The sequence below is a fragment of the Nocardioides okcheonensis genome (assembly GCF_020991065.1).
In the GTDB taxonomy this organism is placed as follows: Bacteria; Actinomycetota; Actinomycetes; order Propionibacteriales; family Nocardioidaceae; genus Nocardioides; species Nocardioides okcheonensis.
The window spans coordinates 288,358-343,880 of record NZ_CP087710.1 but is presented as its reverse complement, the minus strand read 5'-3'; the positions used below and the strand labels follow the sequence as shown (position 1 = coordinate 343,880).

Annotated in this window: 55 protein-coding genes and 2 pseudogenes (2 of these 57 only partly in view); 24 read left to right on the top strand and 33 right to left on the bottom strand. The window is 73.5% G+C overall.

Annotated elements, in window-relative coordinates:
- The 6 genes in view from LN652_RS01570 to LN652_RS01545 are tightly spaced (at most 32 nt apart) and all read right to left on the bottom strand, a layout consistent with a single transcriptional unit that may run on beyond the window.
- Positions 1–869: the 5' portion of an NUDIX domain-containing protein gene (locus LN652_RS01570; protein ID WP_230442964.1), read on the bottom strand. 409 nt of this gene lie to the left of the window's left edge; only the first 869 of its 1,278 coding nucleotides appear in the window; its start codon is at positions 867–869; its stop codon lies off the left edge, out of view.
- Positions 870–889: 20 nt separating this feature from the next.
- Complete coding sequence (locus tag LN652_RS01565; protein ID WP_230442963.1) at positions 890–1,306, bottom strand: hypothetical protein; 417 nt, start codon at positions 1,304–1,306, stop codon at positions 890–892.
- A gap of 32 nt (positions 1,307–1,338) precedes the next feature.
- Positions 1,339–1,932 (bottom strand): GNAT family N-acetyltransferase, encoded by a 594-nt coding sequence (locus LN652_RS01560; RefSeq protein WP_230442962.1) that lies wholly within the window; start codon positions 1,930–1,932, stop codon positions 1,339–1,341.
- Between the two features lie 3 nt (positions 1,933–1,935).
- Positions 1,936–2,340 (bottom strand): YjbQ family protein, encoded by a 405-nt coding sequence (locus LN652_RS01555; protein ID WP_230442961.1) that lies wholly within the window; start codon positions 2,338–2,340, stop codon positions 1,936–1,938.
- 9 nt (positions 2,341–2,349) lie between these two features.
- Positions 2,350–2,874, bottom strand: coding sequence for an SRPBCC family protein (locus LN652_RS01550; RefSeq protein WP_230442960.1), 525 nt, complete (start codon positions 2,872–2,874; stop codon positions 2,350–2,352).
- Between the two features lie 3 nt (positions 2,875–2,877).
- Positions 2,878–3,177 (bottom strand): thiamine-binding protein, encoded by a 300-nt coding sequence (locus LN652_RS01545; RefSeq protein WP_230442959.1) that lies wholly within the window; start codon positions 3,175–3,177, stop codon positions 2,878–2,880.
- 139 nt (positions 3,178–3,316) lie between these two features.
- Between LN652_RS01545 and LN652_RS01540 the strand changes: the two genes are divergently transcribed.
- Positions 3,317–4,153: an alpha/beta fold hydrolase gene (locus LN652_RS01540; RefSeq protein ID WP_230442958.1), complete on the top strand. Its 837-nt coding sequence runs from the start codon at positions 3,317–3,319 to the stop codon at positions 4,151–4,153.
- 100 nt (positions 4,154–4,253) lie between these two features.
- Here LN652_RS01540 and LN652_RS01535 read toward each other — a convergent pair whose 3' ends face one another.
- From LN652_RS01535 to acnA, 4 genes are all read right to left on the bottom strand, one after another.
- On the bottom strand, positions 4,254–4,907 hold the full coding sequence (locus tag LN652_RS01535) for a DUF3105 domain-containing protein (protein WP_230442957.1): 654 nt from the start codon (positions 4,905–4,907) through the stop codon (positions 4,254–4,256).
- Positions 4,908–4,911: 4 nt separating this feature from the next.
- Positions 4,912–5,430 carry a SigE family RNA polymerase sigma factor gene (locus LN652_RS01530; protein ID WP_230442956.1) on the bottom strand — a complete coding sequence of 173 codons (519 nt, stop codon included), beginning with the start codon at positions 5,428–5,430 and terminating at the stop codon, positions 4,912–4,914.
- Complete coding sequence (locus LN652_RS01525; protein ID WP_230442955.1) at positions 5,417–6,790, bottom strand: hypothetical protein; 1,374 nt, start codon at positions 6,788–6,790, stop codon at positions 5,417–5,419. Before LN652_RS01525 ends, LN652_RS01530 begins: the two co-directional genes overlap by 14 nt.
- A 157-nt stretch (positions 6,791–6,947) precedes the next feature.
- Positions 6,948–9,641 (bottom strand): aconitate hydratase AcnA, encoded by a 2,694-nt coding sequence (acnA, locus tag LN652_RS01520; RefSeq protein WP_230442954.1) that lies wholly within the window; start codon positions 9,639–9,641, stop codon positions 6,948–6,950.
- Between the two features lie 151 nt (positions 9,642–9,792).
- Between acnA and LN652_RS01515 the strand changes: the two genes are divergently transcribed.
- Positions 9,793–10,332 carry an AAA family ATPase gene (locus LN652_RS01515; RefSeq protein ID WP_230442953.1) on the top strand — a complete coding sequence of 180 codons (540 nt, stop codon included), beginning with the start codon at positions 9,793–9,795 and terminating at the stop codon, positions 10,330–10,332.
- A 53-nt stretch (positions 10,333–10,385) separates the two neighbouring features.
- On the opposite strand, the gene LN652_RS01510 is transcribed toward LN652_RS01515, so the two are convergent.
- A complete protein-coding gene (locus LN652_RS01510; RefSeq protein WP_230442952.1) occupies positions 10,386–10,988 on the bottom strand; it encodes a response regulator transcription factor in 603 nt (200 codons plus the stop codon).
- Entirely contained in the window at positions 10,985–12,247 is a 1,263-nt protein-coding gene (locus tag LN652_RS01505) for a sensor histidine kinase (RefSeq protein ID WP_230442951.1), read from the bottom strand. The genes LN652_RS01510 and LN652_RS01505 overlap by 4 nt, the downstream gene beginning before the upstream one ends.
- Before the next feature lie 112 nt (positions 12,248–12,359).
- On the opposite strand from LN652_RS01505, the gene LN652_RS01500 reads away from it, so the two are divergent.
- From LN652_RS01500 to LN652_RS01490, 3 genes are read left to right on the top strand one after another with little or no spacing between them, the layout of a single operon-like run.
- Entirely contained in the window at positions 12,360–13,289 is a 930-nt protein-coding gene (locus tag LN652_RS01500; RefSeq protein ID WP_230442950.1) for an ABC transporter ATP-binding protein, read from the top strand.
- Positions 13,290–13,322: 33 nt separating this feature from the next.
- Positions 13,323–14,042 carry an ABC transporter permease gene (locus LN652_RS01495; RefSeq protein ID WP_230442949.1) on the top strand — a complete coding sequence of 240 codons (720 nt, stop codon included), beginning with the start codon at positions 13,323–13,325 and terminating at the stop codon, positions 14,040–14,042.
- Positions 14,039–14,725: a GOLPH3/VPS74 family protein gene (locus LN652_RS01490; protein WP_230442948.1), complete on the top strand. Its 687-nt coding sequence runs from the start codon at positions 14,039–14,041 to the stop codon at positions 14,723–14,725. Before LN652_RS01495 ends, LN652_RS01490 begins: the two co-directional genes overlap by 4 nt.
- Here the strand turns inward: LN652_RS01490 and LN652_RS01485 are convergent.
- Entirely contained in the window at positions 14,722–15,987 is a 1,266-nt protein-coding gene (locus LN652_RS01485; RefSeq protein WP_230442947.1) for a class I SAM-dependent RNA methyltransferase, read from the bottom strand. The two genes, LN652_RS01490 and LN652_RS01485, sit on opposite strands and share 4 nt — an antisense overlap.
- Positions 15,984–18,038, bottom strand: a complete 2,055-nt coding sequence (locus LN652_RS01480; protein ID WP_230442946.1) for an APC family permease — start codon at positions 18,036–18,038, stop codon at positions 15,984–15,986. Before LN652_RS01480 ends, LN652_RS01485 begins: the two co-directional genes overlap by 4 nt.
- 55 nt (positions 18,039–18,093) lie before the next feature.
- Between LN652_RS01480 and LN652_RS01475 the strand changes: the two genes are divergently transcribed.
- Together LN652_RS01475 and LN652_RS01470 are read left to right on the top strand one after the other, a co-directional pair.
- Positions 18,094–18,756: a potassium channel family protein gene (locus LN652_RS01475; protein WP_230442945.1), complete on the top strand. Its 663-nt coding sequence runs from the start codon at positions 18,094–18,096 to the stop codon at positions 18,754–18,756.
- A 30-nt stretch (positions 18,757–18,786) separates the two neighbouring features.
- On the top strand, positions 18,787–19,458 hold the full coding sequence (locus tag LN652_RS01470; protein ID WP_230442944.1) for a potassium channel family protein: 672 nt from the start codon (positions 18,787–18,789) through the stop codon (positions 19,456–19,458).
- Here LN652_RS01470 and LN652_RS01465 read toward each other — a convergent pair.
- From LN652_RS01465 to dut, 4 genes are read right to left on the bottom strand one after another with little or no spacing between them, the layout of a single operon-like run.
- A complete protein-coding gene (locus LN652_RS01465; protein WP_230442943.1) occupies positions 19,435–20,181 on the bottom strand; it encodes a DUF3159 domain-containing protein in 747 nt (248 codons plus the stop codon). The two genes, LN652_RS01470 and LN652_RS01465, sit on opposite strands and share 24 nt — an antisense overlap.
- A complete protein-coding gene (locus LN652_RS01460; RefSeq protein ID WP_230442942.1) occupies positions 20,178–20,537 on the bottom strand; it encodes an OB-fold nucleic acid binding domain-containing protein in 360 nt (119 codons plus the stop codon). Before LN652_RS01460 ends, LN652_RS01465 begins: the two co-directional genes overlap by 4 nt.
- A gap of 3 nt (positions 20,538–20,540) precedes the next feature.
- Positions 20,541–21,206 carry a DUF3710 domain-containing protein gene (locus LN652_RS01455; protein ID WP_230442941.1) on the bottom strand — a complete coding sequence of 222 codons (666 nt, stop codon included), beginning with the start codon at positions 21,204–21,206 and terminating at the stop codon, positions 20,541–20,543.
- Positions 21,207–21,234: 28 nt separating this feature from the next.
- Positions 21,235–21,672, bottom strand: a complete 438-nt coding sequence (gene dut / locus LN652_RS01450) for a dUTP diphosphatase (protein ID WP_230444801.1) — start codon at positions 21,670–21,672, stop codon at positions 21,235–21,237.
- A 153-nt stretch (positions 21,673–21,825) separates the two neighbouring features.
- Between dut and LN652_RS01445 the strand changes: the two genes are divergently transcribed.
- The 3 genes from LN652_RS01445 to LN652_RS01435 all read left to right on the top strand — a co-directional run bounded on the left by LN652_RS01445 (position 21,826) and on the right by LN652_RS01435 (position 23,664).
- Complete coding sequence (locus LN652_RS01445) at positions 21,826–22,284, top strand: DUF3093 domain-containing protein (RefSeq protein ID WP_230442940.1); 459 nt, start codon at positions 21,826–21,828, stop codon at positions 22,282–22,284.
- A gap of 9 nt (positions 22,285–22,293) precedes the next feature.
- Positions 22,294–22,620, top strand: coding sequence for a DUF4235 domain-containing protein (locus LN652_RS01440; RefSeq protein ID WP_230442939.1), 327 nt, complete (start codon positions 22,294–22,296; stop codon positions 22,618–22,620).
- Between the two features lie 447 nt (positions 22,621–23,067).
- Positions 23,068–23,664: a helix-turn-helix domain-containing protein gene (locus LN652_RS01435; RefSeq protein WP_230442938.1), complete on the top strand. Its 597-nt coding sequence runs from the start codon at positions 23,068–23,070 to the stop codon at positions 23,662–23,664.
- Positions 23,665–23,700: 36 nt separating this feature from the next.
- Here LN652_RS01435 and LN652_RS01430 read toward each other — a convergent pair whose 3' ends face one another.
- From LN652_RS01430 to LN652_RS01420, 3 genes are all read right to left on the bottom strand, one after another.
- Positions 23,701–23,991, bottom strand: a complete 291-nt coding sequence (locus tag LN652_RS01430; protein ID WP_207085247.1) for a DUF4193 domain-containing protein — start codon at positions 23,989–23,991, stop codon at positions 23,701–23,703.
- 234 nt (positions 23,992–24,225) lie between these two features.
- The gene (locus LN652_RS01425; protein WP_230442937.1) at positions 24,226–25,059 is read right to left on the bottom strand and encodes an inositol monophosphatase family protein; all 834 of its coding nucleotides are present in this window, start codon (positions 25,057–25,059) and stop codon (positions 24,226–24,228) included.
- Positions 25,056–26,168 carry a ferrochelatase gene (locus LN652_RS01420; protein WP_230442936.1) on the bottom strand — a complete coding sequence of 371 codons (1,113 nt, stop codon included), beginning with the start codon at positions 26,166–26,168 and terminating at the stop codon, positions 25,056–25,058. The genes LN652_RS01425 and LN652_RS01420 overlap by 4 nt, the downstream gene beginning before the upstream one ends.
- Positions 26,169–26,201: 33 nt before the next feature.
- Between LN652_RS01420 and LN652_RS01415 the strand changes: the two genes are divergently transcribed.
- On the top strand, positions 26,202–27,377 hold the full coding sequence (locus LN652_RS01415) for an MFS transporter (RefSeq protein ID WP_230442935.1): 1,176 nt from the start codon (positions 26,202–26,204) through the stop codon (positions 27,375–27,377).
- Positions 27,378–27,394: 17 nt separating this feature from the next.
- Complete coding sequence (locus tag LN652_RS01410; RefSeq protein WP_230442934.1) at positions 27,395–28,717, top strand: D-arabinono-1,4-lactone oxidase; 1,323 nt, start codon at positions 27,395–27,397, stop codon at positions 28,715–28,717.
- A gap of 6 nt (positions 28,718–28,723) precedes the next feature.
- Here the strand turns inward: LN652_RS01410 and LN652_RS01405 are convergent, their stop codons facing one another.
- Positions 28,724–29,359, bottom strand: a complete 636-nt coding sequence (locus LN652_RS01405; RefSeq protein ID WP_230442933.1) for a trimeric intracellular cation channel family protein — start codon at positions 29,357–29,359, stop codon at positions 28,724–28,726.
- A 163-nt stretch (positions 29,360–29,522) separates the two neighbouring features.
- On the opposite strand from LN652_RS01405, the gene sepH reads away from it, so the two are divergent.
- Positions 29,523–30,530, top strand: a complete 1,008-nt coding sequence (gene sepH, locus LN652_RS01400) for a septation protein SepH (RefSeq protein ID WP_230442932.1) — start codon at positions 29,523–29,525, stop codon at positions 30,528–30,530.
- Between the two features lie 2 nt (positions 30,531–30,532).
- The gene (locus LN652_RS01395) at positions 30,533–31,366 is read left to right on the top strand and encodes an MOSC domain-containing protein (protein WP_230442931.1); all 834 of its coding nucleotides are present in this window, start codon (positions 30,533–30,535) and stop codon (positions 31,364–31,366) included.
- Here LN652_RS01395 and LN652_RS01390 read toward each other — a convergent pair whose 3' ends face one another.
- Complete coding sequence (locus LN652_RS01390) at positions 31,367–32,212, bottom strand: sulfurtransferase (RefSeq protein WP_230442930.1); 846 nt, start codon at positions 32,210–32,212, stop codon at positions 31,367–31,369.
- 54 nt (positions 32,213–32,266) lie between these two features.
- Here LN652_RS01390 and LN652_RS01385 point away from each other — a divergent pair, with 54 nt between their 5' ends.
- Positions 32,267–32,920: a thymidine kinase gene (locus LN652_RS01385; protein WP_230442929.1), complete on the top strand. Its 654-nt coding sequence runs from the start codon at positions 32,267–32,269 to the stop codon at positions 32,918–32,920.
- A 135-nt stretch (positions 32,921–33,055) separates the two neighbouring features.
- On the opposite strand, the gene LN652_RS01380 is transcribed toward LN652_RS01385, so the two are convergent.
- From LN652_RS01380 to LN652_RS01370, 3 genes are read right to left on the bottom strand one after another with little or no spacing between them, the layout of a single operon-like run.
- Positions 33,056–34,192, bottom strand: coding sequence for an alkaline phosphatase family protein (locus LN652_RS01380; RefSeq protein ID WP_230442928.1), 1,137 nt, complete (start codon positions 34,190–34,192; stop codon positions 33,056–33,058).
- 10 nt (positions 34,193–34,202) lie between these two features.
- Complete coding sequence (locus tag LN652_RS01375; RefSeq protein WP_230442927.1) at positions 34,203–34,784, bottom strand: DUF5998 family protein; 582 nt, start codon at positions 34,782–34,784, stop codon at positions 34,203–34,205.
- A gap of 26 nt (positions 34,785–34,810) precedes the next feature.
- The gene (locus tag LN652_RS01370; RefSeq protein WP_230442926.1) at positions 34,811–37,537 is read right to left on the bottom strand and encodes a bifunctional acetate--CoA ligase family protein/GNAT family N-acetyltransferase; all 2,727 of its coding nucleotides are present in this window, start codon (positions 37,535–37,537) and stop codon (positions 34,811–34,813) included.
- A gap of 103 nt (positions 37,538–37,640) precedes the next feature.
- On the opposite strand from LN652_RS01370, the pseudogene LN652_RS01365 reads away from it, so the two are divergent.
- The 4 genes and pseudogenes from LN652_RS01365 (at position 37,641) to LN652_RS01350 (ending at position 43,188) form a co-directional block, all read left to right on the top strand.
- A pseudogene (locus LN652_RS01365) lies at positions 37,641–40,138 on the top strand (DNA gyrase/topoisomerase IV subunit A).
- Between the two features lie 4 nt (positions 40,139–40,142).
- On the top strand, positions 40,143–40,874 hold the full coding sequence (locus LN652_RS01360; protein WP_230442925.1) for an LppX_LprAFG lipoprotein: 732 nt from the start codon (positions 40,143–40,145) through the stop codon (positions 40,872–40,874).
- Complete coding sequence (locus tag LN652_RS01355; protein ID WP_230442924.1) at positions 40,871–42,661, top strand: MFS transporter; 1,791 nt, start codon at positions 40,871–40,873, stop codon at positions 42,659–42,661. Before LN652_RS01360 ends, LN652_RS01355 begins: the two co-directional genes overlap by 4 nt.
- Before the next feature lie 20 nt (positions 42,662–42,681).
- Positions 42,682–43,188, top strand: coding sequence for a beta-class carbonic anhydrase (locus LN652_RS01350; RefSeq protein ID WP_230442923.1), 507 nt, complete (start codon positions 42,682–42,684; stop codon positions 43,186–43,188).
- A 206-nt stretch (positions 43,189–43,394) separates the two neighbouring features.
- Here LN652_RS01350 and LN652_RS01345 read toward each other — a convergent pair whose 3' ends face one another.
- The 4 genes from LN652_RS01345 to LN652_RS01330 all read right to left on the bottom strand — a co-directional run bounded on the left by LN652_RS01345 (position 43,395) and on the right by LN652_RS01330 (position 49,097).
- Positions 43,395–44,906 carry an aldehyde dehydrogenase family protein gene (locus LN652_RS01345; RefSeq protein WP_230442922.1) on the bottom strand — a complete coding sequence of 504 codons (1,512 nt, stop codon included), beginning with the start codon at positions 44,904–44,906 and terminating at the stop codon, positions 43,395–43,397.
- Positions 44,903–46,486: a GMC family oxidoreductase gene (locus LN652_RS01340; RefSeq protein WP_230442921.1), complete on the bottom strand. Its 1,584-nt coding sequence runs from the start codon at positions 46,484–46,486 to the stop codon at positions 44,903–44,905. Before LN652_RS01340 ends, LN652_RS01345 begins: the two co-directional genes overlap by 4 nt.
- Positions 46,487–46,688: 202 nt before the next feature.
- Positions 46,689–46,913, bottom strand: coding sequence for a hypothetical protein (locus LN652_RS01335; RefSeq protein ID WP_230442920.1), 225 nt, complete (start codon positions 46,911–46,913; stop codon positions 46,689–46,691).
- Between the two features lie 111 nt (positions 46,914–47,024).
- On the bottom strand, positions 47,025–49,097 hold the full coding sequence (locus LN652_RS01330) for a DNA gyrase/topoisomerase IV subunit B (RefSeq protein ID WP_230442919.1): 2,073 nt from the start codon (positions 49,095–49,097) through the stop codon (positions 47,025–47,027).
- Between the two features lie 270 nt (positions 49,098–49,367).
- On the opposite strand from LN652_RS01330, the gene LN652_RS01325 reads away from it, so the two are divergent.
- From LN652_RS01325 to LN652_RS01315, 3 genes are all read left to right on the top strand, one after another.
- Complete coding sequence (locus LN652_RS01325; RefSeq protein ID WP_230442918.1) at positions 49,368–49,598, top strand: DUF7455 domain-containing protein; 231 nt, start codon at positions 49,368–49,370, stop codon at positions 49,596–49,598.
- Between the two features lie 91 nt (positions 49,599–49,689).
- The gene (locus LN652_RS01320) at positions 49,690–50,166 is read left to right on the top strand and encodes a DUF456 domain-containing protein (protein WP_230442917.1); all 477 of its coding nucleotides are present in this window, start codon (positions 49,690–49,692) and stop codon (positions 50,164–50,166) included.
- 1 nt (position 50,167) lies between these two features.
- A complete protein-coding gene (locus LN652_RS01315; RefSeq protein ID WP_230442916.1) occupies positions 50,168–50,992 on the top strand; it encodes a DMT family transporter in 825 nt (274 codons plus the stop codon).
- A 10-nt stretch (positions 50,993–51,002) separates the two neighbouring features.
- On the opposite strand, the gene LN652_RS01310 is transcribed toward LN652_RS01315, so the two are convergent.
- Positions 51,003–51,545 carry a hypothetical protein gene (locus tag LN652_RS01310; protein WP_230442915.1) on the bottom strand — a complete coding sequence of 181 codons (543 nt, stop codon included), beginning with the start codon at positions 51,543–51,545 and terminating at the stop codon, positions 51,003–51,005.
- Between LN652_RS01310 and LN652_RS01305 the strand changes: the two are divergent.
- Positions 51,544–52,524: pseudogene (locus LN652_RS01305) on the top strand (CapA family protein); the annotation flags it as partial. The gene LN652_RS01310 and the pseudogene LN652_RS01305 overlap by 2 nt on opposite strands.
- 94 nt (positions 52,525–52,618) lie before the next feature.
- On the opposite strand, the gene LN652_RS01300 reads toward LN652_RS01305, so the two are convergent.
- Complete coding sequence (locus LN652_RS01300) at positions 52,619–53,803, bottom strand: M28 family metallopeptidase (protein WP_230442914.1); 1,185 nt, start codon at positions 53,801–53,803, stop codon at positions 52,619–52,621.
- Between the two features lie 107 nt (positions 53,804–53,910).
- Between LN652_RS01300 and LN652_RS01295 the strand changes: the two genes are divergently transcribed.
- A complete protein-coding gene (locus LN652_RS01295) occupies positions 53,911–54,546 on the top strand; it encodes a hypothetical protein (RefSeq protein WP_230442913.1) in 636 nt (211 codons plus the stop codon).
- Positions 54,547–54,618: 72 nt separating this feature from the next.
- Here LN652_RS01295 and LN652_RS01290 read toward each other — a convergent pair whose 3' ends face one another.
- A protein-coding gene (locus LN652_RS01290; protein WP_407941514.1) for an RNA polymerase sigma factor crosses the window boundary here: on the bottom strand, positions 54,619–55,523 show its 3' portion. Its footprint extends 622 nt past the window's final position; only the last 905 of its 1,527 coding nucleotides appear in the window; its start codon lies beyond the right edge, outside the window; its stop codon occupies positions 54,619–54,621.

Here is a 55,523-nt window from a genome sequence, read left to right as displayed (position 1 = left end):
ATGACGCCCGCGAACCCTCGTGCGTCCTCGGGCGGCACCGGCGTGTGGTCGACCGCCCAGTCGCGGAGCGCGCCCAGCACCTGCACCGTGGACCGCACCAGCGGCAGGTCGTCGACCGTCGCGGGGTCGACGAACACGATCTGGCGCCCCTCCCGGCAGTCGACGTCGTCGTTGCCCAGCAGGGTCGGGGCGGCGAACGCGTGGTACCGGAAGCGCCCGTGGGGCGACTCGACCCCGAACTCGCCGAGGTCGTGCAGGTCGTCGGGGGCGACCTCGATCCCGGTCTCCTCCGCGAGCTCGCGCACCGCCCCCTGCCGGGGCGTCTCGCCGGCCTCGAGCCCGCCGCCCGGGAAGCACCAGGTGTCGGGCCAGACCGGCGCGTGCTCGTCGCGCTCCTGCATGAGGAACCACCCGCGCGGGTCGACGAGGGTCAGGCAGACGAAGTCGCCGCGGTCCTGGTCGGCACGCCAGGCGAGGACGTCGGGCAGGGTCAGCCGCAGCGCCTGGTGGAGCTGGTCGGCGGAGTACGCCGTGGGATCGGCGAAGCGCAGCTGCCGCCCCTCGCCGCACACGAGGTCGTCGTCGTCGACGTCGAGGCGGACGGCGAACAGCTCGAGCTCGTCCGTCCCGCCGCACGAGTCGCTGCGGAAGCGGTGCACCCCGAGCGAGGCCAGCGCGTCGGGGTCAACGCGCAGCGAGGTCTCCTCCTCGAGCTCGCGGACCGCAGCGGCACGGAAGTCCTCGCCGGGCTCGAGGTCGCCGCCCGGGAGCCCCCAGCGCCCGGGGTCGTGGGGCGCGTCGTCACCCCGCTCCTGCAGGAGCAGCCGCCCGAAGGCGTCGACGACGGCGACAGCAGCGAACCGGTGCATCGCCCGACCCTAGCCAGCGCTCACATCTGCTCGCGGTAGCGCCGCCCGCGCAGCGCGTCCTCGACGAGCCCGACCTCGCGACGCACGCGCACCAGCCGGGCGTCCTCGAGCTGGAACGTCTGGACCGCGGCCCGCACCACCGCCTCGCTGGCCACGTCACGCAGGTCGCCGCGGATGTCGCTGAGCCCGCGCCGGGTCGCGAGCTGCTGGGCCTCGACGTGCAGCACCGCGAAGCGCGCGAGCACCACGGCGTGGCGCATGAGCCCGGGGAAGCGGCGGTAGTCCGGCGGGCAGAGGTCGAGCAGCCACGCGACGGCGGTCGCCTCCCAGTCGGGCGTGTCCGGAGGTCGCACGGGCGGCGGCCACCCGGGCGGCGCCACCCCGCTGTGGCCCGGCGGGGGCTCGGGCTTCCGGCGCGGCTGCGGGGCGGGGAACACCGCCCGAGCATATCGAACGCCTGTTCGATGCGTCAGCGTGCGGTGAGCGTCTCCTCGACCTGCGCGAGCTCCGGGTCGCGCAGGCCGACGAGGTCGAGCCGCCACCAGACGTCGGGGTAGACCAGCCGGCCGGTCATCCAGGGCTCGTGACCGGGCAGGAGCAGGACCTGGCAGGCCGGCTCCGGGATCCGGTCGGACGGCCGCTGCAGGCCGTGGGCCGAGGCGGGCTCCCAGCCCCGGCGGCCGTAGAACTCCGGGGCGCCCTCCAGGAACACGAGCGGCGCGCCGAGCCGCTCGGCGACGGCCGGCACGGCCTCGAGCAGCGCCGTGCCGATCCCGCGGCCCTGCCGGTCCGGCGCGACCGCGAGCGGGCTGAGCACCAGCACGTCGACGAGGCGTTCGCGCGCGTCGACCCAGGCCCGCGAGAGGGCCACGCAGCCGACGACGTCGCCGTCCTCGACCGCGACCAGCTCGACGCCCATGTCCTCGACCCCGCGCAGCCGTGCCATGACGTCGTTGACCGACGCGCCCTGGTCGCCGAACGCGCCCTCGACCACGGCCTCCACGGCCGGGGTGTCGACGTCGCCGGCCTCGCGGACCTCGAGTCCGTCGTGCTCCTGCGGCACCGCTCAGCCCTCCAGGAACGAGAAGCGGACGGTGCGCTCGTCGTTGTCGACGTTGAGGTCCACCAGGCAGATGCTCTGCCAGGTCCCGAGGGCGAGCCGCCCGCCGAGGACCGGCACGGTGGCGTACGGCGGCACGACCGCGGGCATCACGTGCGAGCGTCCGTGCCCGCGGGAACCGTGCCGGTGCCGCCAGCGGTCGTCGGCCGGCAGCAGGTCGGCCAGGGCGGCGAGGAGGTCGTCGTCGGAGCCGGCGCCGGTCTCGATGATCGCGATGCCGGCGGTGGCGTGCGGGACGAACACGTGCAGCAGGCCGTCACCCCGGTCGGCGGCGAAGGCGGAGGCGTCGTCTGTGAGGTCGAGCACCGCCTCCTCTCCCCCGGTCCGGTAGGTCCTCGTCTCGGAGTGCATGCCGCCACGCTAGTCGCGCAGGCGCTCGCGCAGCCCGGCGCCCAGCCCGGCGACGGTGAGCGCGTCGAACGCCCCGCCCACGACCTCGGCCGTGCGTCGGCGCCGCACCGGCCCCAGGCGGAGCCTCAGGTGCAGCCGGGTGCCGTCGCCGGCGGGCCTCAGCAGCAGGCACCAGGTGAGGTCGGTGCGCCCGCGCCGCGAGGTGTAGAGCAGCACGCGGGGCGGCTCGATCGCCGCGAGGGTGAAGGTCGCGTCGGCGCCGCCCCAGTCGGGGATGACGTCGCCGACCTCGTGCACCAGCAGGGCGGGATCGACGTGCCGCAGCGCGCGCCGCGCGGGCGGGACGAACCGCTCGACGCTCCGCGGGAGGTACCAGCCGGCGCGCCGCTTGCCGAGCTGGACCAGCCAGGGCCAGACGGCCTCCGGCGGCGCGGGCAGGTCGAGGCCGCGGTCCATGACGACGTCGGCGTCGACCAGCTCGTCGCCGGGGAGCGACGCCGTCCGCTCCGCCGTAGTAGGCCCGGCCAGGTGCATGGCTCAGTCCCGCAGCGCCTGCTCGACCCGCTCGACCTTCGCGGTGAGCTGCCCCTCGTAGCCCGGACGGATGTCGGCCTTCAGCACCAGCCCGACCCGCGGGGAGACCTCGGCGACGACGTCCACGGCCCGCTTCACCACGGCCATCACCTCGTCCCACTCCCCCTCGATGTTGGTGAACATCGCGTTGGTCTCGCAGGGGAGGCCCGACTCGCGGACCACGCGGACCGCGGCGGCGACCGCGTCGGTGACGGACCCGCTGGGGTCCCCGGACATGGGCGAGAGGGAGAAGGCCACGATCATGCGGCCCACGCTAGGCCACCGCGTCGCGCGCCCGGCGCGCACACCCTCGCGGGTGGGCGGTGCCATCCACGACCGAGCCTACGTTCGAAGCACCCGTGAACGGTCCCGCACCGGCGGGGCCCGGACGAAAGGAACACCCGTGCCCGACGTCACCGCAAGCTCCGGCCTCCTCAGCTCGACCAAGGTCCACGTCGAGGACTCCGGCGGCTCCGGGCGCCCGGTCGTGCTGATCCACGGCTGGCCCCTCTCCGGCGAGTCGTGGAGCGAGCAGGTCGGACCGCTGGCCGCCGCCGGCCACCGCGTCGTCGCCTACGACCGCCGCGGCTTCGGCCGCAGCGACAAGCCCTCGAAGGGCTACGACTACGACACCCTCGCCGACGACCTCGACGGCGTGCTGTCCGAGCTCGACCTCACCGACGTCACCCTGGTGGGCTTCTCGATGGGTGGCGGCGAGGTCGCCCGCTACGTCGCGAAGCACGGCGAGGACCGGATCCACTCGGTCGTCTTCGCCGGCGCGGTCCCGCCCTACCTGATGAAGACCGACGACAACCCCGACGGTCCGCTCACTGCCGAGGCGGCCCAGGAGATGGAGGACGGCCTCAAGGCCGACCGCACCGCGTTCTTCGACGGGTTCACCCGCGACTTCTTCACCGCGGGCGGGGAGCTCAAGGTCACCGAGGAGCAGCGCCAGCAGGCCATCGCGCTGGCGCACCAGAGCGACCAGACCGCAGCGCTGGGCTGCATGGAGGCCTTCGGCACCACCGACTTCCGTGACGACCTCACGAAGATCACGGTCCCGACGCTCGTCATCCACGGCGACTCCGACGGCATCGTGCCGCTCGAGGGGTCGGGCCAGCGCACCCACGAGGCGGTCGCCGGCTCCGAGCTGGTCGTCGTCGAGGGCGCTCCGCACGGCTTCAACGTCAGCCACGCCGAGGAGTTCAACCGGGCGCTGATCGACTTCCTGGCGCGCTGAGCACCCGACCCTCGTCGCCTCTGGACCCTCGCGGTCCCGGGAAGAACTGCGGCCGTACGTCGCCGGCGCGCCGCGCTGGACGTCGTACGGCCGCAGTTCTTCAGGCGTTGGTGCCCTCGCCGGGCAGGGCGCCCTGCGGGTCGGGGGTCCCGCCCTCGCACGACACCCCGAACTCCGGCGCGGTGTGGCCGTCGCCGTACTCCTCGAGGAAGAGCGCGAGGCGCCGGTCGTCGGCGCCGTCCAGGGCGAGCTGCGCGCCCCAGACCGTCACGACGACCGGGGACGGCAGGTCCTCGCGCGGCGACATGATGCCGTTGTCGGGCAGTGCGTCCTCGAGCCGCTGCAGGTCGGACGAGGACAGGGACGGGTCGTGGGTGATCCAGACGGTCCCGTGCTCGAGGTCGTGGACCGCGTTCTCCTCGCGCACCGGCTCGTCGTAGACCCCGCAGTCGAGCCAGATCGGGGCGTGCGGCCCGCCGGCCGGCGGGTCCTGCGGGTAGGCGACGTCGTCGGTGGTGTGGGCGCGGTCCTCGATCTCCCACGTCTGCACCAGGCTCAGGTCGAGGGCGCGACGTGCGTCCTCGTCGCCGCGGATCGCCCGGTCCACCAGCGGGGCGACCAGCGCGCCGCCGAGCACCACGACGGCGAGCGTCGTCGACAGGACCAGCGGCAGCCGGCTGGGCCGCGGCTGCTCCTCGCGTGCGTCCGGGACGGGATCGGCGGCGGGGGCGTCGTGCGCGGCGGGCTCGTCCACCCGCTCAGGCTACCGGCGCGCCCCCGACGCCGGACGACACGTCCGCGGCGTCCTCGTCGACCGGCAACGCCGCCCGGAGCCGCGCGAGCGCGTCACGCGCCTGGGACTTCACGGTCCCCGACCTGATCCCGAGCGTCGCGGCGATCTCCGCCTCGGTGAGCCCCTCGTAGTAGCGCAGCACGAGCACGGCCCGCTGGCGGGGCGCCAGTTCGGCCAGCGCCGCGCGGACGACGAGCAGGTCGTCGTGGTCCGGGGCCTCGGCGAGCAGCTCGGGAAGAACGTCCGCCGGCTGCTCGCGCCAGCGCCGGCGCCGCCAGCGCGAGACGTTCTCGTGCACCATCGTGCGCCGGACGTAGGGCTCGGGATCGTCGCGGATGCGGCGCCAGTGCGGTACCACCTTGACCAGCGTCGTCTGCACGAGGTCCTCGGCGTCCTGGGCGTGCCCGGTGAGCAGGTACGCCGTGCGCAGCATCGCCGCCTGCCGCGCCGCGACGAACTCGGCGAAGCCGTCAGGCGTGGCCACGGCGCCCCCTCGCCGCGTGGGCCAGCAGCAGTGCTGCCAGCGTCGCGAGCAGGAGCCAGCCGCCCAGCTTCTTCGGGTCCGGTGCGAACGGTGCGTCGGGGGCGGGAACGATCTCTCCGGCCCAGGCGTCCGCGGTGACGTGGGGCAGGTTCATCGGGTCACTGAGGTCGACGAGGGGCCGGACCTCGCCGGTGGTGACGTCGACGACCTCGGCCGTGCGCGTCCGCACGTCGTCGGTGGTGAGGACGACGACCTCGTTGGGCGACCGCCACCCGAGCACGGCGAGCGCCTCCACGTCACCGATCGGCTGGACGTCGATGCGGCCGTCGTCGGTCGACGGGGCGGAGACGCGTCCGACCAGCAGGCGTTGGGCGTCGGAGGTCACCGAGGAGGGATCCGGCTCCTCGATGCCTGCGAGGAGTGCACCGTCCGGGCTCATGGACGCGCTGGACCAAGCCTGGTCACGCAGGGGTGTGGCCACCCGGCCGGCCACGCGCACCTCGGTGCCCGTGACCTGGAGCAGCCGTCGCCCCTCCGTGACCACGAAGCCGCCCTGCAACGGACGGGCGGTGTCGAGGCCGGACAGGGCCGCGCCCGGACCTGAGCCGACCTCGGCCCGCTCGTCGGTCGCGATGTCCCACGTCCGGGTCACCACCTCGTAGTTCCCGCCACTCGCAGTGCTGCTCGCGTCCCAGTCACCCCCGGTCCACCACAGGACCGAGCCCGACCACGCCAGGCCGTCGGTCCCCATGCCCCGGGGCGTGTCGCGGGCCCACCGCGCCGTGACTCCCGTGCGCAGGTCGAGGACCGCGACACCGACGACCGGCCGCTCGTCGACACCGCCGTCCCCGAGCGTGGGCACGGGGTCGGGGACCTCACCGGTCAGCCAGTACGCCAGCCGGGTGCCGTCCGCGGACAGCACCGGCATCCGTTCGATGTCGGTCGAGGCCCCGGGGAGGTCGAGGAACCGCGACTCCCCCGTCGTCGCCGAGACGCCCCAGAACGGCGTGCCGTCCGAGAACCAGCCGCTGCTGTAGCCGTACCCGATCGCCGACAGCGGCCCCGGGGCCGCCGCGAAGGAGGGCTCCCACGGGCCCGGCTGGCGGAGGACATCGGGAAGGACCAGACCGGCGTCAAGAGCCGTCACGGCGACCGGCTCCGCCGCGATCCTCAGGACGGGCGGCACCGCCCAGGACCCAAGGCCCGCCAGAACGACGGCGCAGGCTGCCATGACGAGCCAGGTCCGGGCGTGCCGCCGACGTCCGCGCGACCACACCGCGTCCGCGTCGATCCCGGGCGCCGGCGCGTGCGCGGCCAGGCGCTCGAGCCGGGCGGCGACGTCGGTGGGCGGTGCGGACATGGGAGCTCCTCGGTGGTGCGGGCGACAGCCTCACACGTCCACACGCCACGACGCGGGTGATCGGTGGGGTGCGCCCACGGAGAAGTTCCGGAGATGACCGTCGGGCCGCGCCCGGGAGGTCCCGGACACGGCCCGACGGGGTCCGCTCAGCGGTGGGTCAGCTGCGCAGCAGGTTGCGCAGGACGTACTGCATGATGCCGCCGTTGCGGTAGTAGTTCGCCTCGCCCGGGGTGTCGATCCGGACGACGGCCTCGAACTCGCTGGTCTCGCCGTGCGCCATGTCGGTGCCGGGAGCCGGCTCCACCTTGACCGTCACGGTCTTCGGGGTGGTGCCGTCGTTGAGCTCGGTGATGCCGGAGATCGAGATGACCTCGGCACCGGTGAGGCCCAGGTCCTCGGCGGTCTTGCCGGCCGGGAACTGCAGCGGGATGACGCCCATGCCGATCAGGTTCGAGCGGTGGATGCGCTCGTAGGACTCGGCGATGACGGCCTTCACGCCGAGCAGCGCGGTGCCCTTGGCGGCCCAGTCGCGCGAGGAGCCGGAGCCGTACTCCTTGCCCGCCAGGACGACCAGCGGGGTGCCGGCGGCCTGGTAGTTCTGGCTCGCCTCGAACACGCTGGTGACGTCACCGTCGGTGGTGGTGAAGTCGCGCGTCACGCCGCCCTCGGTGCCCGGCGCGAGCTGGTTGCGCAGGCGGATGTTGGCGAACGTGCCGCGGATCATGACCTCGTGGTTGCCGCGGCGCGAGCCGTAGGAGTTGAAGTCGCGCTGCTCCACGCCGTGCTCGGCGAGGTAGCGGCCCGCGGGGCTGTCCTTCTTGATCGCGCCGGCCGGGCTGATGTGGTCGGTGGTGACCGAGTCGCCGAGCTTGAGCAGGACGCGGGCGCCGACGATGTCGGTGACCGGCTCCGGCTCGGTGGGCATGCCGTCGAAGTAGGGCGCGCGGCGCACGTAGGTGCTGCTCTCGTCCCACTCGAAGGTGTTGCCCTCCGGGGTGGGGAGCGACTGCCAGCGCTCGTCGCCGGCGAAGACGTCCTTGTAGGACTCGCCGAACATCTCCGAGTTGATCGCGCGGGCGATCGTCTCCTCGACCTCGGACGGGCTGGGCCAGATGTCGCGGAGGAAGACGTCGTTGCCGTCCTGGTCCTGGCCGAGGGCGTCCTCGAACAGGTCGAGGTCCATCGAGCCGGCCAGCGCGTAGGCGACCACCAGCGGCGGCGACGCGAGGTAGTTCATCTTGATGTCCGGGTTGATCCGGCCCTCGAAGTTGCGGTTGCCCGACAGCACGGAGGTGACCGCGAGGTCGGCCTCGTTGACGGCGGCGCTGACCTCGGGGATGAGCGGGCCGGAGTTGCCGATGCAGGTGGTGCAGCCGTAGCCGACGAGGTTGAAGCCGAGCTTGTCGAGGTACGGCGTGAGGCCGGCGCGGTCGTAGTAGTCCGAGACGACCTTGGAGCCGGGCGCGAGCGTGGTCTTGACCCACGGCTTGCGCGAGAGGCCCTTCTCCACCGCGTTCTTGGCGAGCAGGGCGGCACCGATCATCACGCTCGGGTTCGAGGTGTTGGTGCACGAGGTGATGGCCGCGATCGTGACGGCGCCGTGGCCGATCTCGAGCTCCTGGCCGTCGAGGTTGACGGTCGCCTTCGCGTCCTTGTCCTCGGTGTAGTCGGAGAGCGCCTTCTGGAAGCTCTCCCGGGCCTTGGTGACCTCGACGCGGTCCTGCGGGCGCTTCGGGCCGGCCAGGGACGGGACGACGGTGGAGACGTCGAGCTCGAGGCGCTCGCTGTAGCGCGGCTCGGCGCTCGGGTCGTGCCAGAGGCCCTGCTCCTTGGCGTAGGCCTCGACGAGCGCGAGCTGCTCCTCGGAGCGGCCGGTGAGGCGGAGGTAGTCGACGGTCTGGTCGTCGATCGGGAAGACCGCGATCGTCGAGCCGAACTCCGGGCTCATGTTGCCGATCGTGGCGCGGTTGGCCAGCGGCAGCGCGGAGACGCCCTCGCCGTAGAACTCCACGAACTTCCCGACCACGCCGTGCTCGCGGAGCATCTCGGTGATGGTCAGCACCAGGTCGGTGGCGGTGGAACCCTCGGGCAGCTCGCCCGACAGCTTGAAGCCGACGACGCGCGGGATCAGCATGGAGACCGGCTGGCCGAGCATCGCGGCCTCGGCCTCGATGCCGCCGACGCCCCAGCCGACCACGCCGATGCCGTTGACCATCGTGGTGTGGGAGTCGGTGCCGACGCAGGTGTCGGGGTAGGCGACGCCGTCGCGCACCATGACCACGCGGGCGAGGTGCTCGATGTTGACCTGGTGGACGATGCCGGTGCCGGGCGGGACGACCTTGAAGTCGTCGAAGGCGCCCTGGCCCCAGCGGAGGAACTGGTAGCGCTCGCGGTTGCGCTCGTACTCGATCTCGACGTTCTTCTCGAACGCGGCGGGCGTGCCGAAGACGTCGGCGATCACGGAGTGGTCGATGACCATCTCGGCGGGGGCGAGCGGGTTGATCTTGGTGGCGTCGCCGCCGAGCTCGGCCATCGCCTCGCGCATGGTGGCGAGGTCGACGACGCAGGGGACGCCGGTGAAGTCCTGCATGATCACGCGGGCGGGCGTGAACTGGATCTCCTGGTCGGGGGCCGCGCTGGCGTCCCAGCCGGCGATCGCCTTGATGTGGTCGGCGGTGATGTCGGCGCCGTCCTCGGTGCGGAGCAGGTTCTCCAGCAGCACCTTCAGCGAGAAGGGCAGGCTCTCGACGTCGAGGCCCTCTCCCTCCACCGCGCCGAGGCGGTAGATCTCGTAGGACTGTCCGTCCACGTCCAGGGTGCCCTTGGCACCGAAGCTGTCCTGACTGGCCATCAGCCATCTCCTCGGGGATCTCGTGGGTACGCAGCCATCCTGCCCTCGCTGGCGAGGTGACGGGAAGGCGCGCGTCCCGCATCTTCAGACGTCGCAGTATCTTGACGTCAAGATACCACAGGAGGTCACGCGCCTCGGTACCCTCCCGGGCGTGCCGTCACTCCTCCACCTCAACGGTCCCTCGGGCGTGGGCAAGTCGACGCTCGCCCGCGCCCACGCCGACGCCCACCCGGGCGCGCTGCTCTGCGACATCGACGAGCTGCGGTCGTGGGTGTCGGGCTGGGAGGACGACTTCGTCGGCACCGGCAACGCGGTGCGCACCTCCGCCCTCGCCCTGGTCACCGCCTACCTGGCGACCGGCCGCGACGTGGTGCTCCCCCAGCTCATCGTGACGCCGAGCGAGTGCGCCCGCTTCGAGGCGGCCGCCGCCGAGGCGGGAGCGGCGTACGTCGGCGTGGTGCTGGACGTGTCGCCGGACCTCCTCCTCGAGCGGCTGCACGCCCGCGCCGTGACACCGGTGACCGCCGTCGTGTCGCGGATCATCGAGGAGCGCGGCGGCGACGACCTGGTGCTGCGCGGTCGCCGGGACCTCCTCGACCTCGCGCCGCGGCAGGGATGGACGGTCGTCGACGCGACGGACCGGGACGCGGCGCTGGCACGCCTCGCGGCGCTCGTGTCCGACGAGCGCTGACCGCTCGACCTGCTCGATGTCGCCGTAGCGGGCGATCCGGCGGCCCTCCCCGCTCAGATCCACCCGCGCTCGCGGGCGAGGTCGACGGCCTGGTGGCGCGTCGACACGGCGAGCTTGCCCAGGATCGAGGAGACGTGGTTGCGCACCGTGCCCTCCGACAGGTGCAGCGCCACCGCGATCTCGGCCCCGGAGGCGTGGCCCGCTGCCGCCCGCAGCACGTCCAGCTCCCGGTCGGTGAGCGGGCTGCGCTCGGCCGACAGCGCGTCGGCCGCGATCTGCGGGTCGACGTACCTCCGCCCGGCGGCGACCTCACGGATCACCTCGGCCACCTCGCTGGCGGGGCGCGACTTGGGCAGGAACCCGTCCACCCCGACACCGAGGGCCCGCCGCAGCACCCCGGGGCGGGCGTGCCGGGTGACCACGATGCACCGCGTCGGCACGCTGCGGCGCAGCCGCTCGGCGACCTCGACGCCGTCGAGCTCCGGCATCTCGAGGTCGACCACGCACACGTCGGGGACCAGGCGGGTCGCCTCCGCGACCGCCTCGGCGCCGTCGCGGCACTCGGCCACCACCTCGATGTCGTCCTCGAGCCCCAGCAGCGAGGCCAGCGCGGTGCGGATCATGTGCTCGTCGTCGGCGAGCAGCACCCTGATCATCGGTCTCCTCCCCGATCGTCGTCCTGCCGTCCGGCCCCGGCGCCCGGCACGGTGGCCGACACCTCGAACCGGTCGTGGTCGCTGCTGACCTCGACGTGGCCTCCGACCGCGCGCACGCGTTCGCCGATCCCCCGCAGGCCGTTGCCGGTCGCCTCGCGGGGTTCCCCGCCACCGGGGTCAGCGACGTCGTTGCGCGCGGTGAAGGTCCAGTCGTGCGCGCTGCGCCGGAGCGTCAGCGAGGCCCAGCCGCCCCCGCCGTGCTTCAGCACGTTGGTCGTGGTCTCCCGGATGATCGGGCCCAGGACGTCGGTCGGCGCCTGTCCTGCCTGGTGGGCCACGCTGAGCTCGACCCGGATGCCGGCCGCCCGCAGCAGGTCGGCGGCGTTGGCCAGCTCGTCGGCGAGCGGCACCCCGCGGAACCGCGTGGCGAGGTCCCGGGTGCCCTCGCGCGCGTCGTCGACCGACGACCTGGCTGCCCGGACCTGGTCGAGCGCCGCCGCCGGGTCGCGGGCGAGGAGCCGCTCGGCCAGCTCCAGCTGGAGGGCGATCACCTGCAGGTGGTGGCCCTGCAGGTCGTGGACGTCGTTGGCCAGGCGCAGCCGCTCCTGGGTCGCGGCGAGCCTCCCCGCCGCGGCCCGGGCGTGGTCGAGCTCCTCGACGATGTCCCACCACCACAGCGCGAAGGCCGAGGTCGACGGGAGCAGCACGGCGTAGACGGTCGCCGGCGTGGCCCCCGCGGGCAGCGGGGTCGGGCGGAGCCCGAGCGACACGTCGACCAGGCACAGCAGCCCGAGGGCGACCGTGAGCCCGAGGCACACCCTCCGCCGCGCTCCGACCGACTCCTTGAGCAGCACGACCGTCTGCGCGACCACGGCGCCGGCGACGAGCAGCATGCCCGTGGCGGCCAGGAGCAGGGCGCTCGCGGCGCCGGCGGCGACGACCGGGACCGTCCGCCCGGCGGGCCACGGGACTCCACCGCTGCGCTCGCGCCGGGGCGCGGCACGGTAGGACCGCAGCAGCCAGCCGGACGCCGCGACCCACGCCGTCGCGCCGAGGAGGAAGGACGCCCGGCGCCAGGACGAGCCTTCCCAGGTGGGCGCCACGACCGGCGCCCACAGCGCCAGGATCACCACCTCGAACGACAGCACCACCAGCGCGGTGACCAGCCACGTCGCCGCGACGCCGCGGCCACGTGCGGCGGCCCGGCCGTCACCCGGTGACGGGCGGGCCTCGACGACGGGCGGTGCGATCGGCTTCACGCCCGCAAACGTAGCGGCGTGACATCGTGTCATGGGTCGCCCTGACGGCGTCACGACAGCCGGTGACACCGGCTCACTGGGCGCGGGCCGCGTCCGACGGTGACATGGAGCCATGTCAACCGCACCCGTCATCGACGTCGAGAACCTCCACCTCCGCTACGGCGACTTCCAGGCCGTGAGGGACGTGTCGTTCCAGGTCCAGCGCGGCGAGCTCTACGCCCTGCTCGGCACCAACGGCGCAGGCAAGACCTCGACCCTGGAGATCATCGAGGGGCACCGCAGGCCCACCTCCGGCGAGGTGCGGGTCTTCGGCAGGAGCCCGCGCGAGCGCGGGGCCGTTCGCCCGAAGCTCGGCATCATGCTCCAGGAGAGCGGGTTCTCGCCCGACCTCACCGTGAAGGAGTCGGTGCAGCTGATCGGCGCCCTCACCCTGCGCGAGGACCGCGTCGAGCGCGTCCTGGGGGTCGTCGACCTCACCCGCAAGGCCGGCACGCTGGTCTCGCAGCTCTCCGGCGGCGAGAAGCGACGCCTCGACTTCGCGACCGCCGTCTGGGGCTCCCCCGAGCTGGTGTTCCTCGACGAGCCCACCACCGGCCTCGACATCTCGTCGCGCGACGACCTCTGGACGGCCGTGGACGAGCTCCGCAACGGCGGGGCGACGGTCGTGCTGACCACGCACTACCTCGAGGAGGCCCAGCAGCGCGCCGACCGCGTCGGGCTGATGCACCGCGGCGAGCTGCGGCGCGAGGGGTCGGTCGCCGAGCTCACCCGTCAGCTTCCCGGTGTCATCCGGTTCGGCCTCCCGCCGACCGCGCCCCGGCCGCCGGTGGAGGCGTCGTCGCAGCCCGACGGGACCCACGTCGTCGAGACGTTCGCCCTGGCCCGCGACCTCAAGCACCTGCTCCAGTGGGCCGACGACCACCGCGTCGAGCTCCAGGGGCTGTCCGCCGGACCCACCCGCCTCGACGACGTCTTCCGGACCCTCGACGCCGACGACCCGGCGCAGCCGGCTCCGTCCGCTGCCTCCGCTGCGCGCTCCTGATCCGTCCCCTCCCCACCGACCGAAGGACCTCTCATGCTCACCATCGCTCGTCACGAGCTGACCCAGATCGTGCGCAACCGGGCCGTGCTCGTCGCCGGTCTCCTCATCCCCCTCGCCGTCAGCGCCAGCCTCGTCTGGCAGCACGACACCTTCGAGGACGTCGGGAGCCTGGGCTACGTCGCCTCGACCGTCGTGCTGACCATCACCGCCTTCAGCCTCTACTCCACCGTCGTCACCACCCTGGCCTCGCGACGCCAGAACCTCTTCCTGAAGCGGCTCCGGTCCACCGCGGCACGCGACCACGAGATCCTGGGCGGTCTCGTCCTCCCGGCGACCGCGCTCGCCGTGGTCCAGCTGGCGGGGGTCCTGGCGGTCCTCGCCGCCGTCGCCGGTCCGCCGGCACGGGTCGCCCTGGTCGCGGCGGGGGTCCTCGCCACCATCGCCATGATGCTGGGGCTCGGTCTCGCGACCGCCGGGCTCACGAGCTCGCCCGAGCACGCGCAGGTGACCACGCTCCCGGTCAGCCTCGGCACCATCGCCGTGGGGATCTGGGTGGGCATCAGCGGCACCGAGGAGCTCGGCCTGGTCAAGCGACTGCTCCCCGGGGGTGCCGCGACCGAGCTGATGACGGACGCCTGGAACGGCGGCGTGCCCGTCGCCGACTCCCTCGTCCTGCTCGCCCCCACGCTCGCGTGGGTCGCCGTCGCCGTGTTCCTCGCCCTGCGCCTGTTCCGCTGGGAGCCGCGCCGATGACCCACGACACCGCCCCGACCGACGCCCTGGTCGTCGACGACCTGGCCCTGCTCCTGTTCGACCCGCGCACCGGCGCCGTGGTCGGCGACGGGATGCCGCTGTTCCACGTGCTGGCGGGGGCGGTGCTGATCGACCTGGTCGTCGCGGACCGGGTCCGCCTCGAGCATCCGCGACGCGGCCTCGACCAGGTCCGGACCGTCGGCGGCACCCGCCCCGAGACGCCCGTGCTGGCCACCGCGTGGGACGAGATCGACCGCAAGCCGATGGACGTCTACACGATGGTGCTGGTGCTCGGCCCGCGGCTCCGCGACCCCGTGCTCGACCGCCTCGTCGAGCGCGGGCACCTCCGTCGGGAGCCCGGACGTGGCCTGTTCCGCGTCGCGCGGCTCGCGGAGGCGGACGGCACGAGGCGCCGCGACCTGGTGGCCGCGATGCGTGACGTGCTGGTCGACGGAGCCCCGCCGAGCACGCACCACGCCGCCGTCGCGGCGTTGCTGTCGGCCAGCGGCCAGCTCGCCGCGATGCACGCCGACATCCCGTGGTCGGGCGAGGTGCACACCCGCGGGAAGAAGCTCGAGAGGTCCGCCTGGGCGGCCACGACCGCCGGTCAGGCCGTGCAGGTCGGCATGGCGAGCCTGATCGCCACCAACCTGTTCACGGCCACGAGCATCCTCGCCGACTAGCGCCTCTCCAGCAGGGCCACGCACTCCACGTGGTGGGTCATCGGGAACAGGTCGAAGGCCCGGACCGCGGTGAGCTCGTAGCCGTGCTCGGCGAAGATCGCCACGTCGCGGCCCAGCGCCGCCGGGTCGCAGGCGACGTACGCCACCGCGCGGGGGCGGCGGTCGACGACCTGCTCCACGACGGCACGCTTGGCGCCCTCCCGGGGCGGGTCGAGGACCACGAGGTCGAAGGGCTCGTCGTAGCCCGCGCGCAGGACGCGGTCGACCGGCCCGCACTCGACGGTGGCGCGCTCGAGGGCGGCGAGGTTGGCCCTCGCGTGCCGGCAGGCGTCGCGGTCGGCCTCGACGGCGACGACCCGCGCCCCGGTCGTCGCGCCGACGAACCGGGCGAACAGGCCGACGCCGGCGTAGAGGTCGAGGGCGGCCTCCCCCGGCTTCGGGTCCAGCAGGTCCATCACCGTCTCCACCAGGACGCGCGGGGCCTCGGGGTGCACCTGCCAGAAGCCGTCGGCGGCGACGGTGAAGGCGTGTGTCGCGTCGCCGGCGGCGACGTCGTGGGTGATCGGGTCTCGTGACGGGCGCTGCGCGCCCTCCTCGACCAGCGGTCCGCGCTGCGCGCCCTCCTCGACCAGCGGTCCGCGCTGCGCGCCCTCCTCGACCAGCGGTCCGACAGCGTCACCCGGGCGGGCGCCGTCGGCGGCGATCAGGCAGTCGTCGACGGGGACCAGGTCGTGCGAGCGGTGCGCGCGCATCGCCGGCGTGCCGTCCGGGAGGGCGGCGTAGCGCTGGCGGGTGCGCCACCGCAGGCCGTCGTCGGGACGACCCGGGACCGGGACGCCCTCGACGTGCAGGCCGACGACCGGGTCGGAGCCGGCGTCGAGGCGGCCGAGCCGGACCAGCTGCTCGCGGACGACGGCGGTCTTGAGGTCGCGCTGCGCGGGGACGGCGACGTGCTGGAAGTCGCAGCCGCCGCACAGGCCGGGACCGGCGACCGGGCAGGGCGCCGGGACCCGGTCGGGGGACGCCTCGAGGACCGACACCGCGTCACCGCGCCAGAACCGGTCGCCGTCGGTGCCCTCGGTCACCTCGACGACGACCCGCTCGCCCGGCAGCGCGTGCCGCACGAAGACGACGCGGGACTCCGGCTCGGGGAGCCGCGCGACGCAGTGGCCGCCGTGGGCGACCGGCCCGACCACGACCTCGAACCGCTCGCCTGCGCGGGACCGACCGCGGGGCTTGCGGGGTCGTGCGTGCCGGCTCACAGGTCGTCGATCCGGCGGGTGGAGTCCCCGCGCGAGAACACCCGTCCGCGGCGCAGGTCTCCGGCGTGCACGCGGACCTCGTCGCGCTCCTCGCGCTCCTGGGCGGCCAGCGACGAGCGCAGCTGGTAGGGCACCGAGATCACCATGACGCCGGGCGTGAAGAGCAGCCGGCCCTTGAGCCGCAGCGCCGTCTGGTTGTGCAGCAGCTGCTCCCACCAGCGCCCGACGACGTACTCGGGGATGTAGACGGCGACCACGCCCCGCGGCGACGCGCGACGGATCTCCTGGGTGTACTCGACGATCGGCCGCACCACCTCGCGGTAGGGCGAGTGGAGCACCTTGAGCGGGATGTCGAGGTGCCGCTCGTCCCACTCCTCGAGCAGCCGGTGGGTGGCCTTGGCGTCGATGCTGACGTAGATCGCCTCGAGCACGTTGGGCCGGGTCGCCCGGGCGAACGCCAGCGCCCGCAGCGTCGGCTTGTGGAGCTTGGAGGCGAGCACGATCGCGTGGACCCGCGTCGGCATCACCTTGTCCTGCTCGTCGGCGGCGAGCTCGAGCTCGACCTGCGCGTAGTGACGCCCGATCGCCTTCATCAGCAGGAAGAAGAAGCCCATCGCGAGGATCGTGATCCACGCGCCGGCGAGGAACTTGGTGATCAGCACGATCACCAGGACGACGGCGGTCATGCCGAGGCCGAACGTGTTGATCGCCCGCGAGCGCATCATCCGTCGCCGGGCCGCCGGGTCGGTCTCGGTGCGCAGGTGGCGCGTCCAGTGGCGGATCATGCCGAGCTGGCTGAGGTTGAAGGACACGAAGACGCCGACGATGTAGAGCTGGATCAGCTTGGTGGTCTCGGCGTCGAAGACCCAGATCAGCAGGATCGACATCGCGGCCAGGAACACGATGCCGTTGCTGTAGGCCAGCCGGTCGCCGCGCGAGCCGAGCGAGCGCGGCGCGAGTCCGTCCTGGGCCAGGATCGACCCGAGCACCGGGAAGCCGTTGAACGCCGTGTTGGCCGCGAGCACCAGGATGATGCCGGTGACGGTGATCACGAAGTAGAAGCCCGGCGGGAAGTGGTCGAAGACCCCCGCCGCGATCTGGGCGATGACCGGGTGCTGGTCGTAGGAGTCCGGGACCGGGCCGCCCGTGGACGTGCGCAGCCGCTCGAGCTCGTGCGGGTCGACGTAGCGGATCGCCATCTGCTTGGCCAGCACGATGACGCTCATCATCATCGAGATCGCGATCATCCCGAGCAGGAGCAGGGTGGTGGCGGCGTTGCGGCTCTTCGGCTTGCGGAAGGCCGGCACGCCGTTGCTGATCGCCTCGACGCCGGTCAGCGCGGCACAGCCGGAGGAGAAGGCGCGCGCCAGCAGGAACAGCAGCGCCACCTGGCTCAGCGGGCCCTCCCAGCCCTCCTGCGGCTCGATGGTGAGCCCGGCGCTCTCGGCCTGCGGCAGGTCGCCGGCGAGCAGCCGCAGCAGGCCGTAGGCGCACATGCCGAGGATGGCGACCATGAAGAGGTAGGTCGGGACGGCGAAGAACGTGCCGGACTCGCGGACGCCGCGCAGGTTCATCGCGGTCAGCAGGGCGACGGCGACCACGCCGACCGTCGCCTCGTGGCCGATCAGCAGCGGGATCGCGCCGGCGGCGTACTGCGCGGCCGACGAGATCGACACCGCGACGGTGAGGACGTAGTCGACGAGCAGCGCGCTCGCGACGGTGACGCCGGCGTTGCGGCCGAGGTTGACCGTCGCGACCTCGTAGTCGCCGCCGCCGGACGGGTAGGCGTGGACGGTCTGGCGATAGCTCGCGACCACGGTGAGCATCACCAGCGCGACGGCGATGCCGATCTTCCAGGACCACACGTAGGTCGAGGCCCCGGCCACGGCCAGCATGATGAACACCTCGTCCGGGGCGTACGCCACCGACGACAGCGCGTCGCTCGCGAAGACGGGCAGCGCGATGCGCTTGGGCAGCAGGGTCTCGCCCAGCTGGCTGCTGCGCAGCTTGCGGCCCAGCAGGATCCGCTTGGAAACGTCGCCGACACTCACGGGCGCGAGCCTAGACCCGGGCGCGGCAGAAACCTTGCTGGGATACGGTTCACGGGTGCACGTCGTGATCATGGGTTGTGGCCGCGTCGGATCGACGCTCGCCCGCAGCCTCGAGGACCGCAACCACACCGTGTCGATCATCGACAGCGAGCCGGACGCCTTCCGCCGCCTCGGTCCCGAGTTCAACGGGGACAAGATCACCGGCTACGGCTTCGACCAGCAGGTGCTGGAGAAGGCCGGCATCCGGCGCGCCGACGCGTTCGCCGCGGTGTCCAGCGGTGACAACTCCAACATCATCGCGGCCCGGGTGGCGCGGGAGACCTTCGGCCTCCAGCAGGTCGTCGCGCGCATCTACGACCCCGGGCGCGCCGAGGTCTACCAGCGACTCGGCATCACCACGGTCGCCACCGTGAAGTGGACGGCCGACCAGGTCCTGCGCCGGCTGCTGCCGGCCGGCGCCGAGCCCGACTTCCGCGACCCGTCCGGCACCATCCGGGTCGACCACGTCCCGGTCCCGGAGGCCTGGATCGGCAGCCGCACCGTCGAGTTCCAGATGCAGTCGCGCAGCCGGATCGCCTGGATCGACCGCCTCGGCGAGGGCATGCTCCCGACCCGCGAGAGCGTCCTGCAGGAGGGCGACATGCTGCACCTCGTGATCCGCGAGGAGCACGCCGCCCACGCCTACGCCGTGCTCGAGTCCGGCCCCGAAGACGACTGACCCGCCCCCGAGACCAGGAGCACTGCACACATGCGCGTCGCCATCGCCGGAGCCGGGGCCGTGGGCCGATCGATCGCCCGCGAGCTGATCGAGAACGGCCACCAGGTCCTGCTCATCGACAAGAACCCCTCCTCCATCCGCCCCGAGCGGGTGCCCAACGCGGAGTGGCTGCTCGCCGACTCCTGCGAGCTGTCCTCGCTGGCCGAGGCGCAGCTGGGGACGTGCGAGGTGGTGATCGCCGCCACCGGCGACGACAAGGCCAACCTGGTCACCTCGCTGCTGGCCAAGACCGAGTTCGGCGTGCCGCGCACGGTCGGTCGGGTCAACCACCCCAACAACGAGTGGCTCTTCACCGAGGCCTGGGGCGTCGACGTCAACGTCTCGACCCCGCGCATCATGTCCGCGCTGGTCGAGGAGGCCGTCTCGGTCGGTGACCTCGTGCGGCTGTTCACCTTCCGGCAGGGCAACGCCAACCTCGTCGAGCTCACGCTCGCCGCCGACTCCCCCTACGTCGGCACGCCCAGCGGGCTGGTGCCGTTCCCCGACAACTGCGCGCTGGTGACCATCCTGCGCGACGGCCAGGTCTACACGCCCGACGCCGAGCAGCCGCTCGAGGCGGGCGACGAGCTGCTGTTCGTCGTCCCGGCCGAGGTCGAGGGCGAGCTCGAGCAGCTGCTCTCACCCGGTCGCGGCCTCGGCTGACGCCACCGGGGTGCGGTTGCGCGAGAGCAGCCAGACCATGGTGCCGAGCGCGGCCAGCTGGAGCGGCCAGCCGAGCACGATCTTCAGCACGCCCAGCGCGGCCACCGCCGCGTCCGCGTCGAGCGACCCCGACGAGCCGGCGAGCCAGATCGGCGCCTGGACGGCGACGCGGAGCGCGCACGGCAGCACGAGCAGCCACGTGAGGCGGCTGCAGAGCCGCACGACCTGGCGGTCGTCGTGCCAGGCCGTCGCGTCGCCGGTGATGCTGCCGACCATGAAGCCGACCAGCGGCCAGCCGATGAGGCAGGTCAGCGCCAGCACCACGGCGTACCCGCCGTTGTAGAGGATGCCCGGCAGGAAGTAGGCCAGCGCCTGGTCCTCCGCCGACCCGCCGGACGCGGCCGAGCGGTGGACGAAGTACCAGCCGATGGCGATGCCGAACAGCGCGTTGACCACGAACTGCACCGTCGAGCGCTGGACCAGCCGGATCGCGAGCAGCACGAGCGCCGCCCCGATGCTCACGACGAGGGCGGTGTCGAGGTCGCGCCGGGTCAACCAGGTGACGGTGAACAAGAGGGTGGGCACGGCCGCCTCCGCCATGCCACGTCGACCGCCGAGCGCCTTGGCGAGCTGCCCGCGCACCACCTCCTCGACCGTCGACGCCCCCACCGGCCGCGCGGCGGTGTCCGGGCTGGTGGGCCGGTCGTCGTCCGGAGCGGTCACGGGCGCAGCTCGTAACGCGGGTTGAACATGATCGGGACCCCACCCTGGCGGCCGATGCAGCCGGCGACGGTGACCGAGCGCCCCGGCTCGACGCCGGAGATGCGCCGGCGGCCCAGCCACACGAGCGTGATCGTGCCGGAGCCGTCGTCGAGCTCGGCCTCGAGCGCCGGGACCCCGCCGCGCGGGCGCAGCGTCACGGTCCGGAAGACGCCGTTGACCACGACGTGCTCGCGCTCGGGCGCGTCGGCGATCGCCACCGCGTCCTGGCTGGTGTGGGTCTGGCGCAGGTCACGCTGGTGCTGGTCCTGGCTGTCGGCCCACCGGGACAGGGCCTGGCGGACCCGGCTCTTGGGCACGGCTCACCTCACCCGTCGGGCGTCGTCGGGCAGCTTCACCGGCAGCGGCTCGCCGACGGGCATGGCCTGCTCGCCGCGGCGCACGACGACCTGCGCCAGCGCGTCCTCCCACTCGGGGACGGCGTCCGGCTCGATCGCGGGCCGGCCGAGGAACGAGGCGCGCAGCATCCACCGCGCGCCGTTGATGCCGACGATCCGCGACGGCTGGGTCGCCGCCGTGCCGTCGGGTCGCTGCACGGGGAGCCGGCACACCAGCTCGGTGCCCCAGCGGCCCTCGCGCTCCTCGACGGCGCCGCCGCGACGCACGATGTCCTCGGCGATCTGCGGGCGCACGGTCGACCACAGGTCACCGTTGCGCGGGGCGGCGAACGCCTGGAACTCGCAGGCGCCGTCCTGGCCGGCGAGCATCACGGCACGCACCTCGCCGGAGGCCTCGTCGACCTGCAGGCGCAGCTCGCGGTCCGCGATCGCCGGGACCAGCACCGAGCCGAGGTCGGCACGCTCGGTGCCGTCGCCCTCCACGTCGGACAGGTCGAAGGGACCGTCGGTCCGCGGCGTCGCGGAGGCACCGGCCCCGGGCGCGTCGGCGGAGGCGTCCGTCGCCGCCGCGTCCGTCGCGGCGCCGTCCCCCGTCGTGGCGGTCTGTTCGGCCTTGCGGCGCAACCTCACGTCAGAACTCCTTCGTGCTCGTTCCGGCTCACGGGCGCGAACCGGTACCTGTAGAACCGTAGCCCCCGGCGCCGCGGGACGACTCCGGCAGCACCCCCACCTCGACGAACCTGGCCCGCTCGTACCGCTGGACCACCAGCTGGGCGATCCGGTCACCGCGGGCCAGGGTCACCGGCTCGGCCGGGTCGTGGTTGACCAGCAGCACCTTGATCTCCCCCCGATAACCGGCATCGACGGTGCCCGGGGTGTTGACGATCGACAGGCCGTGACGCGCCGCGAGGCCCGACCGCGGGTGGATCAGGGCGACGTAGCCGTCGGGGAGTGCGATCGACAGCCCGGTCGGCACGAGCGCCCGCTCGCCGGGGGCGAGGGTGAGGTCGACCGTCGTGTGGAGGTCCGCGCCGGCGTCGCCCGGGTGGGCGTACGACGGGAGCGGCAGGTCGGGGTCCAGGCGCACCACCGCGATCTCGAGGTCCGCGTTCTCAGGCGCCGCGTTCTGGGGCGCCGCGTTCTGGGGCGCCGCGTTCTGGGGCGCCGCGTTGTCGGGGTCCGCGGGCGGGTGGGGCGTGGGGCGTGGGTCGTGGTCGGGCACGAGGAGGCAATCTATAGGCTCTGCGCCGTGGACTACGCCGAACGCCTCACCGTGCCGCTGCGCTGGTGGGCGCAGGGGACGATGCTGGTGGCGTCGCTCTGGCTGGCTGTCCTCGCCGCGACGCCCGGCCCGGTCGCGTGGTCCGCGACCTTCGCCGCGCTCGCCCTGATGATCGCCCTGTTCGTCGCCTACGGCAGGGCGCGCGTCTCGGTCGGCGACGGCGAGCTGCGGGCCGGTCGCGCCCACATCCCCCTCGCGCACGTCGGTGAGGTCACGGCCCTCGAGCCCGACGAGATGCGCCGGCTCGCCGGCCGCGACGCCGACGCCCGGGCCCACCTGCTCCTGCGGCCGTACCTCAAGCGAGGCGTCCGCGTCGAGGTCACCGACCCAGCCGACCCCACGCCCTACTGGCTGGTCAGCTGCCGACGCCCCGACCGGCTGGTCTCGGCCGTGCGGGTGAACCGCACCGGCCCGCACGCTGGGTAGGGTTGGGCCATGGCCTCCACGGACTCGAACAGCAAGTTCTACTCGGCGTTCTCGCTCGTCGCAGCGATCGGCGCAGCATCGATCGCCAAGAAGGCCCTCAACACCACCTGGCGCGCCACCACCGGCAAGAACCCTCCGGCCAACCCGGCCGACCCCGACGTCAGCCTCGCCGAGGCCGTCATGTGGGCCACGGTGAGCGGCACCCTGATCGGCGTCGCGCGGATGCTCGCCACCCGCCGGGCTGCCCACTACTACGCCCGGTCCACGGGCCACCTCCCGCCGCAGCTCCAGAAGGACGGCCAGGACGCCGCCAAGGCGCCCGCGCCCCAGTCCTGACCCACCCCCGACCCACCCTCGCGATGTGTCCCGGGCGCCCCTCCGCCTTGAGTCGCCCAGAGACTCACCAGTCCCGCGCTGCCCTCCCACGCGCCGCTGCGCCCTGAGTCGCCCAGAGACTCATCAGACCGGCGCGGCCCTCGCGGGCGCCCCTGCGCCCTGAGTCGCCCAGGGACTTACGGACCAGTGTCGGCAGCGCACCGGACCACCGGGCGTCCACAGGCACGCCCCGGACCCGGTGGCGAGGCCCCCTGTGGAGAGCGCTGGTTCCGCTGTCGGGGCCGAGAACTGGGATGGCCGGCACGACACGCGTCCGACCGGGGACGCGGACGGACCGGGACGGGGCGAGGCATGGACACGGTGGACATCGGGCGCGGGGCAGCCGAGCCGACGGATCAGCCGACGGATCAGCTGGCGCAGGGCTCCGCGGGGACTCCCTGGGAGACGATGGCGGACTGGACCGAGGCCGAGCGCGAGGTCTGGGCGATGGGCCCGTTCGACGGAGGGATCCCCGGGTTCGTACGACGCGTGCGACGCGTCCTGGACGTCTCGCAGCGGGGCCTGGCGGCGCGACTCGGGGTGTCGCAGTCCGTCGTCGCGCGATGGGAGACCGGGCGCACGAGTCCGCGCTCGTGCGTGCTCCTGCGGATGCTGCGGATGGCGCGGCTGGTGGTCACGGTGCGTGACGAGGCCTCGGGCGAGACGGTGGCGCCGATGCGGGCCGACGGGGCGCGCACCCGCGGCGGGAGCCGCTTCCCGGCCCACACCGACCTGCGGGTCAAGGGGTGGTGGATGCCGCGGCACCTGCGCACGTGGACCAGCGTCGAGGCCCACCAGTGGGCGCAGCGGTCACGTGAGGCCAGGGATCCCGCGATCGGCTACCGGACGTCGCCGTACGTCAAGCGCATCGAGCGGTTCCTGCTGGGCACGCCGGACGACCACCCGGCGCTCCACCAGCTGGTCGCCGAGATGCAGCACCTCGACGAGTGTCGCGAGGAGCGGCGCCGGGCGGCCCGGGCACGACACAGCGCCCGTCCTCGGTGAGGAACGGGCGCTGTCGCAAACGGGTCCGGTCGTTGCTCAGACGCAGTCGCGGCAGATGAGCTTCTTCTCGTCCGCCAGCTGCGAGCGGTGGTGGACCAGGAAGCAGCTCATGCAGGTGAACTCGTCGTCCTGGCGGGGCATCACCTCGACCGCGAGCTCCTCGTGCGAGAGGTCGGCGCCGGGCAGCTCGAAGGACTCGGCCGCCTCGGTCTCGTCCTCGTCGACCTTGCCCGAGTTCTTGTCGTGGCGGCGCGCCTTGAGCTCCTCGATGCTCTCCTCGCTCTGGTCTTCCTCGGACTTGCGCGGTGCGTCGTAGTCAGTGGCCATCTCTCCCTCTCCCCATGCTGTGGAGGCGCCCCGCCGGATCGCGGCACGGGCGTCGCCAGTTGTGCTCGTCGTCGGCGCCAGATTGTGCACCATGAACCGGTTCCGTGGTGAGCCGGTCCGCGACGTGTCGCCTGAACAGTGGCCACCGTCTCCCTATTCCCCGGTGACGGCGTCCTACCCGGCGTGGAACCGACCACCTGTTCGGGTGGAGCCGGCGCCCCGCGACGCGCCCGGTCAGGCGTGCCCGGCCTCGACGAACCCGGCGGTCGTCAGCGCCTCGACGAAGTCGTCCCAGCCGGCGTCCGGGCTGCCGACGACGACGAGGTCGCCGGGCTCACCCGCAGCGGTGTGACGACCGCGGAGGACGCCGAAGCGTCCGCCGGCCTCGCGCAGCACGAGCCCGCCCGCGGAGTAGTCCCACGCCTGCGGCCCCGCCTCGACGTAGCCGTCCGCGGCGCCCTCGGCGACGTGGCACAGGTCCAGCGCGCACGAGCCCATGCGACGGATGTCGCGCACCTCGGGGAGCAGCGCGGCGACGCACGCGGCCTGGTGCTCGCGCACCTCCCGCTGGTAGCCGAACCCGGTGACCACGAGCCGCTCCGCGAGCGGCGGCACCGGACGCACGCGCAGCGAGACGCCGTCGCGGGTGCTGCCCTCGCCCGCCGCGGCCGCGTAGGTCACCCCGGACCAGATCGCGACGACGGCTCCCGCGACGACGTCGCCGTCGACCTCGACCGCCACCGACACCGCGCAGTCCGCGAGGCCGTAGAGGTAGTTCACGGTCCCGTCGATCGGGTCGACGATCCACCGCACGCCGCTCGTGCCCGGTCGGTCGTCACCCTCCTCACCGAGCACGGCGTCGTCGGGGCGGTGCTCGGCGATCCGGCGACGCAGCAGGTCCTCGACGGCGCGGTCCGCCTCGGTCACCACGTCGACGGCGCTGGTCTTGGTGTCGGCCACCTCGATCCCGCCGCGCCGCATGTCCCGGGCGAGCCCGGCGCCCTCGCGCGCCAGCGCGACGGCGAGGTCGCGCAGGTCGGCCGGAGCAGGAGCGCTCGCAGCACTCACGAGTCGGCCCCGCACAGCGCGGGGCGCTCACCGCGGGCGTTCGGGCAGCACCCGACGCCGCACACGTCCGGGCCGGCCGGCATCGTCCCCACCGCCGGGCGGGTCGGCGCCCCGCCTCGCTCGGCGGCCGCACGCTCCAGCACGAGGTCCCGCACCATCGCCACGAACCGGGGGTCGACGCCCGCGGTCGCTGCCCGGGCGGCGCGGATGCCGAGCCGCTCGGCCGTCTCCATCGCCTCGGTGTCGAGGTCGTAGATGACCTCCATGTGGTCGGACACGAAGCCGATGGGGGCGAGCACCACGTCGGTGACGCCGTCGGTGGCCAGCTCCTCGAGGTGGTCGTTGACGTCGGGCTCGAGCCACGGCGTCGACGGCGCGCCCGAGCGGGAGCAGTAGACCAGGTCGTGGCGGTGCGCCCGCCCGGTCGCCTCCCGCACCCGCCGGGCCACCTCGTCGGCGACGCTGCGGTGCTGCAGGACGTACGCGCCCCGCGGCTGGCCGGCCGGGTCGAGCGAGCCGCTGGTCTCCCCCATCGCCGTCGGGATCGAGTGGGTCACGAAGACCAGCCGGGCCTGGTCGCCGTTGGCGGGCAGCTCCGCCAGCGCGGTCAGCACGGCGTCGACCGCGGGCTCCACGAACCCGGGGTGGTTGTAGTACTGCCGCAGCTTGTCGAGGCGCGGCGCGCCCGGCACCTGCTGGACGGCGTCGTACAGGTTCTCGCGGTACTGCCGGCACGACGACCACGACGAGTACGCGGACGTGGCGAAGACCGCGGCCCGCTGGACGCCGTCCGCGGTCATCTGCGCGAGCGTGTCCGCGAGGTACGGGTCCCAGTTGCGGTTGCCGAAGTAGACCGGGAGGTCGATCCCCTGCTCGGCGAAGTCCTTCTCCAGCGCGGCGATGAGCGCGCGGTTCTGGTCGTTGATCGGGCTCTTCCCGCCGAAGAGGAAGTAGTGCTCGCCGACCTGCTCGAGCCGCTCGCGCGGGATGCCCCGTCCGCGGGTCACGTTCTCCAGGAACGGGACCACGTCCTCGGGCTTCTCGGGCCCCCCGAACGAGAGCACGAGGAGGGCGTCGTAGGGCTGCACATCGGGACCCGCAGGATTCATGTCGACAGGATAGAGAGCCCTAGGATGCGGGCGATGCTCGACTCCTACGGCCGGGTGCTCCGACGCCCCGGAGCCTTCGCGTTCAGCAGCGCGGCGCTGGTCGCCCGGCTGCCGATCTCGATGGTCGGGCTGGGGATCGTGCTGCTCGTCGAGGACCGCACCGGCTCCTACGGCCTGGCGGGCACCGTGTCGGCCGTCTTCGTCCTCGCCGAGGCCGCGTTCGCGGTCCTGCACGGGCGCTGGGTCGACCACTTCGGCCAGTCCCGGGTGCTGCCGATCGCCATCTCCCTGTTCGGCGCCGGGCTCGCGCTCATGATGCTGGCGGTCGAGCAGGGCTGGCCCGGGGCCTGGACGTACGTCTTCGCCGCCCTCGCCGGCGCCTCCCTCCCGCAGGTCGGCGCCAGCGTCCGCACCCGCTGGTCCCACCTGCTCGACGACTCCCGCGAGAAGCAGACGGCCTTCGCCCTCGAGGCGGTGCTCGACGAGGTCGTCTTCGTCGTCGGCCCCGTGCTGGTCACGCTGCTGGCCACCAGCTGGCACCCGGTCGCGGGCCTGACGTTCGCGCTCGTCACCGGGGTCACGGGCACGTTCGCGTTCGCGCTGCAGCGGCGCACCGAGCCACCGGCCGGACGCACCAGCCCGAGCCGCGCCCGCGCGCCGATGCCGTGGCGGCTGGTGCTGACCCTCGCGCTGGTCTGCCTCACGCTGGGAGCGCTGTTCGGCGCCGCCGAGGTCACCACCGTCGCGTTCGCCGAGGAGCAGGGCCGGCGCTGGGTGGCGGGCTGGTTGCTGGCCGCGTGGTCCTTCGGCAGCCTCGTCGCCGGGCTCGTCACCGGCGCGATCGCCTGGCGCAGCGGCCCGGAGGCACGGCTGCGGTGGGGATCGGCCGCGATGGCGCTCGCGATGGTGCCGCTGCCGTTCATCGGCTCCGTGCCGGTCATGGCCGTCGTGCTGCTCGTCGGCGGGCTCTCGATCGCGCCCACCCTGATCGGCACCATGACGATGGTCGAGCAGGGCGTCCCGTCCAGCCGGCTCACCGAGGGCATGGCCATCCTGCACACCGGTCTGGTCGCCGGCGTCGCGCCGGGCGCGACGGTCGCCGGCTTCGTCGTCGACCACGGCGGCGCCTCGGCGGCGTACGTCGTCGCCCTCGCCGGCGGCGTCCTCGCGGCGCTCGTGGCCCAGACCGCCCGCCCCGCACGTCGCTGATGGCCTAACGTGCGGCCATGACGACGCCCTTCGACGGCACCCGCTGGCGCAACTGGTCCGGTCTCGAGGAGGCCGTCCCGCAGCACGTCGAGGCGCCCGCCGACGTCGCGGCGGTCATCGACGCCGTGCACCGCGTCCGACACGACGGCACGACCGTCAAGATGACCGGCACCGGTCACAGCTTCACCGCGATCGGCGCTCCCGAGCACACGCTCCTGACGCCCGGCGCCATGACCGGGGTGCTGGCCGTCGACCGGCAGGCGATGACGGTCACCGCGCGCGCCGGCACCCCGCTCAAGGACCTCAACCTGGCGCTGGAGCGGCTCGGCCTGTCGCTGCACAACATGGGTGACATCGCCGAGCAGACCCTCGCCGGTGCGACCTCCACCGGCACCCACGGCACCGGCGGCGTCGCGGCCGGCCTGGCGGCCCAGCTCGCGGCCCTCGAGCTCGTCGACGGCACGGGCGAGGTGGTGCGGGCCTCGGCGGAGGAGAACCCCGACGTCCTCGAGGTCGCCCGGGTGGGCCTCGGCGCGCTGGGCATCCTCACCAGCCTGACGTTCCGGGTGGAGCCGCTGTTCGTGGTCGAGGCCCACGAGCAGCCGATGGGCTGGGAGGAAGCCCTGACCTCCTACGACGACCTGGTCGCCGCGGCCCACCATGTCGACATGTACTGGTTCCCGCACACCGACGCGATGATGGTGAAGCAGAACCACCGCACCGACCTCGAGCCGGGCGAGCAGGAGCCGCCGTCCCGGCTGGCCGCCTGGCGCGAGGACGAGCTCGTCTCCAACACCCTGTTCGGCGCGCTCTGCCGGCTCGGGTCCCGCGCGCCGGCGCTCGTCCCCCGGATCAACCGGCTCGCCGGCCACGCGCTCTCCGAGCGCCGCTACAGCGACCTCGCCCACCGCGTCTTCGTCAGCCAGCGCCGCGTCCGGTTCCGCGAGATGGAGTACGCCGTGCCGCGCGAGGTCGGCCTCGACGTGCTCCGCGAGTGCCGGCGGGTGATCGACGCCAGCGACTGGCGGATCGCCTTCCCGGTCGAGATCCGCACCGCACCCGCCGACGACGTCCCGCTCTCGACGTCGCACGGCCGGGACAGCTTCTACCTCGCGTTCCACGTCCCGGCGGACACCGACCACCGGGCGTACTTCGGCGGCCTCGAGCCCGTGCTCCGCGAGGCCGGCGGGCGCCCGCACTGGGGCAAGGTGCACACCCGCACCGCAGCCGACCTGGCACCGGCCTACGACCGGTTCGAGGACTTCCTCGCGATGCGCGAGCGGCTCGACCCCGACCGGGTGTTCGCCAACGCCTACCTGCGCCGGGTCCTCGGCGACTGACGCCGCTCAGACGTTGGCCGGTCCCCGCGGCATCGGCGCCTGCCAGCCCCGCACGAGCGCGAGCAGCCGCCAGCCCAGGCAGGTCCCGAACCCGGCGGCGGCGACCACCAGCAGCGACAGGTCGGCCCGGTCGAGGACGACCGCCACCCCGGCGCCGGCGAGCGCCGGCGTGGCGTAGAGCGCGCCCTCGAAGATGACCGGGACCCGGCCGGCCAGCACGTCCCGGAGGACGCCGCCACCGATGCCGGTGACCATGCCGAGCAGCGCCGCGGGGAGCGGGCCGAGACCGTAGTCGACGGCCTTCAGGGCCCCGGTCACGCAGAACAGGGCGAGGCCGAAGGCGTCGAAGAGGGTGACGACCCGCTCGAGGCGCCCCACCGTCGGGTGGAACAGGAACGTCAGGACGCCCGCCGCCACCGGGACCAGCAGGTAGCGCCAGTCCGCGAGCGCCGCGGGCGGGGTCGCGCCGATCAGGACGTCGCGGATGAACCCGCCACCGAGGCCGGTCACCCCGGCGAGGACCGTCGCGGCGAACAGGTCGAGGTGCTTGCGGACCGCGACGAGAGCACCGGTCACCGCGAACACGAAGATGCCGACGAGGTCGAGCACGACCAGCGTCACGGCGAGCTCGGGAGAAGGCACGGACGCACAGGCTAGTCCCACACCTGTGGCGGGCGCGCCGCAGGCGTAGCGCCGCCGGGGCACCGCGCTGGCGTAGGCTCGCCGGAACGGATGCCGCGCACCACGCCCGCCCCGATCCGCGACCCGCCGAGACCACCCGACCGCAGTCAGGAGCCCGCCGACCATGGCACAGCTGACGTTCACCGGACGCAGCGGTGACGGCAAGCGCCTGCTGCTGGTGGACGACGAGGGTCACGAGCACTCCGTGGTGATCGACGCACGCCTCCGCCGCGCCCTCACGGGCGCGCCCGACAGCAACGGCCAGTTGGAGATCCCGATGGAATCAAGCCTCCGCCCCCGCGACATCCAGACGCGCATCCGCGCGGGTGAGACTCCGGAGTCGGTCGCCCACGCCGCCGGCACCTCGGTGGAGAAGATCATGCCGTTCGCGGCTCCGGTGCTCGCCGAGCGCGCCCACGTGGCCGACCGCGCGCAGCTCGCCTCGGTCCGACGCCGCTCCCCCGACTCGGGTGCACGCACCCTCGGCGAGGCGGTCAGCGCACACCTGCGCACCCACAACGTCGACCCCGCGACCGTCGAGTGGGACGCGTGGCGTCGTGAGGACGGTCGCTGGACCCTGACCGGGATCTACGACGTCGCCGGTCGCTCCGGCATCGCCACCTTCTCCCACGACCCGCGCGGCAACTTCGTCACGGTCGACGACGACGACGCCCGGTGGCTGGTCGGCGACGCAGCGCCCGCGGCCGCGCCCGACGCCTCCCCCGGCTCCGCCGCCGCGTCCGCCTCCGACGACCTCGCGGCGGCCCGCCAGCGCCGGCTCAGCGCGGTCAGCGGCGACGAGCTCCCGCTGGGTGACGACGCCCTGGAGATGGTCTCCGGCGAGCGCGCCACCGCCGAGGCCCACGTCGACGACGACTCGGCCGACGACGCGACGGCCGAGCTCACCGCGCTCGGGACCGAGCAGCCCCTCGAGGCCTACCTGGAGGGCACCGACGACGTGGGTCGCCGCGACGACGGAGGCTCGACCGGTATGGCCGGCGCCGACGCTCCCGAGGAGCGGCAGGACGCGCCGGCAGCGTCCGAGCCGCGCAGCAAGCCGACCCGCAAGCGGGGCCGCGCGTCGGTCCCGAGCTGGGACGAGATCATGTTCGGCGGCGGCAAGAACGACTGACGGTGCGCCTGCTCCGGGTCGGCGTCCACCCGCTCAAGTCCGGCGCCGTTCGCTCGGTCCGGTCCGCCGACGTCCTGGCGCGGGGGCTCGTCGACGACCGCTCCTGGATGGTGGTCGACGGGTCCGGACGCCTGGTGTCCGCCCGCGAGGCCCACGCCCTCCTCACCGTCGTCGCCGACACCCCGGCCACCGACCCGACGGTCACGGGCGACCTCCGGCTGCGTGCTCCCGACCTCGACGACCTCGACCTCGTCGTCCCCGACGGTGACGCCGCGCCGGTCCGGCTGTTCTCGCTCGACCTGCACGCGGTCCCCGCGCCGGAGGCCGACGCGTGGATCGCCAAGGCGCTGGGGCGCGACGACGTACGCCTGGTGTTCTGCCACGTCCCGTCGCGGCGCCGCCTGCAGCCCGGCTTCTCCGACCCCTCCGACCACACCGCGTTCGCCGACTCCTTCCCCGTCACCATCGCCTCGCTGGCGTCGCTGCGGCGGCTGGACGACTGGATCGTCGAGGAGGCGCTCGAGCGCGGCGAGGAGCCGCCCGAGCCGCTCGCGATGGACCGGTTCCGCGCCAACCTCGTGGTCGACGGTGACGAGCCGTTCGCCGAGGACGGCTGGACGTCGGTGACGGTCGGCGAGACCCGCTTCCGCGTCGCCAAGCCGGTCGCCCGGTGCGTGATGACCACGATCGACCCGCAGACCCTCGCCACCGCCCGGGAGCCGGTCCGCACGCTGGCGCGCCGGCGGCTGGTCGACGGCAGGACGCTGTTCGCCGTGCACCTGCTGCCGGAGGGACCGGGCCGGGTCACCGTGGGCGACGAGGTCGTCGCCCGCTGATCAGCGTCCGGTCGCGACCGGACGCGTCGGGTCGCTCACCCAGCCGCTCCAGCTGCCCGGGTAGAGGGCGGCGTCGATGCCGGCCGCGGCCATCGCGACCACGTCGTGGGCGGCCGTGACGCCTGACCCGCAGTACGCCGCGACCGAGCCCGCCGTGTCGGCCCCCACCCGGGCGTAGACCTCGCGCAGCCGCGCGGGCGGCAGGAAGCGTCCGCGCTCGTCGAGGTTGTCGGTGGTCGGCACGTTGACCGCGCCGGGGATGTGCCCGGCGACCGGGTCGACCGGCTCGGTCTCGCCCGTGTAGCGCTCGGGCGCCCGGGCGTCGACCAGCACGTCCACCGACCGCACGTCCTCGGGTCCGACGACCGGCATCGCCTTGGTCGCCGAGACGCGGAAGTCACCGGGCTCGGGGCGGACCTCCCCCGGCTCGACCGGGCGACCCTCCGCGCGCCACGCCGCCAGGCCGCCGTCGAGGAGCCGCACGTCACGGTGGCCGTGGTGCCTCAGCAGCCACCACGCCCGGGCCGCCGCGCGGCCCTCCCAGTCGTCGTAGACGACCACCGGGCGGTCGCCGCGCACTCCGACGCGCCGCATCGCGGCCTCGAACGCGTCCTCGTCCGGCAGCGGGTGGCGACCGCCGTCCCCGGGCGGGGCGGCGAGGTCGGCGTCGAGGTCGACGTAGGCCGCGCCGGGGAGGTGCCCGGCGGCGTGCTCGTCGCGGCCCGGCGGACCGCCCATCCGGTAGCGCACGTCGAGCACGGTGACGTCGGCGAGGACCTCCGCCAGCTCCGTGGGTCCGAGCAGCGGGGAGGTCGCCGCGGGGGCGCCGGGAAAGTCGTCGTCCATGCCCGGCACGGTAGCCGCCGCCCCGGGTGGTCGCTGTGACAAGATCGCCCGGACATGGCTGAACTGCACTTCTTCACGGGCACGATGGACTCCGGCAAGTCGACGCTGGCGCTCCAGACCAACCACAACCACGCGGCGCGCGGACGGGTCGGGCGGATCTTCACGACCCACGACCGCGCCGGGCAGGCGGTGCTCTCCAGCCGGCTAGGGCTCACCCACGACGCCCTCGAGGTGGACGCGGACTTCGACTTCTGGTCCTACGTCGTCGACACCCTCACCCGCGGCGGTCGCATCGACTACCTCATCTGCGACGAGGCCCAGTTCTACTCCGCCGAGCAGATCGACCAGCTCGCGAAGGTCGTCGACGAGCTCCAGATCGACGTCTTCGCCTTCGGCATCCTCACCGACTTCCGCTCCCAGCTGTTCCCCGGGAGCGGCCGGCTCGTCGAGCTCGCCGACCGGATGAACGTCCTGCAGGTCGAGGCGCTGTGCTGGTGCGGCAAGCGCGCCACCCACAACGCGCGCACGGAGGACGGCGTGATGGTCACCGACGGCGAGGTGGTCGTGGTCGGTGACGTCGACCAGGTCGACGAGCCGCCTGCGCACGTGGCGTACGAGGTGCTGTGCCGCCAGCACCACCGCCGGCGACTCACCGCGGCGCGGGCCAAGGCGGTCAGCCTGGCCCCCGAGCCGCTCCCCTTCGGCTGACGCTGGAGGTTGAGTCTCCAGGAGACTCACGGCCCAGTCGAGGGTGAGTCTCCGGGAGACTCACGGCCCAGTCGAGGGTGAGTCTCCGGGAGACTCACGGCCCAGTCGAGGGTGAGTCTCCGGGAGACTCAGGGCTCAGCCGACGAGGATCGGGATCTTCATCTCGACCGGGGTGAGCGAGCCGTGCAGGCCGACCAGGGTGGTCTCGTAGGGGAAGTCGCGCGAGGAGAGGACCGCCACGTCGTCGTGGCAGGCGACCATCACGTCGCCGAGGCGGGGCAGCACGCCCGGGTGCACCGCGCCGAACCACCCGCGGGCGACCGCGTCCTCGCGGGCGAGCACCGTGGCCCGGTCGCCGAGCACCTCGCGCCAGGTCGCGACCACGTCGGCCACCGCGCCCGCCGAGCAGTACACGTGCCGGAAGCGCGCCTCGCCGCCGAGCAGCGCCACGCCGTCCCGCATCCCGTCGACGGCGTCGACGTCGACGCGGGCGTGCGTCGGGCTGTCGACCATCCCGTGGTCGGCCACGACGAGCAGCCGGGTGGCCGACGGCAGCGCCTCGCGCAGCTGCTCGGCCTCCGCGTCGACCATCGCCAGCTGCTGGAGCCACTGCGAGGAGGCGACGCCGAACTTGTGGCCGGTCCAGTCGAGGTCGGAGTCGTAGACGTAGGTCAGGGACGGCGCGTGCGCGGAGGCCGCCACCGCCGCTGCGATCCGCTCGCCGACCCGGTCGGCCCCGACGTAGGTCGCGCCCCGCTGGGAGGCGACCGTGAGCCCGGAGCCGTCGAAGTCGCGCTTGTTGACCGACGTCACGTGCACGCCAGCCCGGGCGAGGCGGCCGAAGGCGGTCGGGTGGGGCTGCCACTCGAGGGGGTCGACGTGCTTGTCCCACCCGAGGTGGTTGATCAGCCGGTCGGTGCCGGGGATGCGGGCGGTGTAGCCGACCAGCCCGTGCGCCCCGGGGGGCAGGCCGGTGCCGAGCGAGGTCAGCGAGGTCGCCGTCGTCGAGGGCACGCCGGCCGTGCCGGTGGCGCTGCCGGCCACGAGGGAGGCGAGGTAGGGGGCGGCGTGGGCGTGGCGGGCGAGCAGCTCGGAGCCGAGGCCGTCGACGAGGAACACGACGTACGACGGCGCCGGGGGCAGCTCGAGCCCGGCCGGGTGGTCGGCCAGCGGCACCCCCAGGGCACGGCCGACCGAGGGGAGGACGTCGGCGAGCGAACGGTCTCCGTAGGCGGGCAGGGTGAGCGACGTCGGCAGGATGTCGCTCACCACGCGGGGGCGCTCATCCGCGGGTGCTCGCCGACAGCGCGTCGGCGAAGGCCAGCAGCCCGCTCACGGCGTCGGCTCCCTCGGCGGCCGCCGAGACGCGCAGCGTGTAGTCGTCGCCGGCGAGCGTGCCGGTGTAGCCGTGGTCGGCGTCGCACGACGGGTCGGAGCAGCCGGCCGGCTCGAGGTCGAGGCGGCCGACGCCGCCCCACCCGATGGTCAGCACGGCCTCGGCGGGCGGCGCGACCCCCGCCGTCGGGTTGGCGACCATGCGGGTCACGACGACCGTGCGGATCGAGGCGAGCGTCACCGCCTCGGTGGTGGTGGACGTGTACGGCTCGGGCAGCAGGTCGTCGCCCGGGTGCTCGTCGGTGTGGGCGATCACCAGGCGGGTGGGCGTCAGGAGCAGCGCGGTGAGGTGGCGGCGCACCTCCTCGTGGTCGAACGTCGTCTCGTGGTGCACGAAGTAGGACACGACGTCCTCACCGCCGGCGGCCGAGAAGACGCCGTCGGCGACGACCTCGGGGTAGTAGCCGGTGCGGTGGATCGCCTGTCGGAGCTCGTCGGAGACGTCCGCGACGCGGGTGGAGCGGGGCATGGGTGAAGTCTGTCACGCATCCCCGCTCAACCGGGGAGCGTGTCCCCCGGCATCGTCGACAGCCGTCGGACGAACCAGTCCGACCGCGGGTCCTTGACCGGCTCCACCCGCACGCTCGCGCCGAGCACGGTGGCGCCGTCCGCGCCCGCCAGCACCAGCGGCAGCTGGAGCGCGCGGACCTGCGGCAGGTCGTGCTGGAGCTGGGCGACCTGCCGCACCAGCCGCTCGATCTCCGCGACGTCGACGATCTCGCTGCCGCGGTAGCCGAACAGCAGGGGCGAGGCCTTGATCTCGCGCACCATGTCCTGGGCGTCGTGGTCGGCCAGCGGCGGGATCCGGTAGGACCGGTCTCCCAGCAGCTCGCTCAGCGGCCCGCCGATCCCGAACGACAGGACCGGGCCGAACAGCGGGTCCTCCATCGTCGCGATGGTCACCGGGACCCCGGGCGGGGCGTTGCGCTGGACGACGAAGCCCGCGCGCGCCGGGTCGGTGATGACCTGGTTGAGCGTCGTCCAGGCGTCCTGCATCTCCTCCGGGGTGTCGATGTTGCGCCACACGTGCGCGAGGTCCGGGCGGTCGCGCAGGTGGTCGGCGGTGGCCTTGAGCACCACGTCCCAGCCGAGCTCCTCGCCCGCCGCGACCGCCTCGTCGAGGGACTCCACGGCGTAGGTCTCCCACAGGTGGATGCCGTAGGCGTCCAGCAGCCTGTGCTGCTCGCGGAAGTCGAGCTCGCGGCCCTCGGGGTGCTTCATCAGCACCTCGTTGACGATGTGGCGGGCGGTGTCGCGGTCCGCCGTCTCCGCCTCGGCACTGCTGCCGGCCTGCGGCACGCGGACCCACACGGCGTACTCCACGACGCGTGCGAGCGCGCGGACGGCCGCCTCGACCTCGGGGTACGACGGCACCGACCCGCGGCCGGCGCTCGAGCCCGCGACGTCGGGGACGCGCAGCAGCTCGGGCACGCCCTCGGTGCCGAGGAACGTCGACACGATCGGCTTGTCGGACTGCTCGCCGACCGCGGCCAGGACGTTGGCGACGTCCTCGCGGGCGCCGGCGACGTTGAGCGGCGGGATGAAGATCGCGACCACCGAGTCGACCTCGGGGTCGTCGATCGCGGCGTCGAGCGCGTCCTCGAAGTCCTCCGCGGTGGCGTCGGCTCCGAGCGCGACCTGCTTGTTGACCACGAGACCCACCGAGTTGGCGGCGTCGGCGGCGAGCAGCCCGAGCGCGTCGGAGTTGCCGACGATCGCGACCCGGCGCCCGCGCGGCAGCGGCTGGTGGGCCAGCAGCTGGGCGACGTCGAACATCTCCTCCAGCGACTCGACCTGGATGATCCCGGCCTGGCGGAACATCGCGTCCACCGCCTGGGCCGGGGCGGCGATCTTGCGGACCGCGTGGCCCATCGGGACGCCTTGGGAGCTGCGGCCGGAGCGGACCGCCACGATCGGCTTGCGCCGGCTCACCCGCCGGGCGATCCGGGAGAACTTGCGCGGGTTGCCGATCGACTCGAGGTAGAGCAGGACCACCTCGGTGGCGTCGTCCTCCTCCCAGTACTGCAGGAGGTCGTTGCCGGACACGTCCGCGCGGTTGCCGGCGCTGACGAACGTCGTGAGGCCGAGGCCGCGGTTCTGCACCTTCTCCAGGATCGCCGAGCCGAGCGCGCCGGACTGGCAGAAGAATCCGGCGCGGCCGCGCGGCGGCATCACCGACGACAGCGACGCGTTGAGCGAGACCTCGGGGTCGGTGTTGATGATGCCCAGCGCGTTGGGCCCGATCAGCCGGAGGCCGTAGGACCGGGAGAGCCCGACGAGCCGGCGCTGGCGCTGGCGGCCCTCCTCGCCGGTCTCGGCGAAGCCCGAGGAGATCACCACCAGCCCGTGCACGCCCTTGGCGGCGCAGTCGAGCACGACGTCCTGCACGGCGTCCGCCGGGACGGCGACGATCGCCACGTCGACCTCGCCCGGGATCTCCCCCACCGACTTCCACGCCGGCATCCCCGCGACCGAGTCGGCGCTCGGGTTGACCACGTGGATCCGCCCGGAGAAGTTGCCGAGCACGAGGTGGCGCACCAGCGCGCGCCCGATGGTGTCCTGGCGACGGCTCGCACCGATGATCGCGACCGACCTCGGCGAGAAGAACCGCTCGATCGACGCGTGCTCCGCGCGGTGCTCGCGCTGCTCCATGACGCCGATGGCGGTCTCGGTGGGGTCGATCCGGAAGACGAGCTCCATCACGCCGTCCTCGAAGGCGCTCTTCACCTGGTAGCCGGCGTCCTTGAAGGTGTGGATCATCGCCTGGTTGTCGGGCAGCACCTCGGCGACGAACTCCTCGACGCCGCGCTCGCGGCCGGCCTGGGCGAGGTGCTCGAGCAGCAGCTGGCCGATCCCGCGACCCTGGTGCTTGTCCTCGACGAGGAAGGCGACCTCGGCGTAGCCGGGGCGGATCGTGTCGTAGCGGCCGACCGCGATCATCTTGCCGGCCACGAGCAGGATCAGCGCCACCCGGTCGCGGTGGTCGACGCGGGTGAACCGGTCGAGGTCGCGCTCGGACAGCTCCGGCATCGGGGAGAAGAACCGGTAGTACTTCGACTGGTCCGAGACGCGCGCGTAGAACTCCACGAGCAGCGCCCGGTCCTCCGGCTGCATCGGCCGGATGTGCGCCGTGCGCCCGTCGCGGAGCAGGACGTCGGCCTCCCAGTGGCGCGGCGGGGCCGTCGTCCCGGGCTCGTCGGTCGTCGCGTCCACGTCGCTCACACCGGCAATCTATCGGTGATCCCCCCACCGCACCCGACCGATGTCGACCCTGCCCGGCGAGCCCCCGCCCGCGGGCGGGCCCCGACCGGGGAGAATGACCGGCATGGCACGACGTACGACGAAGCAGCCCCTCCCGGACGACTTCGAGGAGCACATCCTCGACACCGACATCCGCGACGAGATGCAGACGTCGTTCCTGGAGTACGCCTACTCGGTCATCTACTCCCGGGCGCTGCCCGACGCGCGCGACGGCCTCAAGCCCGTCCAGCGCCGGATCCTCTACACGATGGACGACATGTCGCTGCGGCCCGACCGCGGCCACGTGAAGAGCGCCCGTGTCGTCGGCGAGGTGATGGGTCGCCTGCACCCGCACGGTGACGGAGCGATCTACGACGCGCTCGTCCGGATGGCGCAGCCGTGGTCGATGCGGCTGCGGACCGTCGACGGCCACGGCAACTTCGGCTCCCCCGACGACTCCCCCGCCGCGATGCGCTACACCGAGTGCCGGATGGCGCCCGCGGCGGTCGCGATGACGGCGTCGATCGACGAGGACACGGTCGACTTCAAGCCCAACTACGACTCGCGCGAGATGGAGCCGGTCGTGCTGCCGGCCGCGATCCCGCACCTGCTGGTCAACGGCTCGGCCGGGATCGCCGTCGGCATGGCCACCAACATCGCCCCGCACAACCTCGTCGAGGTGGTCCAGGCGCTCAAGCACCTCATCACCCACCCGAAGGCGTCGCTCGACGACCTGATGCGCTTCATCCCGGGTCCCGACCTCCCCACCGGCGGCAAGATCGTCGGCCTCGACGGCATCCGCGACGCCTACGAGTCCGGGCGCGGCACGTTCAAGATGCGCGCCACCGCCCGCGTCGAGTCGGTGACGGCCCGGCGCAAGGGCATCGTCGTGACCGAGCTCCCCTACGGCGTCGGCACCGAGCGGGTGATGGAGCAGATCAAGAAGCTGGTCCTGGCCAAGAAGCTGCAGGGCATCGCCGACATCAAGGACCTCAGCGACCGCGACCACGGCCTGCGGCTGGTCATCGAGGTGAAGAACGGCTTCGTGCCGGAGGCGCTCCTCGAGCAGCTCTACCGGCAGACCGCGATGGAGGACTCGTTCGGCATCAACGCGGTCGCGCTGGTCGACGGCCAGCCCCGCACGCTCGGGCTCCGGCAGCTGCTCGAGGTGTTCCTCCAGCACCGCTTCGACGTCGTGCGCCGTCGCTCGGTGTTCCGCCGGACCAAGGCCGCCGACCGGCTCCACCTCGTCGACGGCCTGCTGATCGCGATCCTCGACATCGACGAGGTCATCCAGGTCATCCGGTCCTCGGACAACGCCGCCGCCGCCAAGGAGCGGCTGATCCAGGTCTTCGAGCTCTCCGAGGTCCAGGCCGACTACATCCTCGACATGCCGCTGCGCCGGCTGACGAAGTTCTCCAAGCTGGAGCTCGACAAGGAGAAGGCCGAGCTCGAGCGCACCATCGAGCACCTCGACGCGATCCTCGCCGACGAGAAGCTCCTGCGGAAGGTGGTCTCCGACGAGCTCGGCGACGTCGCCAAGGAGCACGGCACCCCGCGCCGCACGGTCCTGCTCGGCGCCGCACCGGCGGTCTCCGCGGCCGCCACGGCCGTCGAGGTCTCCGACGACCCGTGCTTCGTCCTGCTCTCCTCGACCGGGCTGCTGGCCCGTACGCGCGACACCGCCCCGCTCGGCTCGGGTGGCGACCGGGCCAACCACGACGCCGTCGTGTCGGCGGTGCTCACCTCCCGCCGCGGCGAGGTCGGGCTGCTCACCAACCGCGGCCGGCTGGTGAAGGTGGCGGTCATCGACATCGGCGCCGAGCTGCCCTCGACCGCCAACGACCCCCACGTCGCCGGCGGCGTCCCGCTCACCGAGCTGGTCTCGCTCGAGGCCGGCGAGCGGGTCCTCGCCCTCACCACGCTGGCCAGCGACGGCTGGGGCCTCGCGCTCGGCACCCGCGACGGCGTGGTCAAGCGGGTCAACCCCGAGGTGCTCAACCGCGACGACTGGGAGGTCATCGGCCTCAAGGACGGCGACGAGGTCGTCGGCGCCGCCGAGCTGCGCACCGGCGACGAGGAGCTCTGCTTCATCTCCACCGACGCCCAGCTGCTGCACTTCCCCGCCTCGGGCGTACGCCCCCAGGGGCGCTCGGGCGGCGGCATGGCGGGCATCAAGCTCGGCGCGGGCCAGCGGGTCGCGTTCTTCGGCGCGTTCGACCCTGCCGAGGCGGTGGTCGTCACCGCGTCCGGGTCGTCGACGGCGCTGGAGGGCACCGAGCCCGGGTCGGTCAAGGTGACGCCGTTCAGCGAGTACCCCGGCAAGGGCCGCGCCACGGGCGGCGTGCGCAGCCACCGCTTCCTCAAGGGCGAGGACGTCCTGGTCACCGCGCGTGGGCCGGCCCCGGGCCGGCCGCGCGCCGCGCGAGCGGCGCCCCGGTCGAGCTGCCCGAGGCGACCGGCAAGCGCGACGGCTCCGGCGTGCCTGCGCCGCAGCCGATCGCCGCGATCGCCTCGCCGGTCGCGCGCCAGGTCGACGCCGAGGCGCCGGAGCCCCGGACGACCGCGCCTGTGGAAGGCTGAGCGCATGCGTGCTCCCCTCACCGGACGTGGCCGGCCCGCCGGCCGCCTCGCCGCGACGGCCACGGCCGTCCTCCTGGCCCTGCCCGCCCTCGCCGCCTGCTCGGGCGACGACTCCGCCGCGGCCGACGGCAAGACGCCCGAGGAGGTCCTGTCCGAGGCGTCGACGAAGCTCGCCGAGACCAGCGGCGTCGACCTCACGCTGTCGACCCCCGCCCTGCCCGACGGCGTGGCCGGCATCAAGGAGGCGGCGGGCACGGTGACCGACGCACCGGCCTTCGAGGGCACGATCACCGTCGTCTTCGCCGGCCAGACCGTCGACGTGCCGGTGGTCGCGGTCGACGACACCGTCTACGCCCAGCTCCCGTTCACGCCCGGGTGGAACAAGGTCAACCCCAAGGAGTACGGCGCCCCCGACCCGTCGGGCCTCGTCGGCCAGGACGGCTTCGCCGGGCTGCTGGAGCTGACCGACGCCCCCGAGGCCGGTGAGAGCGTGCGCGGCGGCGCGGACAACAAGGAGGTGCTGACCACCTACTCCGGCACCGTCCCGGGCGACGCCATGGACGCCGTGATCCCGTCGGCGTCGGGTGACTCCTTCGACGCCGAGTGGCAGGTGACCGACGACGGCGAGCTGCGCAAGGCCACGCTCACCGGCGTCTTCTACCCCCGCACCGACCCGATGACCTACACCGTCGAGTTCGCCGACTACGGCACGGAGAAGGACATCACCGCGCCGTGAGCCGGCCCTCGGAGCCGTCCACGGACACGGTGCCGCGCAGCTCGCGGCTGCTGCTGGCGGTCGCCGCGGTCGCCGTCGCGTTCGCCGCGGCCGACACCTACGTCGTGGTCCTGGCACTGCCGGACATGATGACCGGCGTCGGGATCCCGATCGACCAGCTCCAGCGCGCCGCGCCCATCGTCAGCGGCTTCCTCCTCGGCTACGTCGCGATGCTCCCGCTCATCGGGCGGATCGCCGACCTGCGCGGACGCGTCCCCGTCCTCGTGATGTCGCTGGTGCTCTTCGCGCTGGGCTCGCTGGTGACGACGCTCGCCTACGACATGCCCAGCATCGTCGCCGGGCGGTTCCTCCAGGGCGTGGGCGGCGGCGGCCTCGTGCCGGCGACGCTCGCGCTGGTCGCCGACCTCTACCCCGTCGAGCGTCGCGGCGTCCCGCTCGGCGTCGTGTCCGCGGTCCAGGAGATCGGCTCAGTCCTCGGGCCGCTGTTCGGCGCCGTGGTCCTCGCGGTCGCCGACTGGCGCGCGATCTTCGCGGTCAACCTCGCCGTCGGCCTCGTGCTCGCCGCCGCCATCCGGGCGCTGACCCGTTCCGCGGCGGGCGAGGGGCGAGCGCAGCGAGCCTCGAGACCACGCCCCGACCTGATCGGCCTGCTCCTGGTCGTGCTCACCCTCGTCGCGGGCGGGGTCGTCTTCCTGCGCCCACCCGCGCTGATGCGCGACCTCACGTGGGGACAGCTCTTCATCCCGTTCGCGGGCGACGGTCGCTGGCTGACGCCGGCGGGCGCCGCCGCCGTCGTGGCGTTCGTGCTGCTGCTCGCCTGGTCGTGGTTCGCGCCCCGGCCGCTGCTCGACCTGCGCGGCTGGACCCGCGTCCTCGTCGACGCCGACCTCGTCGGCGCGCTGCTGCTCGCCCTCGCCCTCGGCGGGGTGATCCTGGCCTTCGCCACCGCCGACCCGAAGGTCGAGGTCTTCTCCCCCCGCGGCCGGTGGTACCTCCTCGGCGCCGTCGTGGCGGCCGCCGCCTTCGCCTGGCACGTACGCCGCGCGAGCGCCCCGCTGGTGCCGCGCGGGGCGCTGGTGCGTACGCCCGCGTGGGGCGCGCTCGTGGTCAGCTTCTTCGTCGGCGCCGCGCTGATCGCCGCCCTCATCGACATCCCGCTCTTCGCCCGCACCACCGTCTACCCCGACGACCAGCTCCCCGCCGCGCTGGTGCTGGTGCGCTTCCTGCTCGCGCTGCCCGTCGGGGCCGTCGCGGGCGGCTGGCTGATCCGCACCGTCGCTCCGGGCGTGGTCACCGCCGGCGGGATGCTGATGGCAGCCACCGGCTTCGTGCTGATGACCCGGTGGGGCCTCACGACGATCGAGGAGCCCGTCGCCAACGTGGCGCTCGTCGTCGGCGGCCTCGGCTTCGGCCTGGCGCTCGCGCCGGTCAACGCCGCGCTGCTCGCCTTCACCGACGACGAGGTGCACGGGGTCGCCAGCGCGTTCGTCGTCGTCGCCCGGATGGTGGGCATGCTGGTCGGCATCTCGGCGCTCACCACGATCGGGCTGCGCCGCTACTACTCCGAGCAGATCGCCATCCCGCCCGTCCAGGACGTGTGCGACGGCAAGAGCCGGTGCAAGGCGTTCTCCGACCTGCTCCGCGTCGCGGGCATCGCCCAGGAGCACGCCGTGTTCTGGGGCGCCGCCGGCTGCGCCGTGGTCGCGGCAGTCCTCGCGCTCGTCCTGTTCCGCGAGGTGCGCCCGACCCGGCTCAGCACCCGGGACCTCTTCGGCGGCGGCGCCTGAGGGGCGCTAGCCTGCGAGTCGTGGCTGACTCCTCGCACGACTTCGACGACCTGATCGACGCCAACCGCGCCTTCGCCGACGACTTCGACCTCGGCGGGTTCGACGGCAAGGCCCACGCCGGCATCGGCCTGATCACCTGCATGGACTCGCGCATCGACCCGCTGCGCATGCTCGGGCTCAAGCACGGCGACGCGAAGATCTTCCGCAACCCGGGCGCCCGGGTGACGCCCCAGGCGCTGGAGGCGCTGGTGCTCGGCGTCCACCTGCTCAACGTCCAGCGGATCCTCGTGGTCCCCCACACCCGCTGCGCGATGGCCTCCTCGAGCGAGGCCGAGCTGCGGGTCAAGGTCGGCGAGTCCGCCGGCGTCGACGCCAGCTGGGCGTCCTTCGGCGTGGTCACCGACCAGCTCGACCAGCTGCGCCAGGACGTCGCCAAGGTCCGCACGCACCCCCTCATCGGCGACCGCGCCCGGGTCGGGGGCTTCCTCTACGACGTCGACTCCGGGCTGCTCACCCAGCACGTCTGAGCGCCTGCTGGGGGCTGCGGCCCGCCTCTTCAGCGATCCCCGGTCAGCCGGGGATCGCTGAACTTGTCAGGCCGTGCAAGGCCTGACAAGTTCAGCGAGAGCCTGACAAGTTCGAGCGCTCGGACCCCGACGCCGGACGTCGTGCCCGGCGCCGGGCTGCGAGCCGGGCCGTCGTACGTCGCCGCGACCGTCGCTCCCGGGACCGGTCAGCGCAGCGTCTGCTTGCCCCCGTGCAGCAGCGTGACCAGCTGGGCGACCTTCCCGTCGGTCGCGGCGTCGCGCGCGAACGACGTCAGGTTCATGACCGGCGCGAACCGCTGCCGCGTGATGGCCTTGGCGTAGGTGAACTCCCGGAGCCCGTCGGGGCCGTGGATGCGGCCGAACCCCGACTGCCCGACGCCGCCGAAGGGCAGCGACGGGACGGCGGCGAAGGCGATGACCGCGTTGACCGACGTCATGCCGGAGCGGATCCGGCGGGCGATCGACATGCCGTTGGCCTGCGAGAACACCGCGCCGGCCAGGCCGTACTCGGTGGCGTTGGTGAGGCGTACGGCCTCGTCCATGCTCGCGACCGGGTTGATCGCCAGTGTCGGACCGAAGGTCTCGTCGGTGATCTCCGTGGAGTCCTCGGGCACGTGGGTGAGGATCGTCGGCTGGACGAAGCGCTCCCCGACCGCGTCGGACCCGCCGAGCACCACCCTCGCGCCGCGGGCGATCGCGTCGTCGATGTGGCTCTTGATGACGCCCAGCTGCGACGGCATCGTGATCGGCCCGATCTTCGCGCCCGAGTCTGCCCCGGCGCGCAGGCCCTCGGCCTGGGACAGGATCTCGGTCATGAAGGCGTCGAAGACGTTCTCGTGGACGTAGACGCGCTCGGTGCCGATGCAGGTCTGCCCCGCGTTGGCCATCCCGCCCCACAGCGCCGCCTCGGCGGCCTTGGCCAGGTCGGCGTCCTCGTCCACGATCAGGGAGTCCTTGCCGCCGGCCTCGATGACGACCGGCGTGAGGTTCTCGGCGCAGGTCGCCATGACGAGCTTGCCGGTGCGCCCCGACCCGGTGAACGCGAGCTTGTCGATCCGCGCCCGGCACAGCGCGTTGCCGGTCTCGCCGAGGCCCGTCACGACCTGCAGGACGTCGCGACCGTGCACCACCTCACGGAAGCTGTCGGCGAGCCACTGCCCGACGCCGGGGGTGTACTCACTGGGCTTGAACACCACGGCGTTGCCCGCGGCGAGGGCGTAGGCGATCGACCCCATCGGCGTGAAGACGGGGTAGTTCCACGGGCCGATCACGCCGACCACCCCGAGCGGGTGGTAGGCCACCGTCGCCGCCTGGTTGGCCATCAGGAGCCCGGAGGAGACCTTCCGCGCCCCGAGCACCTTCTTGGCGTTCTTCGCCGCCCACGCGATGTGGTCGATGGCCAGGACGATCTCGAGCTGGGCGTCCCCGTGGGGCTTGCCGGTCTCGCGGTGGGAGAGGTCGGCGAGCTGGGCGATCCTCCGGGTGATCACGCTGCGCCAGGTGAGGAGGAAGTCGGCGCGCTCGTCGAACGACAGGTTGCCCCACCAGTCGACCGCGTCGCGGGCGCGGGCGACGGCGGCGTCGACCTCGGCCGGGCCGGCCACCGGGTGCGTGCCGACGACGTCGCCGGTGGCCGGGTCGAGCGAGTCGAAGGTCTGGGTGGCGCCGGAGGTGGTGGGCTCGAGGGTGGTGCTCATCGTGACTCCTTGATGAGGTCGGCGCACTTCTCACCGATCATGACGGTGGGGGCGTTGGTGTTGCCGCGGGGCACCCGCGGCATGACGGAGGCGTCGGCGACCCGCAGGCCCTCGACGCCGTGGACGCGGAGCTCGGGGTCGACGACGCTGCCCTCGACCGTGCCCATCGCGCACGTCGCGACGGGGTGGTAGAGCGTCTGGCCGAGGCGGCCGATCGCCTCGATGATCTCGTCGTCGGACGGGTCGCTCGAGGCCGGGACCCACGGCTCGTCGACGAACCGGGCGATGGGGCCCTGGCGCAGCACCTCGAGCGCGGTGCGGAACCCGCCGACCATGGCCTCGAGGTCGGCGCGGTCGTCGAAGTAGCCCGGGTCGATCTCGGGGTGCCAGGTCGGGTCGGCCGAGCGCAGCCGGACATGGCCCGAGCTCTGGACGTTGACGAGCGTCACGGCCGTGGTCAGCGCACGGCGTACGGGCTCGTGCATGCCGTTGTCGTAGAACCCCGTCGGTGCGACGTGGAGCTGGATGTCCGGCAGCGCGAGGTCGTCGCGGGAGGCGTAGAACGCCCCGGTCTCGGCGACGTTGGAGCTCAGCGGCCCCTTGCCGGTCGCCTTCCACCTCACCAGGTTGCCGATCCCGAGCATCTCGGCGATGTCGGTGGTGTCCTTGGTGTAGCTGAGGATCCCCGAGACGGGGTGGTCCTGGAGGTGCTGGCCGACCCCGGAGGAGTCGACGACGACGTCGATGCCCAGGTCGCGCAGGTGGGCTCCGGGGCCGATGCCGGAGAGCATGAGCAGCTGCGGGCTATTGATCGCGCCGCCGCTGAGCACGACCTCGGCCTCCGCGCGCACGACGTGCTGCGCGCCGTTGCGGGTGTACGCGACGCCGACCGCGCGGGTGCCCTCGAGCACGATCCGCGTCACGAACGCCTCGGTCCGCACGGTCAGGTTGGGCCGCGCCGCCGCGGGATGGATGTAGGCGTCGGCGACCGACCAGCGGCGCCCCTTCTTGCAGGTCACCTGGTAGCGGCCGATGCCCTCCTGCTCGGCGCCGTTGAAGTCGTCGGTGCGCTTGAGCCCGGCCGCGACCCCGGCCTCGATGAAGGCGGTGCTCAGCTCGTGGTCGTAGGTCCGGTCCTCGACGTGCAACGGCCCGTCGGTGCCGTGGAACCGCCCGCCGAGGCGCGTGTTGCCCTCGGCCTTGACGAAGTAGGGCAGGACGTCGTCGAAGCCCCAGCCGGTCGCGCCGTAGGCGTCGCGCCACTCGTCGTAGTCGGCGTGGTTGCCGCGGATGTAGATCATCGCGTTCATCGACGAGCACCCGCCCAGCGCCTTCATGCGGGGCCAGTACGCCCGGCGCCCGTCGAGGTGCTTCTGCGGCGTGGTCTCGTAGTTCCAGTCCCACTTCGTCTTGAACAGCATCGAGAACGCCAGTGGCATGTGGATGTTGTCGTCGTCGTCGGCGGGACCGGCCTCGAGCAGCAGCACCCGGACGTCCGGGTCCTCGGTCAGCCGGGCGGCGACGACACCGCCGGCGCTGCCCGATCCGATGACGACGTAGTCGAACTTCTCGTCGGGCATGTGCTCCCTCTCGACCTGCTGTGACGCGGGCCACAAACCTACTGAGAGGGGGACCGCGACACAATGACTGTCAGCGTCGCGGGGCTTCAGCGATCCCCGGTCAGCCGGGGATCGCTGAACTTGTCAGGCCTTGCACGGCCTGACAAGTTCAGCGAGAGCCTGACCGACCTGGTCGAACGGCGCCCCGGGAGCGCGCCACGGCTCAGTCCGTGCGGTCCGCGGACGGGCCGGGTGATCCCCTGCTGTCGCGGACCCGCTCGCTCGCCTCGGCCCTCATCGCCGCGATGCGCTGGTCGGTCCGGTCGATCCGGTACGCGTCGAGGGTGCCGTGCCGCACGCCCAGCCGGATGACCCAGTAGACGACGAACGCGAACAGCAGCCACAGGGGCAGCACCAGCAGCGCGAACTCACCGAACCCGATGTCCATGCGCGCACGCTAGTCCGGCACGGGCCGGACCGACGCCGCCTCCGCACTCGTGCCGGCGTGTCGGCCGCGACACGCCGGGGCGTACGCCGGCGCGAGCCGCGGGATCGGCCCTCAGGCGTCGAGGGCCTCGACGTCGACCTCGTAGGCGCCCTGCACGATGAACTCCTTGCGCGGCGCGACGTCGGAGCCCATCAGCAGGTCGAAGACCCGGCTGGCCTCGTCGACGTCGTCGATGGTGAGCTTGCGCAGGGTGCGGTGGCGCGGGTCCATCGTGGTCTCGGCCAGCTGGTCGGCGTCCATCTCCCCGAGGCCCTTGTAGCGCTGGACCGGGTCCTTCCACCGCACGTTCTTGCGCTTGAGCTCGGCGAGCTTGCGCTGCAGCTCGTCGTCGGAGTACGTGTAGATGTACTTGTCCATCCCCTTCTTCGGGTTGGACAGCTCGATGCGGTGCAGCGGCGGCACGGCCGAGAACAGCCGGCCGTCGCGGACCAGGTCGGGCATGTACTTGAAGAACAGCGTCGCCAGCAGGCAGCGGATGTGCGCGCCGTCGGAGTCGGCGTCGGCCATCAGGATGATCCGGCCGTAGCGCGCGGCCTCGAGGTCGAACGTGCGGCCCGACCCGGCGCCCACGACCTGGATGATCGAGGCGCACTCGGTGTTCTTGAGCATGTCGCCGACCGACGCCTTCTGGACGTTCAGGATCTTGCCTCGGATCGGCAGCAGCGCCTGGAACTCGCTGCTGCGCGCCGCCTTGGCGGTGCCCATCGCCGAGTCGCCCTCGACGATGAACAGCTCGGTGCGCTCGGTGTCGGTGCTGCGGCAGTCGAAGAGCTTCGCGGGCAGCGCGGACGACTCCAGCGCGTTCTTGCGGCGCTGGTTCTCCTTGTGCTGGCGCGCGGCGAGCCGGGTCTTCGACGCGCCGGCGACCTTCTCCATCAGGAGCTTGGCCTGCGCCTTCTCGGCGCGCTTGGTGGAGGTCAGGAACGCCTTGAGCTCGCCGGCCACGACCTTGCGGACCACGCTGCGAGCCGCCGGCGTGCCGAGGATCTCCTTGGTCTGGCCCTCGAACTGCGGCTCGGCGAGCCGCACGGTGACCACGGCCGTCAGGCCCTCGAGGACGTCGTCCTTGATCACGTCGGCGTCGGCCGCCTTGAGCACCTTCGCGCCACGCATGGCGTCGTTGAAGGTCTTGGTCAGCGCGGCCTCGAAGCCGCTGACGTGGGTGCCGCCCTTGGGCGTGGCGATGACGTTGACGAACGAGCGCAGCTCGGTGTCGTAGGCGGTGTCCCAGCGCACGGCGACGTCGACGGTGAGCTCGCGCTCGACCTCCTGAGGCGTCATGTGGCCCTTGTCGTCGAGCAGGGGCACCGTCTCGGTGAAGGTGTCCGTGCCCTGCAGGCGCAGGATGTCGGTGACCGGCTCGCCGTGGGAGAGGAACTCCACGAACTCCGCGATGCCACCGTCGTGGCGGAACTTCTCCTCGACCATCTCGCCGGCGCGCTGGTCGCGGATGACGAGCTCGAGGCCGGGGACGATGTACGACGTCTGGCGGGCGCGGCCGACCAGCCCCTCCATCTCGAAGCGGGCGTCCTTGGTGAAGATCTGCCGGTCGGGCCAGAACCGGATCCGGGTGCCGGTGCGGCCCTTGGCCACGCGCTTGCCCGTGCGGGTCAGGCCGGACTGCGGGGTGAAGGACGCGGACGGGCCGTCGCCGTCGAACACGCCCGGCACGCCGCGCTGGAAGGACAGGCCGCGCTGGGTCGGCGAGCGGTCGACGTCGATGTCCATCCGCGACGACAGCGCGTTGACCACGGACAGGCCCACGCCGTGCAGGCCGCCGGTCGCGACGTAGGAGCCGCCGCCGAACTTGCCGCCGGCGTGCAGCTTGGTCGCCACGACCTCGACGCCGGAGAGCCCGGTCTTGGGCTCCTTGTCGGTCGGGATGCCGCGGCCGTCGTCGAACACCTCGACCGAGCCGTCCTCGTGCAGGGTCACCTCGACCCGGTGCGCGACACCGGCCAGCGCCTCGTCGACGCCGTTGTCGATGATCTCCCACAGGCAGTGCATCAGGCCGCGGGTGTCGGTCGAGCCGATGTACATGCCCGGGCGCTTGCGCACGGCGTCGAGGCCCTCGAGGACGAGGAGGTGCGCTGCGTTGTACGAGTTGTCTGCCGGTGCTGCCACGGACGTCCTGTCGTGCTCGGGTGGATCTCGGAACACCCCGACACTACCCGCGACACGCCGCCCGGCCGTGCAGGCACGCCTGCCCGGATCCTGCCCACCCGTCCGGTCTAGCCTGGTCGGCCGGACGTTGGTCCCTCGTCCACAACATCCGGTACACGCTTGCGGACAACGCACGCGTCGGGCGACGTGGCGTGATTCACTGGAGGGGATCGCTGCACGAGGGGGCCGCTGGGAATCTTTGTCCCACTGGCTACGTTGGGCAAGACACCGATGAACAGAAATGAGGCTGACGTGACCACTGCCACCGCACCCACCCAGGCCGTCCTCACGGCGGGTGACCGCTGTGACCGCTGCGGCGCCCAGGCCTACCTGCGGGTGGAGCTCCAGACCGGCGGCGAGCTGCTGTTCTGCGCCCACCACGCCCGCGAGCACGGCGAGAAGCTCCGCGAGGTCGCTGCCACCGTCCACGACGAGACGCACAAGCTCGGCAGCGACGCCTGACCCAGCAGCACCACACCGACTCCCAGGACGACCCCGGACACGCTCTCCGGGGTCGTCCTGCGTCCGGACCCCCTTCTGGGAGGCTGGCCCGGTGAGCCTCACCGAAGTCCTCGTCGCCGTCGCGATCGCCGTCGGCATCGCCGGCATCATCGTCCCCGTGCTGCCCGGCACCCTGCTGGTGCTCGGCGCCGTCCTCGTGTGGGCCCTCGACGTCGACACCTCCACCGCGTGGGTGGTCTTCGCGGTGTGCACCGTGCTGCTCGCCGGCGGGTCCGTGGTGAAGTTCCTCGTCCCCGGGCGGCAGCTGAAGGCCTCCGGGGTGCCGAACCGCACCCTCGCGGTCGGGGCGCTGCTGGCGTTCGTGGGCTTCTTCGTGGTCCCGCTGGTCGGGATGTTCATCGGGTTCGTGCTCGGCGTCTACCTCGCCGAGCGGGCCCGCGTGGGTGCCGCGCAGGCCGGACCGTCCACCCGCGCCGCGCTGCGCGCCGTGGGCGTCTCGATCCTGGTCGAGCTGGTCGCCGCGTTCCTCGCCGCCGCCGCCTGGGTCGTGGGCGTCGTGGTGACCTGACGTGGCCGTCCTGCTCGCGCTCGCCGCGGCCGTCGCCTACGGCCTCTCGGACTTCGTCGGCGGGATCGCGTCACGGCGTACGTCGGCGTGGCCGGTCGCGTTCGTCGCGTCGTCGTCGGCCTGCGCCGGTGCCGTCGTCCTCGCCCTGGTCACCGCGGGCTCCCCCACCGCCGCCGACCTCGGCTGGGGCGCGCTCGCCGGCGTCGGGACCGGCACCGGAGGCGCGTTCCTCTACCGCGGGCTGGCCGCGGGCCGGATGGGCGTGGTCGCGCCCGTCTCGGCCGTGGGTGCGGCCCTGCTGCCCGTCGTCGTCGGTGTGGCGACCGGGGAGCGCCCCGACCTGCTCGTCTGGCTCGGCCTGGTCGCGGCGGTGCCCGGGATCTGGCTGGTGAGCCGCGAGCCGGGTGGTGGTGACCTCGCCGCGGGCATCGTCGACGGGGTGCTGGCGGGGGCGGGCTTCGGCCTGCTGTTCGCCGCGACGGGACAGGTGCCGGAGGAGGCCGGGTTCGCGCCGCTGGCGCTCGCGCAGGGCGTCGGCGTGGTCTGCGTCGCCGTCACCGCGACGCTGCTGGGCGGCCGGTGGAGGCCCGACCACCCGTCGCAGGCGTGGGGCGTCGCGGCCGGACTGCTCGCCACGACCGCCGTGGTCGCCTTCCTCCGCGCCACGCAGACCGGCCTGCTGACGGTCGCCTCGGTCGTGACCTCGCTCTACCCGGCCGTCACGATCGCGCTGGCGGCCGTCGTCCTGCGCGAGCGGGTCCACGCCTCCCAGGGCGTCGGACTGCTGCTGTGCGGGCTCGCGGTCGGCCTGGTCGCCGCCGCCTGACCCGCGAGGGTCACACCCCGAGGCCGGGCGCGATCGGGAGGCTCCACCGGTGCCGCTTCGGCGCCCAGTCCATGACCGGGTGCGACCCGTCGGCCTCGTCGACCATCTTCACCGAGACCCGCACCGTGTCCGGGTCGCCGAGGCAGGCGCGGCTGACGAGCGCCCGGAAGACGTCCTTGCGCCACTTCGGGCGGGCCGAGTAGTCGCAGTCGACCCGGTCGTCGCTGCCGCGCCAGCCGTTCGCCCTGGTCAGCACGTAGTCGGTCCCGTCGCCGAGACCGCTGCTCAGCAGGTACTCGGCCCCGCGGGCGCCCCGGTCGGTGTCGATGTAGAGCGACAGCCCCGCGGCGCTCGAGCGCACCAGCTCGGTGAACCTCACCTTGACCAGCAGGTTCCGGTTGCCGTGCATGGCCTGGAGGGCGGTGATGTCGGAGAGCGACGCCGTCGCGTCGGCCGGGTCGTCGATGCCGTAGTACTCCGCGCCCGCGGGCGCGGCGACGAGACCGGCGAGCAGGAGCGCGGGCACGGCTGCGAGCGAGATCCGAGTTCTCATGCCTCGAGTGTGGCACCCCTCCCCCGGTCGGCGTCCACCCACTTCTGGGGGGTGGACACCCGCGCGGTGGCACCATGGCGCCATGGGCGGGCAGGCGGGGTCGACCGGGGACGGCTGCGTACGCCGGCGCCTCGCGGGGGCCCTCGTCCTCGCCGCCGTCGTGGGTGGTGGGTGCACGGCGCCCGGTCCCGAGGCCCCCGGGCGGGGTGCGCCGGAGGTGCCGGGACAGCCCGGGTCGGCCCCGACGAGCACCCCGACCAGCACCCCGACGGTGCCACCCGGCGACCCCGGCCCACCGCGTCGCGCGCCCGTGCGGCTCGCGCTGGCCGGCGACGTCCACTTCGAGGGGGCCCTGTCCGAGCGGCTGGCGGAGCCCGCCACCGCCCTCGGGCCGGCCGCTCGGGTCCTGGGGGCGGCCGACCTGGCGATCCTCAACCTGGAGACGTCGGTCGGCACCGGGGGCCGGCCCGAGCCGGGCAAGCGCTTCACCTTCTCGGCGCCGCCCGCCGCCCTCGAGGCGCTGGCCGGCGCCGGGGTGGACGTCGCCGTGATGGCCAACAACCACGCGCTCGACCTCGGCCGCGGTCGGGTCCGCCAGGCGCTGCGGGCGGCCCGCTCGGCGGGCGTCGACGTCGCGGGCATCGGCCGCGACGCGCGGTCCGCGCAGCGGGCGGTGGTGACGGACGTCCGCGGCACCCGCGTCGCCACCGTGGCCGCGTCTGTCGCCGACCAGGACCCCACCGCCGACCCCACCGCCCACTGGGCCGCCGGCCCCGGCCGCCCCGGGATCGCGGTCGCCCTCGACCCGGCCCGGCTGCTGCGGAAGGTGCGTCGTGCCCGCTCGGCCGCCGACGTCGTCGTGGTCTACCTCCACTGGGGGGTGCAGGGCGAACGGTGCCCGTCGCCCGACCAGCGGGGGCTGGCCCGCCGCCTCGTGGCGGCGGGCGCCGACGTCGTGGTCGGCGCCCACGCCCACGTGCTGCAGGGCGACGGCCGGCTCGGCGGCGGCTACGTCGGCTACGGGCTCGGGAACTTCGCCTGGTACTCCCCCGGCCCGACCGGCGTGCTCACCCTCACCGTGCGGCCCGGCCGCGGTCGGAGGCCCGGGCGAGCGTCACCGGGTCCGCGTGGTGGCCGGCGCGGATCGGCGTCGACGGCGTCGCCCGCGGGGTCGCGGGCGCGGCCGCGGCCGCCTCGCGCGACGAGCGGCGGTCCCTGCGCGCGTGCGCGGGGCTGGGCTCGCTAGCCCGGCCGCGGGGCCAGCCAGGCGAGCACGAGGCGCCCGACTCGCGCCAGCTGGGCGCCCGAGACGACCGGCGGGAGGTCCGCGGCCGAGTGATAGCCGGCGTAGGGCGTCGAGCCGAGGCGCGCGGCCGGCAGACGGCCCGGACGTAGGACCAGTGGTCGCTGCTGCGCTGGCCGCCCTCGGCCACGACCGGGACCCCGGCCCGCCGTGCCGCGTCCAGCAGCGACCGCTGCACCGGGTCGCCGTCCCCCGCCGAGCCGACCGGCACCACCTCGCCGACCCCGACCCGGTCCAGCGACACCATCGCCCGCACGGCCCTCCGCTCGCGTGGCCCGAGCGCTGCGACGTGGGCGCGGGAGCCGAAGTGGTGGAGCTCGTCGCCGGGGCCGCGCGGCTCCTCGGCGCCGAAGGCCACGAGCACCACCGGCAGCCTCGTGCGCCGCTGGGCCACCGCCTCGGCCACCGCGAGGAGCACGCCCACCCCCGACGCGTTGTCCTCGGCCCCCGGCGCCTGCGGGACCGTGTCGAGGTGGGCGCCGACCACGAGGTGCGGACGGGTCCGGTCGACCCCGGGGAGCGTGGCGACCACGTTGACGGACCGACCCGCGGGCACGGCGACGCCCCAGGACTCCCCCGCCGGGACGTCGAAGGCCTGCCGCTCCACCTCCCAGCCGAGGTCGCGCAGCTCGCCGGTCACCCACCGGGCGGCGCGCCCGTACGCCGGTCCGGTGGCCTCCCGCGGACCGATCCGGCCCGCGAGGTGTCGCACCGCACGGACCGCGGTGGCCGCCCGCAGGTCCCCGGGACGCAGCGCCTCCGTGGGTGCGGCGGCCTCCGTGGTCGGGTCGGGCGTCGGCGGGGTCGCGGGGGCCCGGGCCGACCCGTCGGACGTCGGCGCGCCGGGGTCGGGCCCCGGCCCGTCCCGGTCGGCGTCGCGCTCGCCGGCCCCGGTGCAGCCGGACAGCGCGAGGGCGAGGACCACCGCGGCGGCGGCGCGGCGCTGCGGACCCATGGCAGCCACCGTAGCCCGCGAACCGAGGACCTTCGGCCCGCCCGATCCCGATGACACCGGGCCGCGGGCCGCGCCATGATCGCCCCACCCCCGACGAGAGGAACCCCATGGACGCCACCCTCCGATCCGCGTCGCACCGGTCACTGGCGGTCGGAGCCGCCGTCGCGGCCGTCGCCGCGAGCCTGGTGCTGCTCGGCTCCCCCACCGCGTCGGCGTCGGACGCTGCCGCCGCCGCGGGACCCACCAGCGAGCGCGCGGCCGGGCGCGACCGCGACCACGACGGCCTGCGCAACCGCGTCGAGCGCCGGCTCGGCCTCGACCCCCGTGACGAGGACACCGACGGCGACGGCATCGACGACGGCGACGAGGTGCACGACGGCCGTCGGGGCACCGACCCGACCGACCGCGACACCGACGACGACGGCGTGCGCGACGGCGACGAGGACTCCGACCACGACGGCGTCGACGACGAGGACGAGGACGACGCGCTCGAGTCCTGCACCGCCGACGACGACGACAGCGACCACGACGGCGTGCGCGACGAGGACGAGAACGAGCACGGCACGCGTCCGGGCGTCGCGGACAGCGACCACGACGGCACCGTCGACGGCGAGGAGGACAGCGACGACGACTCCGTCAGCGACTCCGACGAGGACGACTCGTCCGAGGACCGGTGCTCCTCCGACGACGACCACCACGACGAGGACGAGACGGACGACCACGGCTCCGAGGACCGCCGCTGAGCCGGCACGGCCACGACGCGACGAGGGCCCGACCGCTGCTGCGGTCGGGCCCTCGTCGGACGTGCGGGGTGCTCAGTCCAGGTAGTCGCGCAGGACCTGCGAGCGGCTCGGGTGGCGCAGCTTCGACATCGTCTTCGACTCGATCTGGCGGATCCGCTCGCGGGTCACGCCGTAGACCTTGCCGATCTCGTCGAGCGTCTTGGGCTGGCCGTCGGTGAGTCCGAACCGCATCGACACCACGCCCGCCTCGCGCTCGGAGAGCGTGTCGAGGACCGCGTGCAGCTGCTCCTGCAGGAGGGTGAAGGAGACGGCGTCCGCGGGGACGATCGCCTCGGAGTCCTCGATCAGGTCACCGAACTCGGAGTCGCCGTCCTCGCCGAGCGGGGTGTGCAGCGAGATCGGCTCGCGGCCGTACTTCTGGACCTCGATGACCTTCTCCGGGGTCATGTCGAGCTCCTTGGCCAGCTCCTCCGGCGTGGGCTCGCGGCCCAGGTCCTGGAGCATCTGGCGCTGCACGCGGGCGAGCTTGTTGATGACCTCGACCATGTGCACCGGGATGCGGATGGTGCGGGCCTGGTCGGCCATCGCGCGGGTGATCGCCTGCCGGATCCACCAGGTCGCGTAGGTCGAGAACTTGTAGCCCTTGGTGTAGTCGAACTTCTCGACCGCACGGATCAGTCCGAGGTTGCCCTCCTGGATCAGGTCGAGGAAGAGCATGCCGCGACCGGTGTAGCGCTTGGCGAGCGACACGACGAGGCGGAGGTTGGCCTCGAGGAGGTGGTTCTTGGCGCGCCGACCGTCCTCGGCGATCCACTCGTACTCCTCGAGCATCTTCGCGCTGATCCGGCCGCCCTTGGCGAGCTTCTCCTCCGAGAACAGGCCGGCCTCGATCCGCTTGGCGAGCTCGACCTCCATCTCGGCGTTGAGGAGGGGCACCTTGCCGATCTGCTTGAGGTAGTCCTTGACCGGGTCGGCGG

What these genes read in the sequence shown, in the direction of transcription:
- LN652_RS01555 (WP_230442961.1), bottom strand. Translation starts at nt 2,340, where the DNA reads ATGCACTCCGAGACGAGGACCTACCGGACCGGGGGAGAGGAGGCGGTG.
- LN652_RS01550 (WP_230442960.1), bottom strand. Translation starts at nt 2,874, where the DNA reads ATGCACCTGGCCGGGCCTACTACGGCGGAGCGGACGGCGTCGCTCCCC.
- LN652_RS01545 (WP_230442959.1), bottom strand. Translation starts at nt 3,177, where the DNA reads ATGATCGTGGCCTTCTCCCTCTCGCCCATGTCCGGGGACCCCAGCGGG.
- LN652_RS01525 (WP_230442955.1), bottom strand. Translation starts at nt 6,790, where the DNA reads ATGTCCGCACCGCCCACCGACGTCGCCGCCCGGCTCGAGCGCCTGGCC.
- acnA (WP_230442954.1), bottom strand. Translation starts at nt 9,641, where the DNA reads ATGGCCAGTCAGGACAGCTTCGGTGCCAAGGGCACCCTGGACGTGGAC.
- LN652_RS01510 (WP_230442952.1), bottom strand. Translation starts at nt 10,988, where the DNA reads ATGATCAGGGTGCTGCTCGCCGACGACGAGCACATGATCCGCACCGCG.
- LN652_RS01500 (WP_230442950.1), top strand. Translation starts at nt 12,360, where the DNA reads ATGTCAACCGCACCCGTCATCGACGTCGAGAACCTCCACCTCCGCTAC.
- LN652_RS01495 (WP_230442949.1), top strand. Translation starts at nt 13,323, where the DNA reads ATGCTCACCATCGCTCGTCACGAGCTGACCCAGATCGTGCGCAACCGG.
- LN652_RS01490 (WP_230442948.1), top strand. Translation starts at nt 14,039, where the DNA reads ATGACCCACGACACCGCCCCGACCGACGCCCTGGTCGTCGACGACCTG.
- LN652_RS01470 (WP_230442944.1), top strand. Translation starts at nt 18,787, where the DNA reads ATGCGCGTCGCCATCGCCGGAGCCGGGGCCGTGGGCCGATCGATCGCC.
- LN652_RS01440 (WP_230442939.1), top strand. Translation starts at nt 22,294, where the DNA reads ATGGCCTCCACGGACTCGAACAGCAAGTTCTACTCGGCGTTCTCGCTC.
- LN652_RS01435 (WP_230442938.1), top strand. Translation starts at nt 23,068, where the DNA reads ATGGCGGACTGGACCGAGGCCGAGCGCGAGGTCTGGGCGATGGGCCCG.
- LN652_RS01430 (WP_207085247.1), bottom strand. Translation starts at nt 23,991, where the DNA reads ATGGCCACTGACTACGACGCACCGCGCAAGTCCGAGGAAGACCAGAGC.
- LN652_RS01420 (WP_230442936.1), bottom strand. Translation starts at nt 26,168, where the DNA reads ATGAATCCTGCGGGTCCCGATGTGCAGCCCTACGACGCCCTCCTCGTG.
- LN652_RS01415 (WP_230442935.1), top strand. Translation starts at nt 26,202, where the DNA reads ATGCTCGACTCCTACGGCCGGGTGCTCCGACGCCCCGGAGCCTTCGCG.
- LN652_RS01410 (WP_230442934.1), top strand. Translation starts at nt 27,395, where the DNA reads ATGACGACGCCCTTCGACGGCACCCGCTGGCGCAACTGGTCCGGTCTC.
- sepH (WP_230442932.1), top strand. Translation starts at nt 29,523, where the DNA reads ATGGCACAGCTGACGTTCACCGGACGCAGCGGTGACGGCAAGCGCCTG.
- LN652_RS01390 (WP_230442930.1), bottom strand. Translation starts at nt 32,212, where the DNA reads ATGGACGACGACTTTCCCGGCGCCCCCGCGGCGACCTCCCCGCTGCTC.
- LN652_RS01385 (WP_230442929.1), top strand. Translation starts at nt 32,267, where the DNA reads ATGGCTGAACTGCACTTCTTCACGGGCACGATGGACTCCGGCAAGTCG.
- LN652_RS01375 (WP_230442927.1), bottom strand. Translation starts at nt 34,784, where the DNA reads ATGCCCCGCTCCACCCGCGTCGCGGACGTCTCCGACGAGCTCCGACAG.
- LN652_RS01360 (WP_230442925.1), top strand. Translation starts at nt 40,143, where the DNA reads ATGCGTGCTCCCCTCACCGGACGTGGCCGGCCCGCCGGCCGCCTCGCC.
- LN652_RS01345 (WP_230442922.1), bottom strand. Translation starts at nt 44,906, where the DNA reads ATGAGCACCACCCTCGAGCCCACCACCTCCGGCGCCACCCAGACCTTC.
- LN652_RS01340 (WP_230442921.1), bottom strand. Translation starts at nt 46,486, where the DNA reads ATGCCCGACGAGAAGTTCGACTACGTCGTCATCGGATCGGGCAGCGCC.
- LN652_RS01335 (WP_230442920.1), bottom strand. Translation starts at nt 46,913, where the DNA reads ATGGACATCGGGTTCGGTGAGTTCGCGCTGCTGGTGCTGCCCCTGTGG.
- LN652_RS01325 (WP_230442918.1), top strand. Translation starts at nt 49,368, where the DNA reads ATGAACAGAAATGAGGCTGACGTGACCACTGCCACCGCACCCACCCAG.
- LN652_RS01310 (WP_230442915.1), bottom strand. Translation starts at nt 51,545, where the DNA reads ATGAGAACTCGGATCTCGCTCGCAGCCGTGCCCGCGCTCCTGCTCGCC.
- LN652_RS01300 (WP_230442914.1), bottom strand. Translation starts at nt 53,803, where the DNA reads ATGGGTCCGCAGCGCCGCGCCGCCGCCGCGGTGGTCCTCGCCCTCGCG.
- LN652_RS01295 (WP_230442913.1), top strand. Translation starts at nt 53,911, where the DNA reads ATGGACGCCACCCTCCGATCCGCGTCGCACCGGTCACTGGCGGTCGGA.